We start from the raw sequence: 56,332 nt of genomic DNA on the forward strand, positions 1-56,332 counted from the left end.
CGCTGGAATGGACGGCAAGCTGCAGGTTCGAATCATGGCCTATGCCGCCGGAGTCGAGCCGATCGCCACCTTCCACGCGCCGACGCAGTGGCTGTTCGGCGACCGGCTGCGGATGGGCGGGGTCAAGCTCTATGCCGACGGCGCGCTCGGCTCTCGCGGCGCCTGGCTTAAGGCGCCGTACGCCGACAAGCCGGACACGCGCGGGCTGCGGTTCCATTCGGATGCCGAGATGTTCGGGCTTGCGAAGCGCGCCGCCGACGCCGGCTTCCAGGTCGCGATCCACGCCATTGGCGACGCCGCCAACGCGCAAGAATTGAGCATCTTCGAACGGCTGTCGAAAATATATCCCGGCGACCGGCGCTGGCGCATCGAACATGCGCAGATCGTCGATCCGCGCGACACCCCCCGCTTCGCGCCGGCGAGGATCATCGCGTCGATGCAGCCGGTGCACCAGACGAGCGACCGGCTGATGGCCGAAAAGCGGCTAGGGCCTGGGCGGCTGGACGGCGCTTACGCGTGGCAAACCGTGTTGCAGTCGGGCGCACGGCTTGCCTTCGGGTCGGATTTCCCGGTGGAATCGCCCAATCCGTTCCCCGGGCTAGCTGCCGCGACCAGCCGGCAGGACATGAGCGGAGAGCCGGCCGGCGGATGGCTGCCAAGGGAGCGGGTCAGCTTCGCGCAGGCCCTGGACGGCTTCACGCGGGGCGCGGCTTATGCGGGCTTCGCCGAGGGCAAGATCGGCAGCCTGGAGCCGGGCAAATGGGCCGATTTCATCCTCGTCGACCGGGACGTGAGCAGTGTCGACGCGCAAAACCTTGCCCGCACCCAGGTGCTGGAAACCTGGATCGCGGGAAAACCGGTGTGGACGCGGGCCGCTAGCGCCCGCGGAGAGCGCGGGAAGTAAGCATCGACGGGGTGAGGATCTGCGGCAGTTCTTCGGGCTGCGCTTTCCCCGGCTCGTACCAGAGATAAAGCGGCACCCCCGCCCTCCCCCGGCTTTCCAGAAAGCGGGTGATCGCGGGGTCGCCGTCGGTCCAGTCGCCGACGAACACCTTCACCCCGGCCTTGTCGAAGGCACGCGTGACAGATTCGCGGTTGATCGCCGCCGCTTCGTTTGCCTTGCAGGTCAGGCACCAGTCGGCGGTGAAATAGACGAAGGCCGGCTTTCCCTGCGTGGTGGCGGCGCGAACCGCATCAGTGCTCCAGGTCGAACCGGCAGTAGCGGCGGGCGCGGATCGCTGCGGCACCAGCACGACGGCGGCGGCGGCGACAGCAATCGCGACCGCCGCGGCCGGCCACAGCAGACGTTCGCCTGATCGCTGCCAGCGTCCGAGGAGGGCAAACACCGCGGCGACGATCGACGCTGCAAGAACGCCGATCAGTACGGCGGCGTCACCGCCCTGCCGGTACAGCAGCCACAAGCAGCCGATCGCGGTCGCGGCCATCGGGATGGCGAGGAACCGCTGGAGGCGCTGCATCCACCGTCCCGGCGAAGGCAAGATTTGGCGCAATGCCGGGATGAAGGCGACGGCGACGAACGGCAGTGCCAGGCCAAGCCCCAGCGCGGCGAACACCAGCACCGATCCGCCAACCGGCAACAACAATGCGGTGCCGAGCGCGGCGCCCAGGAACGGGCCGGCGCAAGGGGTAGCGACGAAGGCGGCAAGCGCGCCCGCGCCGAAGCTGCCGGCCGGCCGTGCGTTGCCGGCAACCACCGGCAGCTCAAACACCCGCAACAGGTTCAGCGTGATGGCGACGCTGAGCAGCATCAGCAGCATGATGGTGCGCGGGTCCTGCAACTGGAAAGCCCAGCCGGCGGCGGTTCCGCCGGCCCGGATCGCCAGCAGTGCAAGGCCCAGAGCGCCGGTGCCAAGGATGGCCCCAGCGGCATAAGCCACGGCGTCGCGCCGCGCTTCGCGTTCGTCGCCGCCGCTTCGGGCGAGGTGCAGCGCCTTGATCGCCAGGATCGGGAACACGCAGGGCATCAGGTTGAGGAGGATGCCGCCGATGAGCGCGCCGAGAACCGCGAACAGCACCGCGTCATTACCGCCGCTGCCGGCGATGGCCGTGCCGCCGCTTGGCACTTCGCCAGCGATCGCGCTGAATTCGAAACCGCGCCCGTCACCAGCCGAAAGCACGCCCGCGAATGTTTCGGGCGCTGCGCCCTTCAGCGGCAGCTCGGCGATGAGCATGTCGCCATTGCGACGGAACTGCTGGCTGGCGGCATAGTCGACGACCGCATCGGTCGCCGGAAAGACGTAGGACTCGGCGACCGGAACGTCCGCTGGCAGCGGGATTGCAATGCGCAGCAGCCGGTCGGACGAGTCGAACTTCGCTGGCGTTGCGAGTGGGCGCGGCAAGGCCCGTCGCCAGTCGTTGAAACGCGCGTCCATCGGCGCAATCCCGCCGGTGGCCAGGTCGAGCGAGAAATCTCCCTGTTCGGGCACGCACACCTTGTCGGTGCAGGCGAGCCAGCTGGCGTGGGCGCGGATCGGGACGATGCCGGTGGCGCTCGCCGGGACCTTCAACCGGGTCAGCAGCGCATAATCGCGCTCGTAGACGTAGTTCATCAGCCCGGCGACGGTGAGGCGGCTTGGCACTGGGTAGCGCAAGGGCGCGACCGCGAAGCCGGCCGGCAGCTTCCATTCCACCTGCATCGGCAGGCCGGCATCGCCGGGGTTAAGCCAATAGCCGTGCCAACCGGGCTTGGGCCGCATGACGATCGCCAGCTCGACCTCGCCGCCCGGGACGGCGCGGCCTTCGGCCACCAGCGCGGGCGTGATGTTCTGCGCCTGCGCCATGGTCGGCGCGAGCAGCAGTGCAAATAGGAGTATCAAGCGGCGAAGCATCCAAGGCCTCTACCGTCATGCTAGACTTGTTTCAGCATCCATTTCCTGGAGCCTGAGTATTGGCGGCGCGGTGGATCCTGAAACACGTTCAGGATGACGGCTAATCCAGGTTCGGCCGCAGCCAGCGTTCCGCCTGTTCCAACGGCACGTCGCGGCGCTCGGCATAGTCTTCGAGCTGATCGCGGCCGATCCGCGCAACGCCGAAATATTGGCTGTCGCGATGGCCGAAATAGAACCCTGAGACCGCCGAGGTCGGAAGCATCGCGAAATTCTCGGTCAGGGTCACCCCGGCCGGGTTGCCGCCAAGCATGTCGAACAGGATCGGCTTCAGGCTGTGGTCCGGGCAGGCGGGATAGCCAGGCGCCGGGCGGATGCCGTTGAATTTCTCGCGGATCAGGTCGGCGTTGCTCAGATGCTCGTCGGCATAGCCCCACAGGCGGTTGCGCACCTCGGCGTGGAGCACCTCGGCAAAGCTTTCAGCCAGGCGGTCTGACAGCGCCTTGATCAGAATGTCCGAATAATCGTCATTGGCCTCGCGGAACCGCGCGAGGTGCGGCTCCAGGCCATGGATCCCAACGGTGAACCCACCAATCCAATCTTCGCCTTCAGGATTGATGAAGTCGGCAAGGCTCATGTTCGCCCGGCCTTCGCGCTTCTTCACCTGCTGGCGAAGGAAGGGGATCCGGGTCCAGTCGTTGCCGGCCAGCACCAGCACGTCGTCGCCCTCGCGCTTGCAGCGCCACAGGCCGACCGTCGCGCTCGCCGTGAGCCAGCGTTCGTTGATGATCTGGTCGAGCATTGCCTGTGCGTCGTTGAACAGACTGGTCGCGCTTTCGCCGACGACTTCGTCCTCGAGTATCGCGGGATAATTACCCGCCAGCTCCCATGCGCGGAAGAATGGATTCCAGTCGATCGAGGCCCGCAAATCGCGCAACGGCCATTCGCCGATCTGGTGAATGCCCGGCATTTGCGGCGCCGGCGGCTGGCCGGACGGATCGAAAGCGAAGCCGTTGGCGCGGGCCTCGGCGAGGGTCGCCAACTGGTTCTGGCCGGCGTGAGCCCGCGTCTGGCGCAGCTTTTCATAATCGTCGGCGGTGGCCGCGATCAGCGGCTCGCGCTGCGTGTCGGAAACCAGCGAGGAGGCAACGCCGACGGCGCGGCTGGCGTCGAGCACGTGGATCACCGGGCCTTCGTAAGCCGGGTCGATGCGCAGCGCCGTGTGCGCCTTGCTGGTGGTCGCACCGCCGATCAGCAACGGCGTCGTCAGCCCCAGCCGCTGCATCTCGCTGGCCACCGTCACCATCTCATCCAGCGACGGCGTGATCAGCCCCGACAGGCCGATCATGTGCGCCTGGTTGTCCTTGGCCGACTGCAGGATGTCCTGCCACGGCACCATTACCCCAAGGTCGATGACCTCAAAGCCGTTGCACTGAAGCACGACGCCGACGATGTTCTTGCCGATGTCGTGAACGTCGCCCTTCACGGTCGCCATCACGACCTTGCCCTTGCCCTGGGTGGCGCCCGACTTTTCCTTTTCCGCCTCGATGAAGGGGATGAGGTGGGCGACCGCCTTCTTCATGACACGCGCCGATTTGACGACCTGCGGAAGGAACATCTTGCCCGATCCGAACAGGTCGCCGACGACGTTCATGCCGTCCATCAGCGGGCCTTCGATCACATGGATCGGGCGTCCGCCTTCGGCGTCGACCAATTGGCGCGCTTCCTCGGTGTCGGCGACGATGTCGGCATCGATGCCCTTCACCAGCGCATAGGACAGCCGTTCCCTGACCGGTAGCGAGCGCCATTCGGCGGCCGCCTTTTCGGCCACTTCGTCGGTGCCCCTGAAGCGCTCGGCGAGCACGATCAGCCGCTCGGTCGAATCCTCGCGGCGATCGAGGATCACATCCTCGCAGGCTTCGCGAAGTTCGGGGTCGATGGCGTCATAAACGTCGAGCTGGCCGGCGTTGACGATGGCCATATCCATCCCTGCGGGAATGGCGTGATAAAGGAAGACGCTGTGCATCGCGCGGCGCACCGGTTCATTGCCGCGGAACGAGAAACTGAGGTTCGACAGGCCGCCGGAAATGTGGACCCCGGGGCAGCGGCGGCGGATTTCGCGCGTCGCCTCGATGAAATCGATCGCATAGCGGCGATGCTCGTCGATGCCAGTGGCTACGGCGAAGACGTTGGGGTCGAAGATGATGTCCTGCGGCTCGGTCCCGTCCTCGACCAGCAATTTGTAAGCCCGCTCGCAGATGCTGACCTTGCGTTCGGCCGTGTCGGCCTGCCCGATTTCGTCGAACGCCATGACGACGACGGCGGCGCCATAGGCCCGGCACTTGCGCGCCAGTTCAAGGAACGGCTCCTCGCCTTCCTTCATGCTGATCGAATTGACGATCGGCTTGCCGGACACGCACTTGAGGCCAGCCTCGATCACGCTCCATTTGGAACTGTCGATCATCACCGGCACCCGGGCGATGTCCGGCTCTGCGGCGATCCGCTTGAGGAAGATCGTCATCGCCTGCTCACTGTCGAGCAAGGCTTCGTCCATGTTGACGTCGACGATCTGGGCGCCGTTCTCGACCTGCTGGCGAGCGACTTCGACCGCCGCGTCATAGTCGCCGGCAAGCACAAGTTTCTTGAATTTGGCGGAGCCGGTGACGTTGGTGCGCTCGCCGACGTTGACGAAGCGCGCGCCGGCGGCGGCCTGACCTACTGCTGAAGCTTCCATGTCAGGCAGCGATGACCATCGGTTCAAGCCCGGCGAGCAGCGTGTGCCGCGGCGCTTGCGCAATGCCGCGCGGCGGTTGGCCGGCCGCGGTTCGAGCAATCGCCGCAATGTGAGCCGGGGTCGTTCCGCAGCAGCCGCCGACGATGTTTACCAGCCCGTCGTCGATCCATTCGCGCACCTGCGCCGCGGTCTGTTCGGCCGCTTCGTCATATTCGCCAAGCTCGTTGGGCAGGCCGGCATTGGGGTAAGCCATGACCAGCGTGTCCGCCTGCTTGGCGAGCGAGGCCAGGTGCGGGCGAAGCTGGGCCGCCCCGAACGAGCAGTTGAGGCCGATGGTCACCGGCTTTGCGTGGCGCACGGACGCCCAGAATGCCTCGACCGTATGGCCGGACAGGTTGCGCCCGGACAGGTCGGTCAGCGTCATCGAAATCATCAGCGGGAGCGCCCGGCCAAGCGCCTGCTCGGCCTCCAGGGTCGCCATGATCGCGGCCTTGGCGTTGAGCGTGTCGAAGATCGTCTCGATGAGGATGAAGTCGACGCCGCCTTCGACCAGCGCGTCGATTTGCTCCCGGTAAACCGACTTCACCGTGTCGAAATCGACCTCGCGATAGCCCGGGTCGTTGACGTCGGGCGAAAGCGAGAGGGTCTTGTTGGTCGGCCCGAGCGCGCCGGCCACCCAGCGCTGCTTGCCATCGGCGTCAGCGACTTCGCGCGTGATCCGCGCGGCCGCGATGTTGATCCGCTCGACCAGGGCTTCGGCGCCGTAATCGGCCTGGCTGATGCGGTTGGCGTTGAACGTATTGGTCGCCAGCACATCGGCGCCGGCATCGGCGAAACTGCGGCAGATCGACGTCACGACGTCGGGCCGGGACAGGTTCAAAAGGTCGTTGTTGCCGCGTTGGTCCTTGAGCAGGTCGAGCCCGCCGCAATAATCCTCGCCCTTCAACTTTCGATCCTGGACCGACGTCCCATAGGCGCCGTCCTTGACCAGGATCCGCTTGGCCGCTTCGGCGCGAAGCTGCGCTGCGGCGCTCATGCTTTGGCCCTCACGCCGAGCAAGTGGCAAATCGCATAGCTAAGCTCCGCGCGGTTGAGGGTGTAGAAATGGAAGTGGCGGACGCCGCCGGCGTAAAGCTGGCCGCACAGCTCCGCGGCGACGGTGCCGGCAATCAGCTGCCGGGCAGCGGGAAGCTCGTCCAGGCCTTCGAACGATTGATTGAGCCAGTCGGGGATCGCGGCCCCGCATTGGCCGGCAAAGCGGCGCGTCGTCGCGACGTTGGTCACCGGCAGGATTCCGGGCACGATTTCGATATCGATCCCGGCGGCGGCGACATCGTCCTGGAAGCGGAAAAAGGAATCGGCCGAGAAAAAGAATTGGGTGATCGCCCGGTCCGCCCCGGCGTCGACCTTGCGCTTGAGATTGTCGAGGTCCGCGGCGCGGCTGCCGCTGTCCGGGTGCATTTCGGGATAAGCGGCAACCGAAACATCGAACGGCGCGACCTGCTTGAGCCCGGCAACGAGCTCCGCGGCGTTAGCGTAGCCTTCGGGGTGCGGCTCGAACCTGGCGCCGGCTTCCGGCGGATCGCCACGTAGCGCGACCAGGTGCCGGACGCCGAGGTCCCAATATTCGCGGGCAACGGCGTCGACTTCCTCCCGCGACGCGGCAACGCAGGTCAGGTGCGCGGCCGGGGTCAGCTCGGTCTCGGTCAGGATGCGCTCGACCGTCGCGTGCGTGCGCTCACGGGTCGAACCGCCCGCGCCGTAGGTGACCGAGACGAAGCGCGGCCGCAGCGGCGCCAGCGTCTGGATCGACTGCCACAAGGTTTCGCCCATGGCGTCGCTCTTGGGCGGGAAGAATTCGAAGCTCAGCTCGATATCGCCGCGCGCCTCGGCGAACAAAGGGATGCAACTTCGCGCCGGAAGTTGTTCAGGCAGGTTCATGCTGCTGCTTTCTTGCGCAGCGCGGCCTTCGAGCCGAGCCACAGGGTCACGGTCAGCTCGCCGCCTTCCAAATGCTGGACTTGGTCCAGCGTCAGGCCGGCGGCGTCGAACCAGCCGGCCATCACATCGTCGGCAAAGCCGAGCCGGAGATGAGCGTCGCGGAGGCGAAGCTCCTCCTGCTGGTGGGCTGCAAAATCCACGATCAGCAAGGTCCCGCCGGGCGCGAGCACCCGCGCTGCCTCCTCGATCGCGACCGCCGGGGCGTGCGCATAATGAAGAACCTGGTGGATGATGATGCTGTCGGCGCTCCCATCAACGAGCGGCAAGGCGTACATGTCGCCCTGGCGAAGGCTGGAGGCGACGCCCGCGCTATCCAGCTTGGCGCGGGCCAGCCGGAGCATTTCCGAAGAGCGGTCGATGCCGATTGCCTGCTCGGCCCGCGGCCCGAACAATTCGATCATCCGGCCGGTGCCGGTGCCGATGTCGACCAGTCGGCCGAGACGGCGATCGGCCAGCGCGCCGTCGATCGCCCGCTCGACCTCTGTCTCCGCAACATGCAGTGAGCGGATCGAATCCCACACTTCGGCATGGGCGGCGAAATAGCGCTCGGCGGCTTCGGCGCGTTCGGCGCGGATGGCGTCGAGGTGCAACGAGTCAGCATCGAACACCCGCCTGGTCGCCGGGTCGTTCCAGGCGTCGATAAGCGCCAGCAGTGGGTCGGTGCGCTTCGGATCGGCGATCGCCAGGAACACCCAGCTGCCTTCCTTGCGCCGGTCGACGACGCCGGCATCGGCAAGAATCCGCACATGGCGGGACACCCGGGGCTGGCTCTGTTCAAGCAATTGCGCGAGCTCGCCAACCGACAATTCCATGCGCGAAAGCAACGCGAGGATCCGCAGCCGCGTTGGGTCGGCAAGTGCTTGAAACATTTCGGCAAGAGGAAGGGCGTTCATGAGTGCCGAAGGACATATAAAGAAAACTTTATATGGTCAAACGGCGACTCGTCCGATTCAGCCCGTGCTCAAGCCGATTGCACGGCGGTGACCGTCACTATATTGGCCCGCGCTGGCCTGCGCGATTCGCGCGCCAGGCCGAGCCCACAGCCCAAGGGGGCTAGTTTTAGGGAGTGGAACGATCATGAAGAAATTTGCACTGACCGTTGCGGTCCTTTCGCTCGGCCTTGCCGCTTGCGACAAGAACGACGCGACCGACAACGCCGCCGCCAACGACACCGCTGTCGAGAATGCTGCGGAAAATGACATCAACGCGGCTGGCAACACCACCGAAAACGCTGCTGGCAACGCGCTCGACGCCGCCAGCAACGCCATCGACAACGCGAGCAACGCGGTCGAGAACGCCGGTGAAGCCGTCGAGAACGCTTCTGATAACGCCGCCAACTAAGGCGTTCGACGAATGAACAAGGGCCGCATGCCTGTATTGGCGCGCGGCCCTTTTTTTTGCCTGCTGCTCGCATCCTGCCAGCCGCAAACGACGCCAGGCGCCGAGGAAAACCGGCAATTGGACGACGCCGCGACGATGCTGGATTCCGCCCCCGCGACGCTCAATGCAATCGATCGCAATGACGTCGCAGAGCCCGAAAATCCTGACGCCGCGCCCTAACAAAAGAGGCCGCCCCTTTCAGAGCGGCCCCTTCCGTAGATTACTAGTAGGCTAAAGGATCGCGTCGATGATCCGGGTAATCAGGCTCGTCCGCGGATCCACCTGATAGATGACGTTGTTGCGGTAGATGTACCGATAGTCATCATCCAGCGCGTAGCGGTCGATCAGCGTGTCGGGGATATTCCCGTACGGCGTATAGTAGCGATAGTTGGTCGGCACGCGCTGGCCATCGCGGAACATGCGCTTGGCCTGTCCCGGCGGGACGCAGGACGGGCTCTTCTTGGCCAAGCCGGGCGGGCACAACATGCTGCCGTAGCGGCGGGCAAGCGCTTCGTCCCGATCGTCGATGCCGTTGCGGTTGCGATCGCGTAGCGACGCGTAGCGGGCCTTGTGCACATGTTTCGAGTGCGCCTTGCCGCCGTGCTTCATCGCGGCCTGGGAATTGCCGTGGCCACCGCCGTGGTTGCCGGGCTTGGCGACGGCCGGGCCGGCAATCGCCAGCGTCGCCGCACCGATCATTAGGGCAAGTGTCTTCATCTAAATCGTCCTCAAATCGGGAAGTGTCGGTGCTGGAACGATTGAGGCAGCGGCAGAGTTGCCTCGTTCAACTGCGGGAAAGGATCGGGCGGTTGCCCCTTTACCGCCTGAACGCTAAGCGAACGCCGCCCCCCAAGGCCGGAAACTGTCATTGACCGGCCGCCACTGACAGAAAGGTTCGAAACCAGCCCCATGGCTCGTCGCAAAATCGCGTTGATCGGCGCCGGAATGATCGGCGGAACCCTCGCTCACCTCGCCGCGATGCGGGAGCTCGGCGACATCGTCCTGTTCGACATCGCCGAGGGGATTCCTGAAGGCAAAGGCCTCGACATTGCGCAGGCCGGACCCGTCGATGGTTTCGATGCCAGGCTGAAGGGCACGTCCGATTACGCCGACATCGCCGGCGCCGACGTGTGCATCGTCACCGCCGGCATCGCCCGCAAGCCCGGGATGAGCCGCGACGATCTCATCGGCATCAACCTCAAGGTGATGAAAGCCGTCGGCGAAGGCATCAAGGCGAACGCCCCTGACAGCTTCGTCATCTGCATCACCAACCCGCTCGACGCGATGGTCTGGGCGCTGCGCGAGTTTTCGGGGCTTCCGCACAACAAGGTCGTCGGCATGGCCGGCGTCCTCGACAGCGCTCGCTTCCGCCACTTCCTGGCCGAGGAGTTCAACGTCTCGGTCGAGGACGTGACCGCCTTCGTGCTCGGCGGCCACGGCGACACGATGGTCCCGGTCGTCGAATATTCGACGGTCGCCGGGATCCCGATCCCCGACCTAATCAAGATGGGCTGGTCGACGCAGGAAAAGATCGACGCCATCGTCAAGCGCACGCGCGGCGGCGGCGGCGAGATCGTTGCCCTGCTGAAGACCGGCAGCGCCTATTATGCGCCGGCCACCAGCGCCATCGCGATGGCCGAGAGCTACCTCAAGGACAAAAAGCGGGTGCTTCCCGCGGCCGCCCACCTGACCGGCCAATATGGCGTCGATGACCTCTACGTCGGAGTTCCGGTGGTGATCGGCGAAGGCGGCGTCGAGCGCATCGTCGAAATCGCGCTCAACGATGAAGCCAAGCAGAACTTCCAGGTCAGCGTCGACGCGGTGAAGGAACTGCTCGAGGCGTGCAAAGCCATCGACGGCTCGCTGTAGAAATGACGTTGACCGGCGTTCTGTCAGTTTTCTTGGCGACGATTTCCGTCCCTCAAGGAACTGGCCCGAATGTATCGGGCCTGCCGGCGCCGGTCATCTTTGAAAAAGCATGTCTCGAGGGGAGCATTGCCTTGCCGCGAGACCAGACGAGCCTGACAACTTATCGCCGCTTACCGATGGCTGCCCGGCAGACGATTGGCAAGACGGAGACGGCACACTCGGGTCCAAACGACTATTTCGCGCCCGCGGCAGAGAAGGTGCCCAACTCCATCTATCAAATCGGGAGCAAACGAACCCTCTTCTTCATAGCTCCGAAGTCAGATGGCCCTGTTATCGCAGTGCCGTCTGGCGAGCGGCTCTACGCGACGTCGTGTGCGGTCCTGTGGCGTGGCAAAGACTTCGCTGCCGCCGCCGCCGCAATCTTGCCTGGTGGCGGACCCTTTCTGGATTTCGGTAACAGCATGCTTCCTTCAGGCAACCCTTCAAGGTCCGGTTACGTCACTCGGACGACTGGCGGTTTTAAGCTCACGGCAGCGGCATATGAAGGTTGGATCGTCATGCGGGCCTTCCCATTGCCTCAAAACACCTCAGGAAAAGATTGAACTCCATGTCGATTCTCGTGAACCGCAACACCAAGGTCATCACCCAAGGGATGACCGGTGAAACAGGCACTTTTCACACCCAGCAGGCGCTCGCTTACGGCACGCAGATGGTCGCGGGCGTCACGCCGGGCAAAGGCGGGACCACCCACCTCGACCTGCCGGTGTTCGACACCGTCGCGGAGGCCGTAGACGCGACCGGCGCCGACGCGTCTGTCGTCTATGTGCCGCCGCCCTTCGCCGCGGACTCCATCCTTGAAGCCATCGACGCGCAAGTGCCGCTGATTGTCTGCATCACCGAAGGCATTCCCGTGCTCGACATGGTCAAGGTCAAGCGCGCGCTGTCCGGCTCCAAGTCGCGGCTGATCGGCCCCAATTGCCCCGGCGTGCTCACGCCGGAGGAATGCAAGATCGGAATCATGCCTGGCAACATCTTCAAGAAGGGCAGCGTCGGCGTCGTCAGCCGTTCCGGCACACTGACCTATGAAGCGGTGTTCCAGACCAGCAACGAAGGCCTTGGCCAGACCACCGCGGTCGGCATCGGCGGCGACCCGGTCAACGGCACCAACTTCATCGACGTGCTAGAGCTGTTCCTGGCCGACGACGCAACCAAGTCGATCATCATGATTGGCGAAATCGGCGGCAGCGCGGAAGAAGACGCGGCGCAATTCCTGGCGGACGAGGCGAAGCGCGGCCGCAAGAAGCCGACCGTCGGCTTCATCGCCGGACGGACCGCCCCTCCCGGGCGTCGCATGGGTCACGCCGGGGCGATCGTCGCCGGCGGCAAGGGCGGCGCCGAAGACAAGATCGCGGCGATGCAGGCGGCTGGAATAACGGTCTCCCCAAGCCCATCTGAGCTTGGCCGCACGCTTGCGGAGCTGTTGAAAGGTTAGTTCGCGTGGTCGCCGGAGCAAGCGAGGACATCGAGCGCGGCCCTAGCTGGGCGCGAGCCAACTGGCCGCTGGCGGAGCTCGACGAGGTCAATCTTGGCCTCGATCCGACCGAGGCGACGATCGCGGCCGTGCGCAAGGGCGCCGCCAAGGACGCCGCGGCGGGCACTGCCGATCCCGATGCCATTCGCCGCGCCGCCGAGGATTCGATCCGGGCGATGATGCTGGTCCGTACCTATCGCGTGCGCGGGCACCTTGCGGCCAAGCTCGATCCGCTCGGGATCCACCGTAGCGACATTCCGGCCGACCTGACGCCCGCCTATCACGGCTTTTCCGAAGCGGACCTCGACCGTCCGATCTGGCTTGGCGGGACGCTTGGCTTCGAACGGGCCACCGTGCGCGAAATCGTCGACTGCCTGCGGGCCAATTACTGCGGCACCATCGGCGTCGAATATATGCACATCAACGACCTGGAGGAGCGCCGCTTCATCCAGGAGCGGATCGAGGGCGCCAAAACCGTCGATTTCACTCGCGAGGGCAAGCAGGCGATTCTCGCCAAGGTGATCGAAGCCGAGCAGTGGGAGAAATTCCTCGCCCGCAAATATGTCGGCACCAAGCGCTTCGGCCTCGACGGCGGCGAAAGCGCCATTCCCGCACTTGAGGCGGTGATCAAATATGGCGGGCAGCTGGGCGTGGAGGAAATCGACGTCGGCATGGCCCACCGCGGCCGGCTCAACGTGCTGTCGAACGTGATGGGCAAGCCCTACCGCGCGATCTTCCACGAGTTCGCCGGCGGAGCGACCAACCCGGCCGATGTCGGCGGGTCGGGCGACGTCAAATATCACCTCGGAACGTCTTCGGACCGGGAGTTCGACGGCAACAAGGTGCATTTGTCGCTGCTGCCGAACCCGTCGCACCTGGAAGCGGTGGACCCGGTCGTGCTTGGCAAGGCGCGCGCGGTGATGACGGCCAAGGGCGACAAGCATGGCAAGACGGTGCTTCCGATCCTGCTTCACGGCGACGCCGCCTTCGCCGGCCAGGGCGTGGTGTGGGAATGCCTGAGCTTCTCGGGCCTGCCCGGTTATGGCACCGGCGGCACCATCCACTTCATCATCAACAACCAGGTCGGGTTCACCACCAGCCCGCAATATGCGCGCTCCTCGCCCTACCCTTCGGACGTCGCCAAGGGCGTCCAGGCGCCGATCCTGCACGTCAACGGCGACGATCCGGAAGCGGTCACTTTCTGCTGCAAGCTGGCGACCGAGTTCCGCCAGGCGTTCGGCCGCGACATCGTTATCGACATGTGGTGCTATCGCCGCTTCGGCCACAATGAAGGCGACGAGCCCAGCTTCACCCAGCCGCAAATGTATTCCGAAATCCGGCAGCATCCGCCGATCAGCGAGATTTACGGCAAGCGGCTGGCCGACGAGGGGGTGATCGACCAGGACTGGATCGGCAAGCACATCGGCGCTTTCACCGCCCGCCTCAACGAGGACTTTGAAGCCGCGGTAAGCTACCTGCCCAACAAGGCGGACTGGTTCGAAGGCCGGTGGTCCGGCTTCGGCAAGCCGACCGAGCCGGTGCTCGGACGGCGCAACATCAAGACGGCGGTTTCCGAAGACCTGTTCCGGCACGTCGGCAAGCATTTGACGACGGTTCCCGCCGACCTTGCCATTCACAAGACGCTCGGCCGGATCCTGGAAGCCAAGGCGGCGATGTTCGCCAGCGGCGAGGGCTTCGACTGGGCGACCGCCGAAGCGCTCGCCTTCGGCACGCTGGTGGCGGAAAAGCATAATGTCCGCCTGTCCGGGCAGGACAGCGGCCGCGGCACCTTCAGCCAGCGTCACGCCGTCTGGGTCGACCAAGATAGCGGCGCCAAGTTCATCCCCATCGATTCGATCGAGGGCGGCCGCTTCGAAGTGCGCGATTCCCCATTGTCGGAATTTGGGGTGCTCGGCTTTGAATATGGCTATTCGCTCGCCGACCCGCGCACGCTGGTGTGCTGGGAAGCGCAGTTCGGCGATTTCGCCAACGGCGCGCAGACGATCATCGACCAGTTCATCGCCTCGGGCGAAGCCAAGTGGCTGCGCGCCAGCGGCCTCGTCATGCTTCTGCCCCACGGCTTCGAGGGCCAGGGGCCGGAGCACAGCTCCGCGCGGCTGGAACGCTACCTGCAGCTATGCGCCGAGGATAATATCCAGGTCGCCAACTGCACGACGCCGGCCAATTACTTCCACATCCTTCGCCGCCAGCTGCTGCGCGAGTTCCGCAAGCCGCTGGTGATGATGACGCCCAAGTCGCTGCTCCGGCACAAGCTGGCGGTGTCGCGGGCCGAGGAATTCACCGGCGAGAGCCACTTCAAGCGCTTGTTGAGCGACCTCGCCCCGCCCGCGGAGGGCGCGACCACGCGGCTTGTGCTGTGTTCGGGCAAGCTCGGCTATGAGTTGATGGAGGCGCGCGACGCGGCGGGCGACAACGGCACCGAAGTCGTCCGGGTCGAGCAGCTTTATCCTTTCCCGTCGGAGCCGCTGGTGAGCCGCCTGCGGGCAATGACGAAGCTTGAGGACGTCGTCTGGGCGCAGGAAGAGCCGCGCAACAACGGCGCCTGGTTCTTCGTCGAGGCGTTGATCGAGGAGTGCCTGGGCCAGGCCGGCTTCACGGGCATGCGTCCCCGCTATGCCGGCCGCTCGGCCTCCGCATCGCCGGCGACCGGGCTGGCGAAGCGGCACGCGTCGGAACAGGCGGCCTTGATTGCCGACGCACTGGGGCATAGCAGCCCGGCAAAGGCGCGGGCATCCGCGTAGGCGCTTCGGCGCACAGGAGAGACAGGAGTATCATGGCCACCGACGTCAAAGTGCCGACCCTCGGGGAATCGATCACCGAAGGTACGCTCGCGCAGTGGCTGAAAAAGGCGGGCGATACGGTCGCCGCCGACGAGCCGATCGCCAGCCTTGAGACCGACAAGGTCACCGTCGAAGTGCCCTCCCCAATGGCGGGCGTGCTGGCGGAAACGCTGGTCAACGAAGGCGACACGGTCGCGGTCGGCGCGCTGATCGCCCGGATCGACGAAAGCGGCGCTGGTGCAGCCCCCGCCGCACCGGCTGAAAAGCCCGCCGACACGCCGGCCGAACAAGGCGCGGAATCCTCTCCGACCAATCCGGCGGGCGCGGGCGAAAATCCGGGCCTTCGCGGCTCCGAGCACGCGCCGGAGGTCCAGCCGGGCCAGGATGGCGGCGAGGCCAGCGCGTCCGACCAGATCATGACCATGTCGCCCGCGGTTCGCCGCGCCGTGCTTGAACATCACATCGACCCCACGACCATCAAAGGCACCGGCAAGGACGGCCGCCTGACCAAGGACGACGTGCTTGCGGCGGTCGAAGCGAAGAAGAACAGTGCTCCTGCGCAGGCAGGAGCCCAGACCGAGGCGAAAGCCTCGCCATCCCCAGCACAAGCAGCGCCCGCTGCGCGGTCGGACTGGACCCCTGCCTCCGCAGGGGCACAGCGCAAGGAAGAACGCGTCCGCATGTCTCGCCTCCGCCAGACGGTCGCCAAGCGGCTGAAGGAAGCGCAGAACACCGCGGCATTGCTGACCACCTTCAACGACGTCGACATGTCGGCGGTCATCGAGGCGCGCGCCAAGTATAAGGATCTGTTCGAGAAGAAGCACGGCATCCGCCTCGGCTTCATGGGCTTCTTCGTCAAAGCCGTGGCGCTCGCCGCCCGCGACGTTCCCTCGGTCAACGCCAGCATCGAAGGCGACGAGATCGTCTATCGCGACTACCTCGACGTCTCAGTCGCCGTTTCCGCGCCGAAGGGCCTGGTCGTGCCCGTCGTGCGCAACGCCGACGCCATGAGCTTTGCCGAGATCGAAAAGAGCATCGCCGACTTCGGCAAGCGCGCCAAGGAAGGCACGCTGTCGATGGAGGACATGACCGGCGGCACCTTCACCATCTCCAACGGCGGCGTGTTCGGCTCGCTGCTGTCGACCCCGATCATCAACCCGCCGCAGTCGGCCGTGCTGGGCATGCACCGCATCGAGGAGCGGCCGGTGGTCAAGGACGGCCAGATCGTCGCCCGCCCGATGATGTACCTGGCGCTAAGCTACGACCACCGCCTGATCGACGGCCGCGAGGCGGTGACATTCCTCGTCCGGGTCAAGGAAGCGATCGAGGACCCGACGCGGTTGCTGATCGATCTCTAGCGCCTTTTCCGCTGCGAATTTTCTGCCGGAACAAGGTCCAGGATAAACTCGGCAACCGGAAAGCAAGCGCGTTGACCGGAATTTGAGAGAACCACAAAAGTGTAAGGCGCCTCAGCGTCTTCGATCTGCCGCCATTCGGTGCAGACCCCGGCCGTATTACCCCCGTGACCAAGGATTTTACGGCCTACCCCAACTACCCAGTCGTCACTGCCAACGTTGAAACCAAGGCCGCGCATTGGTGCACCCAACTCCGGGTGTGCACTCGCCATGGTCCTCAAAGTCGAAGGCCGAATGAGCCGACCTGAACGGAGGGCTTCGCTGAACCGGAAGATGTCGGGCGCTGAAGAGTAGGCGCCGCCAAACGGAACGGCTCGGGGAGCCACGTAGAGCCTGCCGTCGACAAAGCTGGGTCGATCCCAAGCTGGTAGCGGCTCATACGCGTAAGCAAGCGAGGTGACGAAATCGTAGCGATCGGTTCCCACGGTCGCCATGCCGGCGGGCTTGAAGACGTGATCGCGGACGAAATCGTAATAGCTTTGCCCCGACACGACCTCAATGACTCGGCCGAGCAGGAGGAAACCGAGATTGTTATACTCGTATCGCGTCCCCGGCTTCCATTGGAGGTCATTCCTTGGCGCCTCAGATATCAATTCGGCGACCGAAAGCGCACGCGTGGGGCTCCGGGGCCCCGGGGGATAGGGCGTATTCGTAAGGCCGGATGTGTGCGTCAGGAGGTGCTTCAGGGTGATTTGGGAAGCTGCGGCGTCGTTTGGAAAACCCGGCACATATTTGTTGAGCGTGTCATCCCAGGAAACGCGTCCCCTTTCGACTAACTGTGCGAGCGCGACCGCGGTAAAGATTTTGGTGATCGATCCGAGGTTGAAACGGGTGTTGACCGCGTTTGGCACGCCGAATCTTCGCTCCGCGAGACCGTAAGCTTTGGCATGCAGGACATGGCCTTCACGGGCGAGCAGTACCGTGCCCGAAAAATAGCCGGTCTTGGCTAATCGGCTGACAAAGTTGTCGAGCATCGTGACACGCTGCGCATCGCTAAGATCTTTGCTGATCTGACCTGATAAGGTTCGGGGGGTGCCGATGTCCGCGATCTTTGCCGGCGCGCTTCGATCGACCTCGACCGCAATTGCGCGCAGTCGCCCGGTTAGGCCGCTCCGAACGACCGCAACCGCCTCTGTCGGAGACACACGGTCGATCCGGTCAATCGTAATGGTGCCGAGTTCGTGGCGAAGAATCTCCATGTCCTCCAGCCGGTCGTCCTTCCCGACCCGTTCCAGTGCGGCCGCGGAGAAGCTTTCCGAGATGTAACGCCGCGCATTCATTTCGCTTGAGCCGCCCACGATTTCGATGACTTCGCGGGCGCGTTGTTCGACTGTGATCGGTTTCAGTCCAACTGTGTGAGACCCGGTCTCATCGACGTTCATCTGCGCCGCAGCGACTGGCGATGCTGAGCACAATAGTGCAGCAGCAATACGATGAGCGATCATATCGAAAACCCTTCCGTAGATATTGCGAATCGCAATATGCGAGAAACGGCTGCAGCTGCAAGTTTGACCGAGCTGGAAGGGGTCATCCTGGGCATCGTTTGGAGCCGGCAGCCGTGCTCCGCTTACGTGGTCGTCAAACGCTTCCAGAGGTCTACGACTTGGGGCTGGTCGTCGAGCACGGGAGCGATTTACCCGGCGATCCGGCGGCTAATTACTCGTGGATTGCTTGATGGCGAGCCAGAGGCGCGCACCGGACGCAAGGCGATCGAACTATCCCTGACTGCCGAGGGGCTTCATAGCCTCCGTGATTGGATCGACGGCCTTGCGGACGAAATGGCGAGCGCGGGGATCGACCCGATCCGCTCCCGCGCCAACTATTTGGCTGCACTTGAACCGGACGCCCGCGAGGCGTTCATCTGTCGCGCGGAGAGGATCACGCGGGCGCGGCTGCGTGTCGTCGAGCAGAACCCGCCAGACCTCAATGCGAGAGACAATTGGACGCTCGAGGCGGCGAACGTCGGGGTCGCGCTTGCGCTCAAAGCGCGGCTACAATGGCTCAAAGAACTCCGCCGGTTGATGCGGCAAGCTGGCCGTTCCGGGGTAAAGCAGGACCCACGATAGTCACTGTCTAGAAGTTCTTATGCTCCGCTAACCAGATCGTGTGTTGCGCGCCTTTACCGTTGCTGCGGGCGCGGACCTGAGTTGAAGTCGCGGCGAAACCGTTGGCGTTAAGCCTTTTCGTGAAGGCGGGGTCGTCGGCTGCCGACCAGATGGCGAGGATGCCGCCGCGCACCAGCGCTGCCTTTCCTGCTGCGAGCCCTGCGGCTGAGTAGAGGCCGTCATTCGCTGCCCGCGTCAGGCCGTCGGGGCCGTTGTCGACATCGAGAAGGATCGCGTCGTAGCTGCCGCGCCTCTCCGCGATCACCGCCGCGACATCGCCTTCGATCACGGTCACGCGCGGGTCGTCGAGGCAGCCGGCGGTCAGCTCGGCCATCGGCCCGCGCGCCCAGGCGATGATTTCCGGCACCAGCTCCGCCACCACCACCGAAGCTCCGGCCGGAAGCACTTTCAGCGCCGCTCGGAGCGTGAAGCCCATGCCGTAGCCGCCGATCAGCAGCCGCGGGTTCGTCCGGTTCCTCAACCGCGCGACGGTCAGCGTCGCAAGCTGCTCTTCCGACCCGCTCATCCGGCTGTTCATCAGCTCGTTGCGGTCGAGGACAATCATATAGTCGCGGTCGCGGCGGAACAGGCGCAGCTCCTCGCCGCCCGGCACCTGCGCGGTCGCCAGCAGCTCGCGGACTTTCATTGCCTGGAGGCTATTTGCGGGCCTTCCGCGCGGCGTAGCGGGCATCGCGCGCCGCCTTGCGTTCGGCCTCGGTCTCCAGTTTGGGCATGACCGGCTTCGCCGCCTCGGCCGCTGCTTCGCGCGCGGCAGCTTCCGCTTCCTGTGCGGCGCGCTTCGCCTCCCGCTTTTCCGCTTCCTTGGCTTCGCGCCGCTGTTGCCGTTCCAGGCGCTCGGCGACGACCTTTTCGTCGAGCGGCGGCTTGGCCTTCAACTTGGCCAGCGCCTTTTCGCGCGCTGCCGCGGCATTGCCGATACGGTCCTGGAAACTGTCCTTATACGTCACGCTATAGCTCTCCGATTTCCTGGCGCCCCTCGCAGACCCAGGCCTCGGACGCAACCGCGCGAGGGTAGATTCCGGCGCTTCGGCCCCTTATGTCGCACCCGCACTCGCATCCGCGGCACTGACGAAAGACAATCATGGCTGAATACGATTTCGACGTCCTGGTAATCGGCGCCGGCCCCGGCGGCTACGTTGCCGCGATCCGCGCCGCGCAGCTCGGGCTGAAGACCGCCTGCGCCGAAAGCCGCGAGACGCTTGGCGGCACTTGCCTCAACGTCGGCTGCATCCCGTCGAAGGCGCTGCTGCACGCGTCCGAGCTGTTTGAGGAAGCTGCCCACGGCACGCTCGCCAAGTGGGGCGTGAAGACGGGCAACGTCGAACTCGACCTCGGCACGATGCACGCCAGCCGGCTCGAATCGATCAAGGGCCTGACCGGCGGCATCGAATTCCTGTTCAAGAAGAACAAGGTGGAGTGGCTCAAGGGCCGCGCCGCGTTCGAGAGCGCCGACACGGTCAAGGTCGGCGACCGCACGGTGCGCGCCAAGAACATCGTCATCGCCACCGGTTCATCGGTTACCCCCCTGCCCGGCGTCGAAGTCGACCAGCAGCGGATCGTCGATTCGACCGGCGCGCTGGAGTTTGCCGAGGTGCCCCAGCATTTGGTCGTCATCGGCGGCGGGGTCATCGGCCTGGAACTGGGTTCCGTTTGGCGGCGGCTTGGCGCGAAGGTCACGGTCGTCGAGTTCCTCGACCAGATCCTGCCAGGCATGGACGCCGAAGTGCGCAAGGAATCCAACAAGATCTTCAAGAAGCAGGGCTTCGAGCTGAAGCTTGGCACCAAGGTCACCGGGGCGAAGGCCGGCGGCGACGGTGTCATGCTGACCGTCGAGCCAGCCGCGGGCGGCGCTGCCGAGACCATCGAGGCGAGCCATGTCCTCGTCTCCATCGGCCGCCGTCCGAACACCGACGGCCTCGGCCTCGACAAGATCGGGCTGGAGCTCAACAAGCGCGGCCAGATCGATGTCGATCACAGCTTCAAGACCAAGGTTGCCGGCGTCTGGGCGATCGGCGACGTCACGCCCGGCCCGATGCTCGCCCACAAGGCGGAGGACGAAGGTTTGGCGGTTGCCGACAACATCGCCGGCCACACCGGCATCGTGAACGAGGATGTGATCCCCAGCGTCGTCTACACGATGCCCGAAATCGCCGGCGTCGGCCTGACCGAGGAGCAGGCGCGCGAACATGGCGAAGTGAAGGTCGGCAAGTTCCCGATGCTCGCCAACAGCCGCGCCAAGACGAACAAGGAGCCGGATGGCTTCGTCAAGATCATCGCCGACGCCAAGACCGACCGGGTGCTTGGCGTCTGGATCATCTCCACGCTTGCAGGGACGATGATCGCGCAGGCCGCGCAGGCGATGGAGTTCGGCGCGACGTCGGAAGACATCGCCCTGACCTGCCACGCGCACCCGACCCATTCGGAAGCGCTGAAGGAAGCGGCGATGGCCGTGACCGGCAAGCCGATTCACATCTAGGCGTCAGCCCAGCAGCAACGCCTTCAGGGTCGCGAGGAAACCAAGGTTCTCGCGCGTCGCCTTGGCCGGTGCGAGCGGCCCGCATTCAAGGCACCGCACCTGGATCCGTGGGCCGCTGAGCACCGAGCGCAGTTCCGAGGCGGCATCCAGCAGCGCGGTCTCCGGCGCAAGCGCCGCGAACCCGTCCTGGGTCGGGGCGCTTTCGGCGTCCCGCTCGTCGGCGATCATCTCCGCGAGCCGCTCTTCGAACGACGTCGGCCGCTCGAGATAGCGGACCTGGTCGAGGGCATTGTCGACCTTCGCCAATTGCCCCGCCTTCACGATCGCGTCCTTCAATCCGCCGAACCCGTCGACCAGGCCGAGCTGGCGCGCGGTGCCGCCGTCCCAGACCCGGCCCTGTGCGATCCGGTCGATCTCCGTCGGCGATTTCTTGCGGGACTGGGCGACGATCTGAAGGAATTGCTGGTAGGTCGAATTGACCCCCGCCTGGAGGAGTTGGCTGACCTCCGGGGACGGGCCTCGCAACAGGTCCGGCTCGCCGGACAGCGGCGTCGTCTTGATGCCGTCCGCGCCGATGCCGAGCTTTTCCAGCGAACCCTGGAAACTGGGCAAGATGCCGAAGACGCCGATCGACCCGGTGATGGTCGACGGCTCGGCGAAGATGAAGTCGGCCGGGGTCGACACCCAATAGCCGCCCGACGCCGCGACATTGCCCATCGACACGACGACCGGCATCCCCGCGCGCTTGGCGTTGAGGATCGCCTGCCGGATCCGCTCCGAAGCGAGGACCGACCCGCCGGGGCTGTCGACCCGCACGACCAGGGCTTTCAGCACGTCCTTGTCGACGGCATCGTTGATCAGCTTGGCGATGGTGTCGCCGCCGGCGGTTCCCGACGATGCCTTGCCGTCGACGATCATGCCGGCGACGGTGACGACGCCGATGCTCCCGTGACCGTCGCGGTCGACGCGGTCCTTCACATAAGCTTCCAGCTTGATCGGCTTGTAATCGGTCGGGTCCTCGCCCAGCCCGCCAAGCTTTGCCAGCCGCTGCTCGAACTGCTCGCGGTCGCCGATCTTGTCGACCAGGCCGAAGCCGATCGCGGCCTTGCCGAAATCGCCGCCGGCGGCCTGCAGGGCACCGACCGGGTTCATCATGAAATCGTTGACCCGCGCCTTCGGACGATTGGCCGCAACGCCCTGCTTCCAGGTTTCAAGCAGCGCATCGCCAAGCGCCTGCGCATTTTCCTTCGCTTCGGGCGAGGCGTCGCTGCGAATGTAAGGCTCGACCGCGGCCTTGTAGGTGCCGACCTTGTAGACGTTGGCGGTGACGCCAAGCTTGTCGAGCAGGCCCTTAAAATACAGGTTGGCGCCGCCCGGCCCCGCAAGCGCGACCGCGCCGAGCGGGTTCAGCCAGACTTCGGAGGCCGCCGACGCGACGAGATAGCTGTCGTCGCTATAGCCGACCGCATAGGCCAGCACCGGCTTGCCCGACGCGCGGACGCCGCGGATTGCTTCGGCCAGGTCCTGCATTGCGCTCTGGCCGCCGCCGGTGAAGCGTTCGAGGTCGAGTGCCACGGCCTTGACCCGGTCATCGCCCTTCGCCTCGTTCAGCGCCGCGACCACGTCGCGAAGCCGATATTCCTTCATCCCGCTGCCGCCGGTCGCAACGTCGCCGAAGCTCGCCCGCGAAGGCTGCTCAACCACCGAACCGTCCAGCGCGAGGGCGAGCACGCCGTCGCCAAGGGGGGCCGGCCGCGACGACAGGCCGGCGTAAAGCAGGCCGAAGAACAGCAGCATGAAGATGAGGACGAGCGCGTCCTTGATCCCGACCAGCAGTTTCCAGACAGCGCGTGCGAACTTCATTGAAAACATCCCGCAAGAGTATGGGCCTTCGCTAGCCCAGCCCGAACCGGTCCACCACGGCTTTTCGACAGGGGGGTGGGCAGCTAGGCGGTCAATATGGATGCGACACGCAGAATTGCGACACCGGCGGGCGGCTGGCGGGAGGAAGCGGTTGCGACCGCCAGCCTCGCCGCGCCGCTGGTCTTGGCGCAGCTGACGCAGATCGCCATCTATTCGACCGACGTCGTGATGCTCGGCTGGCTTGGGCCCGAGGCGCTCGCCGCCTCGGCCCTGGGCGTGAACCTGTTTTTCATGTTCAACTTCACCGCTTTGGGTCTCGTCACTGCCGCCGCCCCGCTGATTGCCGCGGCGCTGGGCGCGAAAAAGCACGCGGTCCGCGATGTCCGGCGAAGCGTCCGCTCTGCGATCCACGCAGCGCTCCTGTTCTGCGCCTTTGCCTGGCTGGTCATGTGGAATGCGCACGCGATCCTGCTCGCCCTGGGACAAGACCCAACGCTTTCGGCGGAGGCCGCGAAGTTCCTCCGGATCCTGCAGTGGACGCTTCTGCCCAACCTGCTGATCATCGTCCTGCGCACGTTCCTGACGGCCATCGGCCGGCCGGCACCGACGCTGGTCGTCACTATCCTCGGGCTATTCGTCAACGCCGCGCTCAACTGGATGCTGGTATTCGGCCATTGGGGCGCCCCCGCGCTGGGCCTGGTCGGATCGGCTTGCGCCAGCTTGATCAGCACGTCGCTGATGGCACTGGTCCTTGCCCTCTACGTGGCGCTCCACCGTCGCAGCCGCCGCTACTACCTCTTTGGCCGGTTGCACCGGTTCGATTCCGCCCGGCTCCGCGCGATTTTCCGCATCGGCACGCCGATCGCGCTCACTTTAGCGTTCGAAGTGTCGGTGTTTGGTTTTGCCGTCTATCTGATGGGGTGGATCGACACGTCCAGCGTCGCCGCCCACGCGATCGCGCTGCAAATTGCATCCATCACCTTCATGGTCCCGCTTGGCCTCAGCCAGGCGACGGTGATCCGCGTCGGATTGGCCTATGGCGCCCGCGACCGTCAGTGGGTCGCGCGCGCCGGCTGGACATCGCTGGCGATGGCGATGCTGTTCATGGGCGCCGCGGCGCTGGTCATCTGGACCTTCCCGGCGGAGCTTGCCGGGCTGTTCCTCGATGAAAGCGATCCGGGCAGCGCCGAGGTGCTTCGCCTGTGCGTCTCCTTCCTTGGCATCGCGGCACTGTTCCAGCTGTTCGACGGCGCGCAGGTGATCGGCGCATCGATGCTCCGCGGCCTTCAGGACACGCGGGTGCCGATGCTCTACGCCGCCTTCGGCTATTGGGTCGCCGGGCTTGGCAGCGGTTATTTGCTCGCCTTCCACGCGGGCTGGCGCGGCATCGGCATCTGGACCGGGCTTGCGCTCGGCCTGGCGGTGGTCTCGGTGTTGATGGTCTGGCGCTGGTCGCGGCGGGAGCGGCTGGGGCTCGTCCGCCTGGCCTGAACCGCCGAAAAAGCCGATCGCGCACCCGTTGACGGATCGACGGGGCGCAACCATATGCCCCTCATCGCTGGCACTCCCTGTGGGAGAGTGCCAACGGCTATGTTTCAACAGAGCAACTTAAGAGGGGCTATTATGGCTTTCAGGCCGCTTCATGACCGTGTCCTCGTCCGCCGCGTCGAGGCCGATGAGAAGACTGCGGGCGGGATCATCATCCCCGACTCCGCCAAGGAAAAGCCGCAGGAAGGCGAAGTCGTGTCGGTCGGCACCGGCGCCCGCGCGGAAGACGGTTCCATCACGCCGATGGACGTCAAGGCCGGCGACAAGATCCTGTTCGGCAAGTGGTCGGGCACCGAAGTGAAAATCGACGGTGAAGACCTGATCATCATGAAGGAAAGCGACATCCTCGGGATCGTCGGCTGACCTCTTAAGGTCACGAAAGTGGCCTACGACCGCGTGACTTTAATGACTTTAATCAACGAAAGGGTAGCCAGATGGCAGCCAAAGACGTGAAATTCAGCCGCGACGCGCGTGAGCGCATTCTGCGCGGCGTCGACATCCTCGCCGATGCGGTCAAGGTGACGCTTGGGCCCAAGGGCCGCAACGTCGTCATCGACAAGAGCTTCGGCGCACCGCGCATCACCAAGGACGGCGTCACCGTCGCCAAGGAAATCGAACTTAAGGACAAGTTCGAAAACATGGGCGCGCAGATGCTTCGCGAAGTCGCATCGAAGACGAACGACAACGCCGGCGACGGCACCACCACCGCCACCGTGCTTGCCCAGGCGATCGTTCGCGAAGGCATGAAGTCGGTTGCCGCCGGCATGAACCCGATGGATCTCAAGCGCGGCATCGACCTGGCCGTGACCAAGGTCGTCGACGACCTCAAGTCGCGCTCGAAGCCGGTGTCCGGCTCGAACGAAATCGCCCAAGTCGGGATCATTTCGGCCAACGGCGACACCGTGGTCGGCGAAAAGATCGCCGAAGCGATGGAAAAGGTCGGCAAGGAAGGCGTCATCACCGTTGAGGAAGCCAAGGGCCTCGAGTTCGAACTCGATGTCGTAGAAGGCATGCAGTTCGACCGCGGTTACCTGTCGCCTTACTTCATCACCAACCCGGAAAAGATGTCGGTCGAACTCACCGATCCGTACATCCTGATCCACGAGAAGAAGCTGTCGAACCTGCAGGCGATGCTCCCGATCCTGGAAGCCGTCGTCCAGTCGGGCCGTCCGCTCCTGATCATCGCCGAGGACATCGAGGGCGAGGCCCTGGCCACGCTCGTCGTCAACAAGCTTCGCGGCGGGCTCAAGGTCGCCGCGGTCAAGGCTCCGGGCTTTGGCGATCGCCGCAAGGCGATGCTCGAAGATATCGCCATCCTGACGGGCGGCGAGATGATCTCCGAGGATCTCGGCATCAAGCTTGAAAACGTGACCACCGATATGCTCGGCACCTGCAAGCGCGTGACCATCGACAAGGACAATACGACCCTGGTCGACGGCGCTGGCGCCGCTGAGCAGATCAAGGCCCGCACCGAGGCGATCCGTCAGCAGATCGAGAACACTACCAGCGACTATGACAAGGAGAAGCTCCAGGAGCGTCTTGCCAAGCTCGCCGGCGGCGTTGCCGTGATCAAGGTCGGCGGCGCTTCGGAGGTTGAGGTCAAGGAGCGCAAGGATCGCGTCGACGACGCGCTTCACGCCACCCGCGCCGCGGTTGAAGAAGGCATCGTCCCCGGCGGCGGTACTGCCCTCCTCTATGCGACGAAGGCGCTCGATGGCCTCAGTGGGGTCAACGACGACCAGACGCGCGGCATCGACATCGTCCGCAAGTCGCTGACGACGCTGGTGCGCCAGATCGCCACCAACGCCGGCCATGACGGCGCGGTTGTTTCGGGCAAGCTGCTCGAAGGCAACGACCCGACGCAGGGCTTCAACGCCCAGACCGAGAAGTATGAGAACCTCGTCGAAGCCGGCGTGATCGACCCGACCAAGGTCGTTCGTACCGCGCTGCAGAACGCGGCCTCGGTCGCCGGCCTGCTGATCACCACCGAAGCGGCGGTCAGCGAGCTTCCGGAAGACAAGCCGGCAATGCCGATGGGCGGCGGCGGCATGGGCGGCATGGGCGGCATGGACTTCTAAGGTCCGACGCTCACCGTTTCAGCCAAATCGAAGGGCCGGGGGAGCAATCCTCCGGCCCTTTCTTGTTGTTAGCCGGCAAGGTCCCGGATCATCGATTCCCAGTGCATGACGTTGTCCCACAGCGACTGCACCGGGATTCGCTCGTCCTTGCCGTGCGCGCGCTCATCGTCGGGCGACACGCCCCACTGGCCATCGACCCCGTAGACCGGGATCCCGCGCGCCCGGAACTCCAGGCCGTCGGTGGCGCCCGTGCTCATCTGCGGAATGATCGGCTGGTTGGGAAAGCGGGCGTGAACCGCTTTGGTGTAGGCGCCCACGACGTCATCGCGCAGCGGCGATACCGGGGTCGGCCGGCCGGCGTCTTCGAACGGCACGACCTCCACCCCGGGGCCAACCATCTGCCGAAGTTCGGCCTCGACCGTCTTGGGCTCGAGGCCCGGCATGATCCGACAATTGACCGTCGCCTCGGCGAGTTGCGGAAGCGCGTTTTCGGCATGACCGCCCTTGAGCATCGTCGCCACGCAGCGCGTGCGGGTCAGTCCAACCTCCAGCGGGTCCGCTTCGATCGCGTCGGCGGCGGCCCCGTCCTTGGGGTTGGCGACCCAGGCGCGCATCGCCCGGCCGAGCGCGTTGTCGCCTTCCTGCTTGGCCCGCGCCGTGAAGTAGGCCCGAGTCGTCTCATTGAGCATCGGCGTGAAGCGGTGCGCCTGAAGTTTCTTCAACGCATCGGCGAGATCGTAAATCGCATTGTCGGGACGCGGACGTGAGCTGTGCCCGCCCGGGTTGCGCGTGCGGAAGATGTAGGTCTGGAAGATTTTCTCCGACGTTTGCATGCCAAAACCGAGCGGCTTGCCATCGCGCGTAAACGCGCCGCCGCCGGCATCGGCGTTGAGCGCGAATTCGGCGTCGGTCCACCTGCGCCAGTCGGTCGCGCCCAGCGTCGCGCCCTCGCCGCCGGTTTCCTCGTCGCCGGTGTACAGGATGACGATGTCGCGATTGGGCTTCAACCCGCTGGCGCGCAATTTCATCAGCGCGATCATCGACGGCACCGCGCCGCCTTTGTCGTCGCCCGTCCCGCGGCCGTAGAAATAGCCGTCCTTTTCGACCAGCTTGAACGGGTCGGTGGTCCAATCGCCGGGAAGCGCTTCCACCACGTCGAGGTGCGCGAGGATGAGCAGCGGCTTGGCCCGCGCTGCGCCGCTGGCCGGCCAGCGCGCGATCAATGCCGCCGTCTTGTTGCCGGCGGTGGTCGTGTACGGCGCGACATGGATGTCTTCGGGCGCCCAGCCCCCGGCCTTCAGCTGCGCGGCGAGATAGTCGACCAAGCCCGGCACCTGTCCCCGCTCGGCTACGGTCGGAGTTTCGATCGCGGTCTTGTAGACGGCGCGGGCCTTTGCTTCCCACTCCGGCGGCAGCTTGGGCGCATTCGCCAGGGTTTGCGGCGGCGGCGCATTAAGCGCGCCTTGCGGCTGCGCCAGGGCGCTGGTGCTTGCAAAGGCCAATAGGATCGCGAGTCGGCGCATGATCTGTCCCCCGTTCAAGAAGAGGAGGCTAGGCGCATCGCCCTCCCGGTCAAGCGGTCAGTCCGTGTCCTTCGGCGAGGTAGTTGGCGCTGCGCATTTCCTCGATCCGGCTCGCCGTGCGCTGAAATTCGAAACTGCCGTCGCCCGCGCGGTAAAGCGCTTCGGGTTCGGCATCGGCGGCGGCGAGCAGCTTGACCCGGTGGTCGTAAAGCACGTCGATTAGCGCGGTGAAGCGCGCCGCCTCGTTGCGCATCTCGCGGCTCATCACCGGGATACCGACCACGATCACGGTGTGGAAACGCTGGGCGATCGCGAGATAATCCGCGGCGCTTCGCGGCTCGACGCACAGCCGCTTGAACGAGAAGACGGCGACGCCCTTCAGGCTCTTAGGCACGTGCAGGACGCGGTTGCCGCCGAGTTGCAGGTCCTCGCTGGGCACATGGGCGCGATCCTCAACCGGATAATCGGTCAGCTTGAAAAACGCCTCGCTCAGCGCCGCGGTCGCCGCCGGGCCGTTGGGGACATGCCACACCTTCACCCCGGACAGCCGTTGCAGCCGGTAATCCGTTTCCCCGTTGACCTCGACAACGTCGAACCGGCTTTGCAGCAGGTCGATGAACGGCACGAACAGCTCCCGGTTAAGGCCGTCCTTGTACAGGTCGACCGGGGGCCGGTTGGACGTGGCGATGATCCGGACATCGCGCTCCACCAGCGCCGCGAACAGGCGTGACAGGATCATCGCATCGGCCGGATTGGTGACCATCATCTCGTCGAAAGCGAGCAGCTTCGCCGCGTCGGCAATCTGCCCGGCGACGGTTTCGATGGGGTCGCCGTCCTCGCTCTTGCGGGCGACCTTGAGGCGTTGGTGAGTCTCCAGCATGAACGCGTGAAAGTGTACGCGCCGCTTGGGGGCGATTGCGACATGCTCGAAGGCGAGGTCCATCAGCATGGACTTGCCGCGGCCAACCCCGCCCCACAGGTACACGCCGCTTTGCTCCGGGCCGGCCTTGCGAAACATGCCGAGGATCCCGCGCGAGGGCGAAGCGGCATTCAACCGATCGAGCGCTGCGACGGCGCGCTGCTGCGCGGGATCGGGCCGCAATTCGCCGGTGCTGACGAGCCGCGCATAGGCGCGCTCGACCGGACCGGTCATGCCGGCCGGGTGGGCGTCTTCACCCGCTTGAGCGTGCCCGTGAACGTATGCGTCGGCTCGCCGTCCTGTTCGCAGGTGCCGATGAAGAAGACGTGCCCGCCGCGCGTCTGCCGGACCAGCCGAACCTCGGCATCGAGCGGAATGCCCGCCCGCCCGCGACCGACGAAATGGACCGAGCAGTCGAGCGTGACGTAATGCCCAGCCTCCATGCCGGCGCAGCGGCCGCCGGAAAAAAGGCTCATATCGATAAAGCTCATCACCGCGCCGCCGTGAATCGACCCGCCCAGGTTGAGCATGGTTTCGTCCGGGAAGATGCGGGTGCGCGCTCGGCCAGGGCCTTCCGGGCGGAACAGCATCCGGCCCGTTGCAGCCGCGAAGCTTCCGCGCGGGAAGTCGCCCCACGTGTACCAGCCGGGGTTGTCGGTATCTTCAACCGCCCCGCTGGGGAGGCGGGCTTCGTCCGTCAAGCGGCCCGCTCCGCGATCAGCTTCTTGGTTTCGGCGATCGCCTTGGCCGGGTTCAGTCCCTTCGGGCAGACGTTGGCGCAGTTCATGATCGTGTGGCAGCGATAAAGGCGGAACGGATCCTCAAGCTCGTCCAGCCGCTCGCCGGTCGCTTCGTCGCGGCTGTCGGCAAGCCAGCGATAGGCCTGCAGCAGCACGGCCGGGCCGAGGAACTTGTCGGAGTTCCACCAATAGCTCGGGCAGCCGGTCGAGCAGCAGAAGCACAGTATGCACTCGTAAAGTCCGTCCAGCTTCGCCCGGTCCTCGGGCGACTGCAGCCGCTCCTTGCCCGACGGCGCGGTCGTCGCGCTCTTCAGCCAGGGCTGGATCGACGCATATTGCGCATACATATGGGTAAGGTCCGGGACGAGGTCCTTGACCACCTCCATGTGCGGCAGCGGGGTGATTTGGACATCCCCTTTCGCCTCGGCGATCGGCGTCGTGCAGGCCAGCCCGTTGCGGCCGTTCATATTCATCGAGCACGACCCGCAAATGCCTTCGCGGCAGGAACGGCGGAAGGTCAGCGTCGGGTCGACTTCATTCTTGATCTTGATCAGCGCGTCGAGGACCATCGGCCCGGTCTTGTCGAGGTCGACCGTGTAGGTGTCGAACCGCGGATTGGCACTGGTTTCCGGGTCGTAGCGGTAGATCTTGAACGTCTTCAGACGCTTGCCGACCTGTGCCTCATAACGGCGGCCCTTGTTGATCTTGCTGTTCCTGGGAAGCGTGAACTCGGCCAAGGCCCTATGCTCCTATCTCGACTTGCGGGCGCGCTAACACGCCGCCCGCCCGCTTTCAAACGCTGCGACTAGGCGGAACGCACCGCCTCCAGCACTTCCTTCGCGTGGCCGGGCACCTTCACCTTGCGCCAGGCGCGAAGGACCTTGCCGTCGCTTCCGATCAGGAAGGTGGCACGCTCCATGCCCATATATTTGCGGCCGTACATGGATTTTTGAACCCAGGTCCCGAACGCGTTCGAAATCGCCCCGTCTTCGTCGGACGCCAGCGGCACGGCGAGTTCATATTTGGCGATGAACTTTTCATGCTTCTTCATTGGGTCGCGCGAGACGCCCACGACCTTGGCGCCGGCCTTTTCGAACTCGCCCGCAAGCTCGGTGAAATCCTGCGCTTCGCGCGTGCAACCGGACGTGTCGTCCTTGGGATAGAAATAGAGCACCAGAGGCTGGCCCGGCCGATCCAGCGACAGCGTTTCCCCGCTGCTGGTCTGCACTGCAAGCTTTGGCGCCTTGTCGCCTTGATCGATCATTGGCTGTTCCTCACGTTCGCCCAAACCTGCGCGACGCATTGCCGCGCCGCTTCGTGACGGCCAAGCAGTTCGTCCCAGCTCTCGCAACCGCAAAGCTCGGCCATCAGCGCCCGGCTCTCCGGAAACGGGTTGGCGGTCTGCGGCGCGAGCAACCGACTAACCACCAGCATTTTGGTCAGCAAGCTTTGTGCTTCGACAATATTTGCATCGATGATCTGGAGCTGCGCCAGCTCGGCGACCGCACCTTCGAGGCCCGGCTGTAGCCCGACATGGCGAGTCAGCTGCAGGACGTGCACCGCAAATTCCAGGTCGATGAGGCCGCCGGGTCCGAGCTTCACGTCCAGCGGCCCGGCCGGGGCCTTATGGACCGCCATCTCGTCCCGCATCTTGGCCGCTTCCGCGGCGACTCGCGACGCAGCGCGGGGAAGCTGGAGGATGGCGCGGATCGACTGGGCGACGCTGGCCCGGGCCGACGGCGAACCCACCACCGGCCGGGCACGGCAGAGGGCCATATGCTCCCACGTCCACGCCTCGCTGCGCTGATAGTCGGCAAACGCGGACGCCGGCACCGCGAGCATCCCTTGCGTGCCCTGTGGGCGAAGCCGGGTGTCGACGTCGTAGAGCGGCCCGGCGGCGGTCGCCACGCTTAGCGCTGCGGTGACGCGATTGGCGAGCCGGTTGAAATAGTCGGCCGGCCCAAGCGGCTTGGCGCCGTCGGAAGCGTCGCCGGCGGGGTCGGTGTAGATGTAGATGAGGTCGAGGTCGGATGCGTGGGTGAGCAGCCCGCCGCCGAGCCGGCCGAGGCCGAGGATGACAAGCTCCGCCCCTGGAAACTTGCCGTGCGCCTTCTCGAACTCGCCGATCGCGGCTTCGGCCAAGGCCGCCACCGCGCCTTCTGCAACCCGAGCATAGCCGCGGCCGACCTCCAGCGGGTCGGAGCGGCGGTCGATCAGCTGAACGCCCAAAGCGAACCGGCGCTCGTTGACCAGTCGGCGAACGCGGTCGATCGCAAGGTCGTACGGTTTCCCCCCCATTTCGCTGGCCAGGAACAAGGCGAAGTCGGCGGCTTGCGGAAGCGGATCGAAACAGGACGCGTCGAGCAGGCTGTCGATCAGCGTCGGCCGCCGCGCCAATTGCGTTGCAAGCGTTGGTGCGTGAGCGAGGATCCGCGCCAGTAGCTCGGAAAGTGCGGGACGGGCCTGCAGCAGCCGGTAAAGATTGACGCCGCTTGGCACCCCCTCGACGATGTCGGCGAGCCGGTTCAGCGCCTCCGCCGGATCCGGGCTCTGCGCGATCGCTGCAAGCAGCGCCGGAAGCATCGCTTCGAAGGCTGTGAGCGCAGCGGACGAACGCAGCGAACGCGGCCGTCCGGACCGCCACTCGGCAATCCTGCGGAGCGCCGTCTCGGGTTCAGCGAAGCCCATCGCTCGAAGCTGGCTTTCAAGCTCGCCGGGATCGCGCGGCAGCTCCTGCGCATCGCGTCCGCCGAGCGCGTCGAAGGCCGAGCCGACCAGCTCTACCGACGGGCGTAGCCATTCCAGGAAATCCTCCGCGCCCGGCAGTCCGTGAAGCCGCGCCACGCCCTCAAGCGCAGCGGCCTGCGCGGGCAACAGGTGGGTTTGCTGGTCGTCGACCATCTGCACCCGATGCTCGGCCGTTCGCAGCTTCCGATATGCCTCCGCCATCGCGGCCGCCAGGTCGGCATTGAGATGGTCCGCTTGCCGGAGCGCGGCCAGCGCCGGCAGGGTTGCCGCCGCGCGGAGGTCGGGATTGCGCCCGCCGTGCACCAATTGCCGCGCCTGGGCGAAGAATTCGACCTCGCGGATGCCTCCGCGGCCCCGCTTGACGTCGTAGCCGGGCCCGAACCGCTGCCTGCTCGCATAATGGTCGCGGATCGCCTGGCCCATCTGCTGGGTTTCCTCGATCGCGCCGAAATCGAGCGCCCGCCGCCAGACGAACGGGTCGATCGCAGCGAGAAAGTCGCGGCCAAGGGCGCGATCTCCGGCGCACGCCCGGGCGCGGATGAATGCTGCCCGTTCCCAACCCAGAGCCGACGATTCATAATAGGAAATTGCGGCGTTGACCGGCAGGACGATCGGCGTCGCTTCCGGCGATGGACGAAGCCGAAGATCGACCCGTGCGACATAGCCCTCGGGCGTCCGGGTCTGCAGCAGGTCGACGATGCGCCTGCCGATGCGGACCGCCGCCTCGCCGGGGTCGTGGCGCTGCCGCCGGGGCATCGTTTGAGGGTCGAACAGCAGCAGCAGGTCGACGTCCGACGAAAAGTTGAGCTCGCGGCTGCCGAGTTTGCCGAGCGCGATGACGGCGAAGCCGCGCGGCGCCTCTCCCGGGACCAGCTCGTCAAAGGCGACTTCGATCGCCCGGTCGATCGCGCCGTCGGCGAAATCCGACAAATAAGCGGTAACCTGTTCAAGGCTGAGCTCTCCGGCCAGGTCGCCGAGGCTGACGGCAAGGGCAAGGCCAAGCCGCCGCCGCCGCAGCTCGGCATCGGCCGTCTCCGCCCCCGCTTCAAGCGCGACCGCGACGGCGGCGCCCGGCCCGGACTTGGCGAATGCGTCGGCAATCTCCGGCCGCACGGAAATGGCCTCGCGCAGGAACGGCGCATAGGCCTGCGCGCGCTCCAATGCGCCTTCCCTCGCTGCCTTTGAACCTGGAGAATCCACCGCTGTCCCTTGCCTCAATGGACTCAAACAGGAAACCAACCTGTGTTGTGAGGCGTTCGACGCTGGCTATGAAGTTTGAAGAGCATTCGATGAAGACGGAGGCCACGGTCGATGCCGACCGGCAGGTCATCCGCGTCGACATGCCGCCCGAGCATGCGGGGGTGATGGCGGCGCTTCGTCGTGCCTTCGAGGATGCTGCGCGTGAGCCGACCGATCACGACTTCGCGGACCTGCTTCGCCGCCTGAACTGACGACGACGCCGCGCCGCTAGTGATCGCGGCTAAGTTCGTCCACTTCGCCCATAATTGCCTGAAGCGCCGACTTGTCTGGGTCGGTCTTGTGCTGCCGGCGTGAGGGCAGCTTTCCGCTGGTCATCAGCGCTTCCAGCGCCACCCGCCCACGGGCGACGCGGCTCTTGATCGTGCCGACCGCGCAGCCGCAGATTTCCGCGGCTTCTTCATAAGCAAAGCCGCCGGCACCGACCAAGATCAGTGCTTCGCGCTGCGGCTGCGGCAAGTGCATCAGCGCCCGCTGCATGTCGCCAAGCTCGATATGTCGGTCTTGGCTCGCCGGAGCGGCAAGGATTTTGGCGGCGGTGACATCGTCCCATTCGCCCTTGAAGCGCGCGCGGCGCATCTGGCTGAGGAACAGGTTGCGAAGGATGATGAAGGTCCAGGCGCGCATGTTGGTGCCGGCCTGGAAGCGCTTGCGCGCGGCCCAGGCCTTGAGCAGCGTTTCCTGGACGAGGTCGTCGGCGAGGTCGCGGCTGCCCGAGAGCGAGCGGCCGAACGCGCGCAAATGCGGAATCACGGTCGCCAGCTGATCCTTGAACTCCGGATCGGACAGGGAGACGTGTTCCTGCGGCGCGTCGAACGGCGCTTCATTCTCTTCGTCTTCCGCCATCAATTCCCCACTCATCTCGTCCGCCCGAATGGGCGCAAGCCGGCTTCCGGCGGCATCCTGTCTACCATCCGGAATGTGAAACTATCCAGACAGCTCACCCCGCAAGCAGGAATAGAAGTAGGAATAGAATGATGATCCCGCCAGTGCCGAATATCAGCACGTGGCGAGCGACGTGCGGGGTTTGACCCGAGCGCGCCTCGGTCGTCGTCAAATGTTCTTCGCGTTCATCTACCATCGTCATGCTCTCTTTTCGGGGCAACGTCCCTTCGAGAGACAAGGTTCCGCGTGCCGATCAGGCCGGCACCGTCGCGGCGTCGAAGAACAATGCCTGCGCGATCGCGGCCTTCACCGTCGAACGCTGGAACGGCTTGGTGATGAGGAACGTCGGCTCCGGCCGGGTTCCTGTCAGCAAGCGTTCGGGGAAGGCGGTGATGAAGATCACCGGCACCGAAAATTCGGCGAGGATGTCCTTTACCGCGTCGATGCCGCTCGAATCGTCGGCCAGCTGGATGTCGGCAAGGACCAGCCCCGGCGGGTGCTGCCGCGCCTGGCTGACCGCTTCGTCGCGGGTGACGGCAACGCCGGTGACGTTGTGGCCGAGGTCGCGCACGATGGTTTCGATGTCCATCGCGATGATCGGTTCATCCTCGATGATCAGAACGTCAGTCAGCGTCTGACGCTCGATTTCGCCCAGCGCTTCGGCAACCAGCGAATCCACGTCGGCCGGCGAAGCGTTGATCAGGTAGCCGGCGTCTTCGGAAGAAAAGCCTTCGAGCGACGTCAGCAGCAATGCCTGGCGCGACAACGGCGTAATCTTCGACAGGCGGGCATGGGCGATGCTTTCGGCGCCGGCGATGTCGCTGGTCGGCTCCTCTCCCTCCTCGACATTTGCGGTCGACCAGATGGCATGGAAGGTGCGGTACAGGCCCAGGCGCGGATCAACGTCGCGAGGGAACTCGTCGGGCTGCGCGACGATGGCTTCGAGCGTTGCCCGGACGAAAGCGTCGCCGTGAGTCTGGCTTCCGGTCAGCGCGCGCGCATAGCGGCGCAAGAATGGCAAATGAGGTGCGAGTTCCTGTCCAAGCGACATCTCGACTAATTCTCCTAAAGGCAAAACGCCGGCCCTCTTTGAGCATGCGTCCGCTTGTTGCAACCCTGGAAGGACCGGCGCGATGAACGTCCGGGTTCAATCCCCCACAGATGAAAGTCCCAAGGTGGAACAAAGGACTGGCGATTTGGTTTCCCCACCGCGTGGCGGGGTCTTCCATATCGTTGACGAGAGGGAAGCAGCATCGTTAGGGGCAAATTTTTGGCGCTCTTCTGCGGAGGTCTCGGCTGTTGTGCCAGGGATTTGGTCTTGAGAGAAAAATGCGTGCCTGACCCGGCGCAAGGGGGACGAGAGGTTGAGTGACAAGCAGAAGGGCGATTCAATCAACGCTTCAGACGATCAAAGCAAACTTCCGCCGAAGTCGGGCGAGAAGAAACCGGGTAAGCAGCGCGCCAACGATGTCGGCCGTGCGTTACGCTCTGTCTATGACGAAACGCTGCGTGAGGACGTTCCCGACGATTTCAAGGACCTGCTCGGCAAGCTTAGCTGAGTTGGACCGAACGCGCGGGTACCGCTGATGGCGAGCACTGCCGAACGTTTCGCACGGCTGTCCACGCCTGCGAAGCTGCTCCTGATCCTGACCGCCGTCCTACTGCCAATCAGCCTGTGGCTGGGCTGGGTCGCGTATAGCGGCTTTCGCAACGCCAATGATGCGCTGCGCGAACAATCGCTGGAGCGCGCGCGGGTCACGGCCCGTTCAATCGAAAGCCTAATTGCCCGCAACGCGCTGGCGCTTCGAATCGCCGCCAACGGCCAGGTCGCGAACCAGCCGGACCCGTGCCTCCGGATTCGGCAATCGCTTTCGATTACCCCGGCCATTGCCCAGCAATTCCGGATCAACACCGATACCGGCCTGCCGCTGTGCGGCGTCGGCGACCTCGGTCAGACCGGGCCGCTGCCGCTGATCGCGCCGGGCGACATCCGGCTGTCCGTGGCGCCCAGACAGGATGCCCTGGTCATCCATGATGGCGTCATAGGCGGCATTGCAACCACGATCCTGACGCCGGACGAGATCCGCTCCGCAACCGACGAATCGGCTCGCGAGCTCGGCGCCCTGACCATCCGCGACGGCGTTCGGCAACTCAGCATTGTCCGCCCCGCCGAGCCCAGCGGCGAACAGCAGGATTGGGCGACGAGCAGTTGGCCGGTCGATGGCGGGCCGCTGGTCATCGAGATCCAGTCCCGAGTGCCGCGCGTCACCGTGCTCGACCGGGTGCTGATCCTGTTGCCCTTGCTAATGTGGATCATTGCCGCGCTGGCGACCTGGTGGCTGGTCACGCACCTTCTGATCCGGCCGCTGCGTCGCCTGCAGCGCGCGGTCAGCAGCTACAATCCGGGCGACCCTGGATTGCAGCTGCCGAGCAAGGTTGGGCCGGCCACCGAAATCCAGGACCTGCGCGAAGCCTTCGCCAAGGCGGTGAGCCGGATCGAGGAATCGGAACACGAAATGTCGGCGGCGCTCGACGGGCAGCGACGACTGGTTCGCGAAGTGCACCACCGCGTGAAGAACAACCTGCAGGTCGTCGCCTCGCTCCTCAACATCCATGGCCGCAACGCCAAGGACCTGGAAGTGCGCGCCGCTTACGCCGCGATCGGACGCCGTGTCGGCGCGCTCGCGATCGTCCATCGCAACCATTATGCGGAGATGGAGGAGAACCGGGGCATCGCGCTTCGGCCGCTGCTGTCCGAGCTTGCCGCGGAGCTTCGGGCAGGCGCTCCGGAGCAGGCGCGCAAGCTGTCGATCGACCTAACCGTCGACACGCTCCACTGCACCCAGGATGCGGCCGTTTCCGTCGCGTTCCTGGTCACCGAAGTGGTCGAGTATGCAATGCTCAACCGGCCGGACCAACCGGTCGTTGTGACCCTCCACCGCACCTCCGATACCACGGCGCGGATGACGTTGAGCAGCCCGGTGCTGGTGCCCGGGGCCGATGGCGACCGGGAGAACGTGCAGTTCGAACGGATCATCGGTGGAATGGCCAAGCAGCTCCGCTCGAACCTGGAGCGGGAGCCCGGACGCTACAGCGTCGACATGCCTGTGTTTCCTCCGCGCTGAGCGATCGTTTCGGCGGCGACAAAAAAAATGCATTCTTGCCCGAAAAAAGTTCCCTTGGCCCGGAACCGCTTTTGAAGACTGCACGTTATGCTGTTCGGATAGTGAACTTTTGCCCCCCCGCTCTCGCTATCCGCTTAAATGGGCCCGGAACCGCCAACCCTCCCCCCCCCCGGTGGCGCTTCCGGGCCCTCTCTTTTTTCTTCTGCTGAGATCGGGCCCGCCGCGGCCTTTCGTGCCGCGCGCCAGTGGGTCAGGCGGATCGCCAGGATGGCGAATTCGTAAAGCAGATATAGCGGCACCAGCATCATCAGCATCGACACTGCGTCCGGCGGCGTGAGCACCGCTGCGACCGCGGCGGAGGCAACTGCTGCGTAGCGCCGGTGCTTGGTCAAATGATCGAGCGTGATGATGCCGGTGCGCTCAAGGATCATCAGGAGGACTGGGGTCAGGAAGGCGACCCCAAAGCCGAACAGGAAGCGGGTGCAGAAGCTCAGGTAATTGCCGACCGCCGGAAGCGCTTCCTGCTGGATCCCGCCGATCTCCCCCTGAAAGCCGAGCAGGAAGCTAAGCGCCCACGGCATGGCCACGAAGTAAGCGAAGGCCGCGCCGCCGCCGAAGAAGACCGGGGTCAGCAACAAGAAGGGCAACAGCGCCTTCTTCTCCTTCATGTACAGGCCGGGCGCGACGAACCGCCACATCTGCGTCGCGAAGAAGGGGAAGCCGAGCATGAGCGCCGCGAACAGCGCCACTTTCACTTCGACAAAGAAGGCTTCGAAGATGTCGGTGTAGATGATCTTCCCTTGGCCGGCGGCGATCAGCGGCTGCACCAGCACCGCGAAGATCGGGCGCGCGAAGTAGAGGCAGGCGAAGAACAGGGCCGCAAGCACGCCGACCGACCACAGCAGCCGGCGCCTCAGCTCGATCAAATGATCGAGCAGCGGCGCCTTGGTCTCGTCGATTTCGCTCACGGCAATTCGCGCTGCGGATGCTCGAGCGGAAGCGGCGGCTGGTCGTCGCTGACCGGCTCCACCTCAGGCTCGACGATGGCCGTCGGATCGGTCAGCGCCGGATATTCGCGCATGATCCGCTCATTCTCCTCGCGCCATTTCTTCTCCATTTCCTCCAGCTCTGCTTCGCGGACCATCGCTTCGAAGCCGCTGGTGAAATGCCGCGCCATGCCGCGCATCTTGCCGACCCAGCGCCCGACGGTGCGCATCGTCGTCGGCAATTCCTTGGGGCCAATGAACAGCAGCGCCAGGACGGCGACAATCAGCAGTTCTGTGGAATCGACGCCGAACATGGGCCGGCGGCGCGCTTAGCGGCGCGGCTCGTCGTCTCGCAGCGGCGGTTGCTCTGCGGTCGGGCGCGGTTCGGGGGTGACTTCGATGGGACGCTCGGGCGGGCGGCTTTGCAGGCGGCCTTCAGCTTCGACGCGCTTGCGCCGCTCTTCTTCCTCGTCGCCAATGCCTTCCTTGAAGCTGCGCAGGCCCTTGCCGACGTCCTTCATCGCCGCCGAGAAGCGGTTGCCGCCGAACAGCAGCAGCAGGAACAGGCCGAGGATGATCCAGTGAATGAGGCTGAAGCCGCCCATGAACTCACTCCTTTGAACCTGTATCTAGTCGTCCTCGTCGCCGCTTTCCAGTTGCAGTTCGCCCATGGCCGCAAACGCCGCCTCGTCGAGCGGATCGAGCAGGCCGGCGGCTTTCAGGTCGTCGATCCCGGGTAGGTCGCGACGCGACGCGAGGCCGAAGTGGGTAAGGAATTCGGCCGTGGTCGCGTAGAGCAGTGGGCGGCCCGGCCCTTCGCGGCGGCCCGCCGTCCGCACCCAGCCTGCCTCCATCAGCACGTCGAGCGTGCCTTTCGAAATCTGCACGCCGCGGATCGCCTCGATCTCGGCGCGGCTGACCGGCTCATGATAGGCAATGATCGCCAGCGTCTCGGTGGCCGCGCGCGACAGTCGGCGCGGCTCTTCGCGGGTCCGGCGCAGCAAGTGGGCAAGATCCGGCGCGGTCTGGAAATGCCAGCGACCGCCGCGCTCGACCAGTTCGACTCCGTGCCCCTGATACACCTCGGCAAGCTGCGCCAGCGCCGCGTCGAGGTCGCCCTCGCCGACGTGCTGGGCAAGCTCGGCCACCGTCAACGGCGTCTCCGATGCGAACAGGGTCGCTTCGACCGCCCGGGCCAGCTCGTCCATCAGGCGACCCTGACCCGCAACGGCGCGAAGGCGCTTTCCTGGGCGAGGTCGAGCCGGCCGCGCCGGGCCAGTTCCAGGGTTGCGACAAAGCTCGAGGCAAGCGCCGACTTGGCGTATTGCGGATCGGCCGTGTCGGGCAGGAACGCGCGAATCTCGGTCCACTCGATGGCCATGCCGATCAGCTTGCCGACCCGTTCGATCGCTTCTTCCAGGGTCATGACCGAACGCGCGTGGACGACGTGGAAGGCCGGTTGGGTGCGCGCCTTAACCGTGCCGTAAGCGGCGAACAGGTCGAAGGCGGTGGCATGCCACGCCGACTTGCGCACCAGCCGAAGACCCTCCGGCGCCGCCCGGACGAAAACATCGCGGCCGACGCGGTCGCGGCCCATCAGGCGAGCGCCGGCTTCGCGCATGGCATCCAGCCGCTGCAGCCGCATCTGCAGGCGCAGCGCGATTTCTTCCGGGCTGGGATCCTGCTCCGGATCCTTGGGAAGCAGCAGGCAGGATTTAAGGTAGGCCAGCCACGCCGCCATGACGAGATAGTCGGCGGCGATCTCAAGCTTCAGCGCTCGCGCCTGGTTCAAGTAAGCGAGATATTGTTCGACCAGCGCGAGGATGGAAATCTGCGCCAGATCGACCTTTTGCCCGCGCGCGAGCTCGAGCAACAGGTCGAGCGGACCTTCCCAGCCATCGAGCGTAAGGTTGAGCTCATCCGGCTCGCTGTGCACCAATCTGAGCTGCTGCTCGGCCATCAGGCGAGGCTATCGCGCCGTTCAGGCAAGCGCCAGAAGCTGGTCGCGCTTGTCCACACATTCCGCAAAGCTGGGGCCGTCCTGCGCTTCGGCGATGGTGGCCATGGCCCGCGCCAGCCGCTCCTCCCCAACCGCGCTCATTGCCGGCACTGCGGCAGCGATCGCGACCATCTCCTCCATGATTCCCGAACAATGCAGCGCGACATCGCAACCGGCGGCCACGGCGCCGGCAGCGCGCTCCCCGAAATCGCCTTGGAGCGCGTTCATGCCAAGATCGTCGCTCATCAGCCAGCCGTCGAACCCGATGCGCTCGCGAATGATTTGGCTGATGACGGTTGGCGAAAGGCTGCCCGGACGCGCCTTGTCCCAGGCAGTGTAGACGACATGGGCGGTCATCCCCATCGGCGCCCAGTTCAACCGCTCGAAGGGTTCGAGATCGACCTGCAATTCTTCTTCGCTGGCGGTGACCACCGGCAGTTCGAGGTGGCTGTCGACCAGGGCCCGGCCGTGGCCCGGCATATGCTTGATCACCCCGACCACGCCCGCGGACCGAAGCCCCGTTAGGACCGCGCGGCCGAGCGCCGCAACCTGCATCGGATCGGCGCCGAGCGCGCGATCGCCGACAATGTCGCTGGCGCCCGGCTGTCGGACGTCGAGCATCGGCAGGCAGTCGACGTTGATTCCCGCCTCGGCGAGCATCAGCCCGAGGGCGCGCGCGTTGGAGCGGACCGCCTCGATCGCCGATGAGGGCGCCGTTTCGTAGAGACGCGCGAAGGCTTCCGCCGCCGGGAAGGCGGGCCATTCCGGCGCCTTCATCCGCGCCACCCGGCCGCCTTCCTGATCGATCAGGATCGGCACGTCGGCGCGGCCCGACAGGTCCCGCAACGCGTCCGTCAGCGTCAGCAGTTGCTGCTGGCTCTCGCAATTGCGCTTGAAGAGGATGAACCCCGCTGGGTCGGCATCGCGAAAGAAGCCGCGTTCCTCGTCCGAAAGCTGGGGCCCGGCGAGTCCGTAAATTGCAGCCTGCACCGTCCTACCTCGCGATGAAACAGCTTTCGCCGGCGGCCTGGAGCGCCTTGCACATCTCCTGCGCCCGCGCCGGGCTGGAAGCGCCGGCCCGCAAGCGATAGCCGCTGCTGCCGCCCGCCGAATATGGCACGACGATCTTGCTGAGGCTGCCCAGGTCCGGGAAACGCGCGGTCAGGGCGCTCCACGCCCGCTGTGCCTGCGCCGTATTCTTGTAAGCACCGAGCTGGATGACCGAGCCGCCGCCCGAAACCGCCGGCTGTTCAGGCTTTGCTTCCGATTTTGGCGTGGGCGGTACGGGCTTTTCGGCCTCGGCCGCGGGCGTCGCCTCCGATTGGGGCGCGGGGACGGATCCGGGCTGCCGCGGCAGCCGGCTGGTGTCGAGCTGGGAATCGAAGTCCTGCCCGGCGCTGGTTTGATAGGCCGTCTCGCTGTCCCCGGCGACGTCCAGCCCGCCAGGATCGGTCGGCTTGACCTTGTAGGGGCCTGAAGGCGCTTCGATCAGTTCCGGAGCGCTGCCGGCTTCGCCAGCATCCTTGCGGCCAATCCAAAAAAAGGTCGCGGCGACGATTGCTGCGGCGGCAAGCACGACCACGAGCGCGGCGAGCATCCGCCCCGCCGAAACGCCGCTCGGCGCGTCTTCATCCTCGACTTCCTGCAGCCAGGGCAGGCGGTCCTCGTCGTAGACCGCGCGGCTGTCGGACATCAGCGCATCTCCTCGGCGGCCTCGACCCCCATCAGCTTCAGGCCGCTGCGAATGATTTGCCCGATGCCCCGCGCCAGTTCCAGACGGGCCCGAGAAAGCTGTGGATTGTCCTCCACCAGGAAGCGCCGGCCCGGATCGTCGTTGCCGCGGTTCCAGAGGGCGTGGAACGCCGCCGCCAAATCGTAGAGATAAAAAGCAATGCGATGCGGTTCGTGAGCCATTGCCGCGGCCTCGATCGTCCGCGGGAACTGGGCCGCGAACTTGACCAGCCCCAGTTCCTCTTCGTCCAGCAGCGACAGGTCGGCGCCAGCGTCGAGGCTGACCCCCGCATCCGCCGCCTTGCGGTGCAGTGAGGAAATCCGCGCATGGGCATATTGCACGTAGAAGACCGGATTATCCTTCGACGCCTCGACGACCTTGGCGAAGTCGAAGTCGAGCATCGTATCGGCGCGCTTGGTCAGCATCATGAAGCGAACGACGTCCTTGCCGACCTCGCCGACAACATCGGCCAGCGTGACGAAGTCGCCCGCCCGCTTCGACATCTTTACCGGCTCACCCGCGCGGAACAGGCGCACCATCTGGACCAGCTTCACATCGAGGTCGACGCGGCCGTCGGTCAGCGCCTTGACCGCCGATTGGACGCGCTTGACCGTGCCGGCGTGGTCGGCACCCCAGATGTTGACCAGATGGTCGGCATCCTGCGCCTTTTTCAGGTGATAGGCAGCATCGGCCCCGAAATAGGTCCAGCTGCCGTCCGACTTCTTCATCGGCCGGTCCTGGTCGTCGCCGAACTCGGTCGATCGGAACAAGGTCAGCTCGACCGGCTCCCAGTCGTCCGGAGTTTCGCCCTTTGGCGCCTCGAGCGTGCCTTGGTAGATCAGCCCGCGCTGCTTGAGCTGCTCCAGGCCGGCATCGACCGCGCCCGACTGCTGCAGCTTCGCTTCCGATGCGAAAATGTCGTGGTGGATATTGAGCAGCGCGAGGTCGTGGCGGATTAGGTCGAGCATCGCGGCGACCGCGCGCTCCATGAACAATGCCAGCCATTCGCTTTCGGGTGCCTGCGCGAACCGGTCGCCATATTCGGCCGCGAGCGCGGTACCGATCGGCACCAGGTAATCCCCTGGGTACATGCCCTCGGGGATCGGGCCGATGTCCTCGCCGAGCGCTTCGCGGTACCGCAAGTGCACCGAACGGGCGAGCGTTTCGACCTGGCTGCCCGCGTCGTTGACGTAATATTCCTTGGTGACCCGGAATCCCGCCGCTTCGAGCAGGCGCGCCAGCGCATCGCCGACGACCGCGCCGCGGCAATGACCCATGTGCAGCGGCCCGGTCGGGTTGGCGGAGACATATTCGACGTTGACCCGCTCATTCTTGCCCGCGGTCGACTGGCCGTACGCGTCGCCTTCGCGAAGGATCGTCGCCAGTTCATTACGCCAGCTTTCGGGCGCCAGGCGGATGTTGAGGAAGCCCGGCCCGGCGACTTCGACCGAAGCGACGGTCGGGATCGCCTCCAGCTTGGGCGCGATTGCCGCAGCCAGCGACCGCGGGTTGGTCGAAGCCGCTTTCGCAAGCACCATCGCCGCATTGGTCGCCAGGTCGCCGTGCGCCGGGTCGCGCGGCGGCTCGACCGCGACCGCGCGCCGATTGATGTCCGCCGGCAGCGTGCCGTCAGCCTGAAGTTCGTCCAACACTCCGTCGAGGAGCGCTGCGTAATGAGAGTATACGCTCAACTTATGTTCACCATGGGATCGGCAGAGCGCGCCCTCTAACGCACCACCATCGCCGCGTCACGGGTGCTTGCCGCGCGGCCGTCCGTCGCTAGAAGCGGTCCGACCGCTACGGAGATTCACAATGATCAATGTTTTCATCGCTCTACTCGCCACCGGCGCTGCCCAGGCTGTGATGCCGACGGTTTCGCCCGCGCCGGCCCGTCCGCTGAGCAGCATTCCCGGCGTGACGGTCAAATATTACGATGTCCCCGGCAATACGCCCGAAGCGGTCAACAAGGCGATCATCGCCATGCGCACGGCTCCCGGAACGTCTGGCCCGAAGACGGTCAGCACCGCTTGGAGCACCGACGCGGAAATCGGCAAGACGACGACCGCGGGCGTTTGCAAGGTTGCTTCCGCGAAGGTCAATTTCACTGGCACGGTCGAGCTGCCCCGGCTGGCGACGCAGTCCGCCAAGCCGGAATTCCTCAAGAACTGGAATGGGTTTGTCAGCGGGCTGGAGGCTGAGGCCGCCGCCGATCTCGGTTATGTCTATGACAATCGGGGGATGATCGAAAAAGCGATCATGGCGGCCCCCTGCGATGGCACTGCAGAAGCGATGAAGGCCGCCAGCGAGCAGCTGAAGGCGCAGGTCCGCACCGCCAGTGCGCAGCGCGCCGCGGCCCGCTCCGCGGCCGCACGAGCGGCGACGGCACAAAGCGCGCAACCCGCCGCGCCGACGGCCGAGCCCAAGCGCTCGCGCGAAAAGAGCATCAGCGGTCTCGACAAGCAGACCACACGGCCGACCGACGACTAGGAAACGGTTAGAAGCGTTCCGGAAGATCGACCGGCCCGACCAACGCTCGATAGCGGGCGATTGCGAACGGGTCGGTCATCCCGGCAATGAAGTCGCCAACGCGGCGGCTGTGGTCCACCGCGTCGCCTGACCCGCGCCAGTCTTCGGGAAGCAGGCTGGGGTCATCGAGATAGGCCTTGGCGAGGCCCGCGATGACCTGCTGCGCCTGCTGTCGTACCGGATGCAGCGCCGGCGCGTTGTAGACCTGGTCGTAGAGAAACCGCTTCAACGCCCGCTCCTCGGCGGCGAGCCCGGCTGAAAATCCGACCAGGGGACCATTGGCGGCACGCACGTCGTCCACGGTTTCGACACCGCTTGCGTCGATCCTCCGGCGCGTCTCCTCCAGCACATCCGCAACCATGGTGCCGATCTGGTCGCGCACGAGCGCCCGCTGCATCTTGTCGGGTGCCAACGTCCCGCAGCGCTCCTCGATCATGCCCCAGTGGCGCGCCACAAGCGGTACTTCCCTCAGGCTTTCGGTATCGAGCAGCCCCGCCCGCAGCCCATCGTCGATATCGTGATTGTCATAGGCGATGTCGTCCGCGATCGCCGCCACCTGCGCTTCCAGGCTCGGCCAGGAACCCAGTCTCAGGTCGAAGTCGGCATCTGCCTCGGCCAGCGCCCAGCTGGGACTAGCGACCGGCCCGTTATGCTTGGCCAGGCCCTCAAGAGCTTCCCAGCTGAGGTTGAGGCCGTCAAAACCGACGTATGGCGTCTCCAGCCTCGTGACGAGGCGGATCGAGTGGGCGTTGTGGTCGAAGCCGCCGGCCTCTGCCAGCGCATCCTGCAACGCATCCTCGCCAGCGTGACCGAACGGCGGGTGGCCGAGATCGTGGGCCAGGCACAATGTCTCGGTCAGGTCTTCGTTCAGGCCGAGCGCGCGGGCGATGGTCCGGCCGATTTGCGCCACTTCCAGGCTGTGGGTCAGACGAACGCGATAATGGTCGCCGTCGGGTGCGACGAAGACCTGGGTCTTGTGGCGCAGCCTGCGGAAGGCGATCGAGTGGATAATCCGGTCGCGGTCGCGCTGGAACACGTCGCGTGGGCCGCGCGGGCCGGAATCGCTTTCCTGGTGCCGGCGCCCGCGCGACAGGCTTGGCTGGACCGCCAGCGCAGGGTTGAGCTTCACCGAACCTCGAGCTTACGGACCGGCTGGCCAGGAGCGCTGGTCCAGCTGAATGCCTTGATACGCTCGTTCGACAACGCCTCTTCGAAAATCTCGGCGTCTTCGCGGCTTTTAAATGGTCCGATCACCAGCCGCGCCTTAGCGCCATCGGCGGCAACATAGCCATCGATGTCTTCGAACAATTCGGGGCTTCGCGAGCGGATCCTGCGGAATTCGTCCGGCAGCGCCGATTCGTTCGCGCCGCTGGCAAGCTGAAGCCAGATCTTGCGGCTGCCGGCGCTCGCCTGCACCCGCTTGGCAGGCGCCAGCGGGCGAGTCAGCGCCGCCGTGGCGATGCTTGGCGCGGGAACCGACGCCGCAGGGAAGCTTGCGACGGCATTCGTCGAAGCCGGGGCCGGTTGGCGAAGCAGTTCCTCAATTCCGGCAAGCCCGTCCCCCGGCGAGTCCGCGCCGGCGTAGCTAGACCCGGCGGCTCCGGGGAAGACGCCAAGGTGGACCGCCGCGGCTTTCTCCGACGCGCTGAGCTGCGGGAGTTTCCGGAAGAACGGGTCCATCCGCAGCGAAGCGCCGGGCATCATCGAATCGAGCGCGGCCTTGGCGCCGACGACATCGCCGGCCAAGGCCAGGACCAGCGACTTGACCCGTGTCGCGCCGGGATCGCGACGCAGCAGCAATGGCTGGAGCGTCGTCAGCGCTGCAGGAACGTTGCCGCCGATCGCCTGACTCAAGGCAAGGCGGCGCGTCGCCTCATCCCGGTCCGTCCCCAGCATCGCCACGCGATAATCGGTCTGCGCGAGCGCCTGTTGCCCAAGCAGGTCGAAGGCGAGCCCGCGATCGCAACCGAAGGACGTGACGCTGGCGCCAAGCTGTTGGGCGCGGGCAAAATAGGTCAAGGCCGCCTGCGGGTCGCCCGAACCGACCAGGGCCGCGCCGATGCCGGCCTGCGCAACCGGGTTGTTGCCGTTCACTTCCGCCGCGCGCGCATAAAATCCGGCCGCCGACTGAGCATCGCCAAGGGCCAGTGACGCCCGACCCGCAGCGACCAGGGCGTTGAAGTCCTTGGGGCTCGTCGCAAGCACGCGAATGCTTCTCGCAAGCGCGTCCGAGGGGCTTTCGACATAGGCCGGCATTTGCGCCGACGCCCTCGGCGTAACGGCAAGTATGCTGCCCACGCCTGCTAGAATTGCCGCTGCTAAACGGACACGTTTCATCGATTTCCCCGCCATCCCGGCTCCCCTGCGCAAGAGGAGCTTGCGAGAACCTTTCTGACTAGTCGCGGCGCGATGAACCGTGCGGCAGCCTCGGTGAGCGGGCCGCCGAAGGCGCAATCCTACTGGTTGTTCTGCCGATTGAGGAAGCGCGGGATGTCGATCGGCTCACGCGAGAAGCCGGGCATGTCGCCATCGTCCTCGCCGATCTGCGCCTTGGGCGCTCCGCGGGCGATGTTCGACATCCGCTCGAACAGCGTTCCGCTTTCGCGCTTGGGCTGGTCGCCCTCGTCCCGCGCCTCGGCCTCGTCGGTCGGCGGTGCAATCGGCGGTGCGCCGACCGGGCTGGTGAGGATGTCGTCGCTGTCGAGCAGCAGCTCGTCGCCTTCCTCGCCGCCTACTTCCTCGGTCAGCTCCATGGCTTCGTCTTCGTCGCTGTCCTCAGCGTCCATTTCAGGCGCCGCGGCAACAGGATCGGCGGCCGGAGCGACCGTGCGTGCGCTCGGGAAGGTGAAGACCTTGGCCGGCTGCGCCTGCGTCCCTGTCTCGGCTTCGATGCCGGTGGCGACCACCGACACGCGAATCTTGCCTTCCATGTTGTTGTTGAACGCCGAGCCCCAAATGATGTTGGCGTCGGGATCGACCAATTCCTTGATGTGGCTGGCAGCCTCGTCGACCTCCATCAGGCGCATGTCCTCACCGCCGGTGATCGAGATGATGACGCCCTTGGCGCCCTTCATGCTGACGCCGTCGAGCAGCGGGTTGGAAATGGCCTTCTCGGCGGCCTCGATGGCGCGGTTGTCGCCCGAGGCTTCGCCGGTTCCCATCATCGCCTTGCCCATTTCGCCCATCACCGAACGCACGTCGGCGAAGTCGAGGTTGATGAGGCCGGGCATGACCATCAGGTCGGTGATCCCGCGGACGCCCTGCTGCAGCACCTCGTCGGCCATCTCGAACGCTTCCTTGAAGGTCGTGTCCGAGTTCGCGAGGCGGAACAGGTTCTGGTTCGGAATGACGATCAGCGTATCGACGTGCTGCTGCAGTTCCTCAATGCCGCTGTCCGCCGAACGGGTGCGGCGGGCACCTTCGAATGCGAACGGCTTGGTGACGACACCGACGGTCAGGATGCCCTTGTCGCGCGCGGTCTTGGCAATGACCGGTGCAGCACCGGTGCCGGTGCCGCCGCCCATACCGGCGGCGATGAAGCACATGTGCGCGCCTTCGAGCGCGCGTTCGATTTCCTCGATCGTCTCTTCGGCGGCCGCACGCCCGATTTCGGGCCGCGAGCCAGCGCCGAGGCCCTGCGTGATCTTCAGCCCGAGCTGGATCCGCCGATCGGCCGACGACGTGTTGAGCGCCTGCGCGTCGGTATTGGCGACGATGAAGTCGACGCCCTGCACGTCCGAACGGATCATGTTGGCGACCGCGTTGCCGCCGGCGCCGCCGACGCCGATCACGCTGATCCGCGGGCGGAGTTCGTCCACTTCCGGCCGAATGAAATCGATGCTCATGACGTGCCCCCTTCATGCGCGGCTAGCGCATTGAACCACCGGGACGAATCTTTGAATCATCGCGAGTCGCAAGCCAAGCGAAAAAGTTAATTCGGACCAAAAAAAACGGGAAAACGCGGCTGCAGGCGGGATGAGCCGATTTTCGCTTGCCCTCGACGCCCGGGACCAGACCTGCCACTGGGCCGTTCGCGCTGGGGTGCTGAGGCAATTGCAACATGATCGCTGGTGATGACTGGTCGCTGATCCTGGCAGGCAGCGCCGCCGGATTGGCGACCGGGGTTGCGACGTTGGTCGGTGCCTTGCCCGTGCTCGCCTTTCGCGGGTCCGAAAGGCTGCACGACATGATGCTGGCCTTTGCCGCCGGCGTCATGCTGTCGGCATCCTACCTTTCGCTGATTGTCCCGGCGGCCGACTTCGCGATGGCCAATGGGTCGACGCCCTTCGCGGCGGCCGGGCTGATCGCGCTCGGCGTCGGCGCGGGCGCGCTTTCAATCGGCTGGATCCGCGCCCGGGTGACTCCACCGGAGGCATTCACCAGCAACGGCGCGGCGCCGGAAGTCTCGCAACGGGTCTGGCTGCTGCTGCTAGCAATGACGGCGCACAATTTCCCCGAAGGCGCGGCCGTGGGCGTCGGATTCGGCTCCGGCGAGATCAAGATCGGAATCACGACGGCGATCGGCATCGGTGTCCAGAACCTTCCGGAAGGGCTCGCGGTGGCCGCGGCGCTCCTGACCATCGGCGTTTCGCGCCGCCGCGCGGTGCTGATCAGCGGCGCTACCGGCATGGTCGAACCGCTCGGCGCCTTCCTTGCCGCGGCGATCGTCACCCTCGCCAACCAATTGCTTGCGCCGGCAATGGGCTGGGCTGCGGGGGCGATGCTCTACATCGTCGCCGCCGAGCTGATCCCTGCGGTGCAAAAGGATTCGAGCGACAGCCGGCCGATCGCGGCGTTCGTCGTCGGCCTGGCGCTGATGCTGCTACTCGACATCGCGCTCGGCTGAGCGCGGTTCAGTAGCTCTGCTTGAGGGCGCTGATCAGCCGCCCGACCAGGCCCTTCGTCGGCTTGCGCTCGCCGCCGCCCGCCATCGCGATATCGCGAATATCGCCGCTTCGCGAGCCCGCCAGGCAAGCCAGCCCGACCAGCGTCGAGAAGGCAGGGCCGCTGTGCGCGTCGGGAAGCCCGGCGAGCGTTTTGGGCCGCCCGATCCGAACCGTTCGCCCGAGCACGCCCTGCATGTAATCGGCGATGTTCTTCAGCTCGGCCCCGCCCCCGGTCAGCACGACCGGGCGGCCAACCGGGCCAGAGAAACCGAGCGCCTTGAGCGCTGCATCGACCGCGCCGGTCAATTCCTCGACCCGGTGGCGAATGACCATCATCAACTGCGCCCGGGTCAGTCGGATCGGGTCCGCCCCCTGCTCGCTGCCGCTGTGCGCCGCCTCGATCATCTCATGATTGTCGCGCGGGGAGGTCATCGCCGATCCGTAGAAGCACTTCAGGCGCTCGGCATCGCGGCGGCGGACGCCGAACGCGGCGGCGATGTCGTCGGTGATATCGCGCGCGCCCAGCGGGATCGAACGAAGGCCGAGAAGCATCCCGCCGGCGTGCAGCGACACGTTCGTGACGCCGGCGCCAAGCTCGACCAGCGCAACGCCAAGCTCTCGCTCCTCATCGGTCAGGCAGGCCAGCGCGGCTGCAATCGGCGAGGCGACAATCGCCTTCACTCCCAGGTGGGCGGTGCGGATCACATAATCGACGTTGCGCAGCGGCGCCGGATCGGCGGAAATGACGTGAATATCGACGCCCAGGCGATTGGCGTGAAGGCCGATCGGCTGCTGCACCCCGTCCGCGCCGTCGATCGAATAGAGCGCCGGATGCGCGTGCAGGATGACCTTTTCATCCTTGCCGATCTCCTGCCGGCCGCCGCGCATCAGTTCGTCGATATCGGCCTGTTCGATCTGGTGCCCGCCAAGCTCGACCTCGACGTTCGCGACCCGGCTGATCAGCCCGCCGGCGCCATAGCTTGCCCACACATCCTCGATCGTGACGCCGGACATGCGCTCGGCCAGTTCGACCGCTTCGCGGACCGCGAACTCGCTGGCCTCGACGTCGGTGATGTAGCCGCGCTTGACGCCGCGGCTCTCCCGCTGCCCGGTGCCGAGGACGCGCAGGTTGCGCTCTGAATCGCGGGTGGCGATGAGCGCGCTGACCTTGGACGAGCCAATGTCGAGCGCGGCAATCAGCGGCTGGTCGCCAGTGTCGGCCAACTGCGCGTCAGCCCTCGTTGACCGGTTTGGCGTCCGACGCCGGCACCGGTTTTGGCAAGCGCACGATCATCTTGTCGCCGAGCCGCAGGTCGAAGCGGAGCATCCCCCGCCCGAGCAGACCGGTGCTCTTGTCCATCTCGGCGAACTTGGTGAGCGCGGCGGCCCCCGCCTTCCCTTCGGGCAGAAGCACCGTTTCCCCCGACTGGAACTGCAGGTCCCAGCGCCGGCCGCCGACCCAATTGGCCGAAACCAGCTGCGGCTTGAGCGTTGGCACACTGGCCATCAACCGGGAAAGGTCGCGCTCGCGCAGGTTCGCGCCCGGCCCGATCAACAGCGGCAGGTCGGGCATCTGGTCGACCGGCACGCGTTCCAGCACGACCCCGTCGGCATCGATCAGCGCCAGCCGGTTGCGATCCTGCCACAAGGCAGCGGGCGTGCGCTCGACGATGTCGACGACCAACGTGTCGGGGAAGCGCCGCGACACGCGCGCATCCTTGACCCAGCCGTAGCGCAGCAATTGTTCGCGGATTGCCGACACGTCGACCAGCGGCAGGGCGCGAGTCTTCTGGTCGAGCGCGACGGCGTAGACGGGCGCGCTGTCCATATGCTGGGTGCCGCGGATATCGACGCTGCTAACGCGGAAGCCGGCGTTTCCAACCGCTTCGCCGGCCGCGGTCATCGCCTTCGACGGAACCTCAAGCGCGACCAGCACGACTGCTACGATCAGCGCCACGAACAGTCCGAAGACGATGCCGGCCCAGCGATTCACCTTCGCTTCGGCCATCGGCAGTTTCTTGGCCAGTTTCTTCGGCACCACGCGCGGCGCCGCTTTCTTCGGCCGCGCCGCGCCGCCTCGCCGCACCCGCGCCGCGGTCACAATGCCTCCTCGATGATCCGCTCGACCAGTTGGGCATAGCTGATCCCGCGATACTTGGCCTGTTCCGGCACCAGGCTGAGTGGCGTCATTCCGGGCTGGGTGTTGACCTCCAGCAGATAAAGCCCCGCTTCCCACTGCTCATCGTCCCAGCGGAAGTCGGAGCGCGACGCGCCCTTGCAGCCGAGGATCCGGTGGGCGTCGAGCGCCATCTTCATCATCGCCTGGGCGATGTCAGCCGGAACTTCGGCAGGACAGACATGGGTCGTCAGGCCGTCGGTATATTTGGCCTCATAATCATAGAAGCCGGCGGTCGGCTTGAGTTCGGTCACCGCGAGCGCTTCATCGCCGAGGACCGCCACAGTCAGCTCGCGACCCTTGATGAAGGGCTCGGCGAGCAATGTTTCGAAATGATTCCAGGGGCCTTCGACATCGCGGCCGATCGGGTTGCCGTAATTGCCCTCGGCGGTGACGATAGCCACGCCGACCGACGATCCCTCGTTGACCGGCTTGAGCACGAACGGCCGAGCGATCGGGTCCTCGCTGAACAGGCTCTCGCTGTCGACGACCTTGCCCGCCGGCATCCGGATGCCATGCGGCACCAGAACCATCTTGGTCAGTTCCTTGTCGATGGCGATGACCGAAGTCTCCAGCCCGCTGTGGGTATATTTGATCCCCATCAGGTTGAGCATGCCCTGGACCGTGCCATCTTCGCCCGGAGTGCCGTGAAGCGCGTTGAACACGACGTCGGGCTTCAGTTCCGCGAGCCGGTGGGCAACGTCGCGATCCATGTCGAGCGGCGTGACGCGGCTCCAGCCGGCGCCCTGCAGCGCCTCGACAATGCCCTTGCCGCTCATCCGCGAGACTTCGCGTTCGGCCGACCAGCCGCCCATCAGCACGACGACATGCATGTCCTTGTTCATGGCGTGCCGACCCGCTGAATTTCCCACTGAAGCTCAATCCCGCAATCCGCCTTCACGCGGCGCCGGACTTCCTCGCCGAGCGCTTCGATATCGGCGCTCGTCGCGCTACCGAGGTTGAGCAGGAAGTTGCAATGTTTTTCCGAGACTTGGGCATCGCCGATCGTCAGGCCCCGGCAGCCGGCTGCATCGATCACCTGCCAGGCCTTGTGCGGCAGCGGGTTTTTGAACGTCGATCCGCCGGTGCGGCTGCGCAGCGGCTGCGATTCCTCGCGGCTTGCGGCGATGCGATCCATTTCCGCCTGGATTGCTTCCGACTCCTTCGACTCGCCGCGAAACGTGGCGGACACGACCACCGCCTGCTCCGGCAATTCGCTGTGACGATAGCTGTAGCCAAGCGCGTCCACGTTCATCGTCCGGCGCTCGCCCGAACGGAGCACGACATCGCATTCGACCAGGATTTCGCAGGTCTCGCGCCCGTAGGCGCCGCCATTCATGCGTACGAAGCCGCCGACGGTGCCGGGAATCGAGCGCAGGAACTCCAGCCCGCCGATCCCGGCGTCACGCGCGGTCGAGCTGACCAGGATGCCGCTGGCCCCGCCGCCGCAGCGAAGCGTCGTCGGGTCGAGTTGCTCGACCTTGGCGAGTGGCTTGCCGAGCCGCACGACCACGCCCGGGACTCCGCCGTCGCGAACGATCAGGTTCGACCCGAGCCCGAGCGCCATCACCGGCACGTCCGGCTCGAGCTGCTTGAGGAACGCCACCAGGTCGTCGACGTCGGCGGGCTCGAACAGCCGCTCGGCCGAACCACCGCTTTTGAACCACACCAACGGCGCCAGTGGGGCGTCAGGCGTCAGCCGCCCGCGAACCTTCGGCATGACGTTGCTGCCGCTCATTTCTTCGCCCGCGCCTGGCACAGGCCGTCGGCCAGCGCCCCGGCCCATTTGGTGATGTCGCCGGCGCCAAGGCAGATGACGATGTCGCCCGCCGCCGCCAGATCGCGAAGCGCGGTGCATAGTTCGGCCAGGCTGCCGACGGACTTCACCATGCGGTGGCCGTGGGCGCGCAAGCCATCGACCAGCGCATTGGAATCGACACCTTCGATCGGCTCTTCGCCGGCCGCATAAACCGGCGTGACGAAGACCACGTCGGCGTCGTTGAAGGCGCTCTGGAATTCGTCCATCAGCGATTCCAGGCGAGTGAAGCGGTGCGGCTGCATGACCGCGATCACTCGGCCGCCGCTCGCCGAAGCTGCTTCGCGCGCCGCCGACAACACCGCGCGGATTTCGACCGGGTGGTGCGCATAATCGTCGATGATGGTCGTGCCGTCGACTTCGCCGACCTTGGTGAAGCGGCGCTTGACGCCCTCGAAGCGCTCGAAGCCGGTAACGATCTTGTCGTCCGCGATGCCAAGCTCGATTGCGGCGGCGATCGCTGCCAGCGCATTTTGCACGTTGTGCCGTCCAGGCATCGGCACGTGAATGCCCGCAATGGTCCGCCGCGATCCGTCGCGCTCCAGCACGACTGCGTCGAACATGCTGCCAGCGCCGTCGGGCGCGACATTTTCCGCCCGTACGTCGGCAAGCGCGGAAAAGCCGTAAGTGACGATCCGCCGGTCACGAATTCGGCCGATGATGCTCTGCACCTCCGGATGGTCGATGCACAGCACGGCCAACCCGTAGAAGGGCACGTTCTCAATGAACTCGCAGTAGGCCTTCTTGACCTCGTCGAATCCGCCGTAATGCTCCAGGTGCTCGGGGTCGATGTTGGTGACGACCGCAATCGTACCGTCGAGCCGGAGGAAGCTGCCGTCGCTCTCGTCGGCCTCGACCACCATCCAGTCGCTCTTGCCGAGCCGCGCGTTGGACCCGTAGCGGTTGATGATCCCGCCGTTGATTACGGTCGGGTCGATGCCGCCGGCGTCGAGCATTGCCGCGATCATCGATGTCGTCGTCGTCTTGCCGTGCGTGCCGGCGACCGCGATGGTCTTTTGCATCCGCATCAGCTCGGCAAGCATCTCGGCGCGCCGGACGATCGGCAATCGCCGCTCGATGGCGGCTTCCACTTCCGGATTGCCCCGCGACACCGCGGTCGAACAAACGACCACCGCCGCGTCGCCCAGATTGTCCGCGGCATGGCCAATGTTTACCGGGATGCCCGCCTTGCGCAGCCCTTCGACGACATAGCCTTCGGCCATGTCCGAGCCTTGGACGCGATAACCGAGCTGGTGCATCACCTCGGCAATTCCGGACATGCCGATGCCGCCGATACCGACGAAGTGGATCGTCCCGAAATCGGTGCCCATCGCCTTCATGCGGGCATCGCCTGGACGGAGGAAGAGGCCGGCGCGCGCATCGTTGCCGGACCGACTTCCAGCGGGGACAATCCGCCGGCGACCCGCTCAGCGAGGTCGGCAAGGTCGCTTGCCGCATGCGGGCGCCCGACCGACAGCGAGCGAGCGGCGGCGTTCGCCAACGCCTGCGGGTCGTCGGCCAGCGCTTCGATTTGCAGTGCCAGGGCTTCGGGCGTGAATTCGCCCTGCTTGATGACCCGGGCGCCGCCGGCCTTGGCCATTTCGCGCGCATTGGCCGTCTGGTGATCGTCGGTCGCCGCGCCGAAGGGGATAAGGATCGCCGGGCGCCCGGCCGCCGTCAGCTCGGCGATGGTCGAAGCGCCGGCCCGGCCGATCATCAAGTGCGCGTCGCGCAGCTTGGCTTCCATGTCGCCGATAAACGTCATCAGCTCGGCCGGAATGCCAAGGTCGCTATACCGTGCGCGGATGGCGTCGATATCGTCGGGCCGGCATTGCTGCACGACCTGCAAGCGATGCCGCAGCGAAGCCTGGAGCAAGGCCAGCCCGCTCGGCACCACTTCGCCAAGGATGCTCGCGCCCTGGCTTCCACCGGTGACCAGCAGCTTCAGCGGGCTCGTCGAATCGAACGGCGGGAACGGCATCTCGCCCAGCTTGGCGATTTCCGCCCGCACCGGATTGCCGACCAGGAACGCCTTATCGGCGTAGCGCGGTTTCAGCCGATCAACCTTGTCGTATGCGGTTGCAAGGGCGGTGGCTTCACCCGCAAGCAGGCGGTTGACGCGCCCGAGCACCGCATTCTGTTCATGCAGCAAGGTCGGGATCTTGCGCGCGCTCGCCGCCAGCAGCGCCGGGAAGGCCGGATAGCCGCCAAAACCGATCACGGCGTCGGGCTGGTGCTGCCTGTACAGCGCCTTCGCTTGGCGCCGTCCGGCGAGCACCGATAGGCCCGCGCGGAGATATCCGAGCGCACCGCCGCCCAGCCGGCCAGCGGGAAGGATGTGCACCG

General features: G+C 65.6%; 54 protein-coding genes (2 of these 54 cut by a window edge). 18 read left to right on the forward strand and 36 right to left on the reverse strand.

Annotated elements, in window-relative coordinates; genetic code table 11:
• Positions 1-904 carry the 3' portion of an amidohydrolase gene (locus G7078_RS09730; protein ID WP_166095506.1) on the forward strand. The gene continues 764 nt to the left of window position 1, outside the view, so 904 of the gene's 1,668 nt are visible here — the last part of the coding sequence; the start codon falls outside the window, past its left edge; it ends in the stop codon at positions 902-904.
• Here the strand turns inward: G7078_RS09730 and G7078_RS09735 are convergent.
• The 5 genes from G7078_RS09735 to G7078_RS09755 form a co-directional block, all read right to left on the reverse strand.
• On the reverse strand, positions 876-2,849 hold the full coding sequence (locus tag G7078_RS09735; RefSeq protein ID WP_166095509.1) for a protein-disulfide reductase DsbD family protein: 1,974 nt from the start codon (positions 2,847-2,849) through the stop codon (positions 876-878). The genes G7078_RS09730 and G7078_RS09735 overlap by 29 nt on opposite strands.
• A gap of 100 nt (positions 2,850-2,949) precedes the next feature.
• Entirely contained in the window at positions 2,950-5,580 is a 2,631-nt protein-coding gene (metH, locus tag G7078_RS09740; protein WP_166095511.1) for a methionine synthase, read from the reverse strand.
• Position 5,581: 1 nt separating this feature from the next.
• Complete coding sequence (locus tag G7078_RS09745) at positions 5,582-6,616, reverse strand: homocysteine S-methyltransferase family protein (protein ID WP_166095514.1); 1,035 nt, start codon at positions 6,614-6,616, stop codon at positions 5,582-5,584.
• On the reverse strand, positions 6,613-7,521 hold the full coding sequence (gene metF / locus G7078_RS09750) for a methylenetetrahydrofolate reductase [NAD(P)H] (protein WP_166095516.1): 909 nt from the start codon (positions 7,519-7,521) through the stop codon (positions 6,613-6,615). The genes G7078_RS09745 and metF overlap by 4 nt, the downstream gene beginning before the upstream one ends.
• On the reverse strand, positions 7,518-8,450 hold the full coding sequence (locus G7078_RS09755) for an ArsR/SmtB family transcription factor (RefSeq protein WP_246166355.1): 933 nt from the start codon (positions 8,448-8,450) through the stop codon (positions 7,518-7,520). Before G7078_RS09755 ends, metF begins: the two co-directional genes overlap by 4 nt.
• 208 nt (positions 8,451-8,658) lie before the next feature.
• On the opposite strand from G7078_RS09755, the gene G7078_RS09760 reads away from it, so the two are divergent.
• Both G7078_RS09760 and G7078_RS09765 read left to right on the forward strand, forming a co-directional pair.
• Positions 8,659-8,922, forward strand: a complete 264-nt coding sequence (locus tag G7078_RS09760; protein WP_246166356.1) for a circumsporozoite protein — start codon at positions 8,659-8,661, stop codon at positions 8,920-8,922.
• Between the two features lie 12 nt (positions 8,923-8,934).
• Entirely contained in the window at positions 8,935-9,141 is a 207-nt protein-coding gene (locus tag G7078_RS09765) for a hypothetical protein (RefSeq protein ID WP_166095520.1), read from the forward strand.
• 51 nt (positions 9,142-9,192) lie between these two features.
• On the opposite strand, the gene G7078_RS09770 is transcribed toward G7078_RS09765, so the two are convergent.
• Positions 9,193-9,678 carry a hypothetical protein gene (locus tag G7078_RS09770; protein WP_166095522.1) on the reverse strand — a complete coding sequence of 162 codons (486 nt, stop codon included), beginning with the start codon at positions 9,676-9,678 and terminating at the stop codon, positions 9,193-9,195.
• Between the two features lie 192 nt (positions 9,679-9,870).
• Between G7078_RS09770 and mdh the strand changes: the two genes are divergently transcribed.
• From mdh to odhB, 5 genes are read left to right on the forward strand one after another with little or no spacing between them, the layout of a single operon-like run.
• Positions 9,871-10,830: a malate dehydrogenase gene (gene mdh, locus G7078_RS09775; RefSeq protein ID WP_166095525.1), complete on the forward strand. Its 960-nt coding sequence runs from the start codon at positions 9,871-9,873 to the stop codon at positions 10,828-10,830.
• 32 nt (positions 10,831-10,862) lie between these two features.
• On the forward strand, positions 10,863-11,432 hold the full coding sequence (locus G7078_RS09780; protein ID WP_166095527.1) for a hypothetical protein: 570 nt from the start codon (positions 10,863-10,865) through the stop codon (positions 11,430-11,432).
• Between the two features lie 5 nt (positions 11,433-11,437).
• Positions 11,438-12,322 carry a succinate--CoA ligase subunit alpha gene (gene sucD / locus G7078_RS09785; protein ID WP_166095529.1) on the forward strand — a complete coding sequence of 295 codons (885 nt, stop codon included), beginning with the start codon at positions 11,438-11,440 and terminating at the stop codon, positions 12,320-12,322.
• Positions 12,323-12,327: 5 nt separating this feature from the next.
• The gene (locus tag G7078_RS09790) at positions 12,328-15,123 is read left to right on the forward strand and encodes a 2-oxoglutarate dehydrogenase E1 component (protein ID WP_166095531.1); all 2,796 of its coding nucleotides are present in this window, start codon (positions 12,328-12,330) and stop codon (positions 15,121-15,123) included.
• Between the two features lie 32 nt (positions 15,124-15,155).
• On the forward strand, positions 15,156-16,520 hold the full coding sequence (gene odhB / locus G7078_RS09795; protein WP_166095533.1) for a 2-oxoglutarate dehydrogenase complex dihydrolipoyllysine-residue succinyltransferase: 1,365 nt from the start codon (positions 15,156-15,158) through the stop codon (positions 16,518-16,520).
• Here the strand turns inward: odhB and G7078_RS09800 are convergent.
• Positions 16,517-18,022 carry a serine hydrolase domain-containing protein gene (locus G7078_RS09800; RefSeq protein ID WP_166095536.1) on the reverse strand — a complete coding sequence of 502 codons (1,506 nt, stop codon included), beginning with the start codon at positions 18,020-18,022 and terminating at the stop codon, positions 16,517-16,519. The genes odhB and G7078_RS09800 overlap by 4 nt on opposite strands.
• Between G7078_RS09800 and G7078_RS09805 the strand changes: the two genes are divergently transcribed.
• A complete protein-coding gene (locus G7078_RS09805) occupies positions 18,011-18,643 on the forward strand; it encodes a PadR family transcriptional regulator (protein ID WP_166095539.1) in 633 nt (210 codons plus the stop codon). The genes G7078_RS09800 and G7078_RS09805 overlap by 12 nt on opposite strands.
• A gap of 7 nt (positions 18,644-18,650) precedes the next feature.
• Here G7078_RS09805 and G7078_RS09810 read toward each other — a convergent pair whose 3' ends face one another.
• Entirely contained in the window at positions 18,651-19,328 is a 678-nt protein-coding gene (locus G7078_RS09810; RefSeq protein WP_166095541.1) for a spermidine synthase, read from the reverse strand.
• Between the two features lie 10 nt (positions 19,329-19,338).
• Positions 19,339-19,650, reverse strand: a complete 312-nt coding sequence (locus G7078_RS09815) for a DUF6481 family protein (protein ID WP_166095544.1) — start codon at positions 19,648-19,650, stop codon at positions 19,339-19,341.
• 134 nt (positions 19,651-19,784) lie between these two features.
• On the opposite strand from G7078_RS09815, the gene lpdA reads away from it, so the two are divergent.
• Positions 19,785-21,179 (forward strand): dihydrolipoyl dehydrogenase, encoded by a 1,395-nt coding sequence (gene lpdA, locus G7078_RS09820; protein ID WP_166095547.1) that lies wholly within the window; start codon positions 19,785-19,787, stop codon positions 21,177-21,179.
• Positions 21,180-21,182: 3 nt separating this feature from the next.
• Here lpdA and sppA read toward each other — a convergent pair whose 3' ends face one another.
• Positions 21,183-23,042 (reverse strand): signal peptide peptidase SppA, encoded by a 1,860-nt coding sequence (sppA, locus tag G7078_RS09825; protein ID WP_166095549.1) that lies wholly within the window; start codon positions 23,040-23,042, stop codon positions 21,183-21,185.
• 96 nt (positions 23,043-23,138) lie between these two features.
• On the opposite strand from sppA, the gene G7078_RS09830 reads away from it, so the two are divergent.
• The 3 genes from G7078_RS09830 (at position 23,139) to groL (ending at position 26,668) form a co-directional block, all read left to right on the forward strand.
• A complete protein-coding gene (locus G7078_RS09830) occupies positions 23,139-24,533 on the forward strand; it encodes an MATE family efflux transporter (RefSeq protein WP_166095552.1) in 1,395 nt (464 codons plus the stop codon).
• 132 nt (positions 24,534-24,665) lie between these two features.
• Positions 24,666-24,953, forward strand: a complete 288-nt coding sequence (gene groES / locus G7078_RS09835) for a co-chaperone GroES (RefSeq protein ID WP_166095553.1) — start codon at positions 24,666-24,668, stop codon at positions 24,951-24,953.
• A gap of 71 nt (positions 24,954-25,024) precedes the next feature.
• Positions 25,025-26,668: a chaperonin GroEL gene (gene groL / locus G7078_RS09840; RefSeq protein WP_166095555.1), complete on the forward strand. Its 1,644-nt coding sequence runs from the start codon at positions 25,025-25,027 to the stop codon at positions 26,666-26,668.
• 68 nt (positions 26,669-26,736) lie between these two features.
• Here groL and G7078_RS09845 read toward each other — a convergent pair whose 3' ends face one another.
• The 6 genes from G7078_RS09845 to glnE form a co-directional block, all read right to left on the reverse strand.
• Complete coding sequence (locus tag G7078_RS09845) at positions 26,737-28,191, reverse strand: M20/M25/M40 family metallo-hydrolase (protein WP_166095557.1); 1,455 nt, start codon at positions 28,189-28,191, stop codon at positions 26,737-26,739.
• 49 nt (positions 28,192-28,240) lie between these two features.
• Complete coding sequence (gene zapE, locus G7078_RS09850; protein ID WP_166095560.1) at positions 28,241-29,344, reverse strand: cell division protein ZapE; 1,104 nt, start codon at positions 29,342-29,344, stop codon at positions 28,241-28,243.
• A complete protein-coding gene (locus G7078_RS09855) occupies positions 29,341-29,811 on the reverse strand; it encodes a PaaI family thioesterase (RefSeq protein ID WP_166095563.1) in 471 nt (156 codons plus the stop codon). Before G7078_RS09855 ends, zapE begins: the two co-directional genes overlap by 4 nt.
• Complete coding sequence (locus G7078_RS09860) at positions 29,808-30,587, reverse strand: succinate dehydrogenase iron-sulfur subunit (RefSeq protein ID WP_166095565.1); 780 nt, start codon at positions 30,585-30,587, stop codon at positions 29,808-29,810. The genes G7078_RS09855 and G7078_RS09860 overlap by 4 nt, the downstream gene beginning before the upstream one ends.
• A 68-nt stretch (positions 30,588-30,655) precedes the next feature.
• On the reverse strand, positions 30,656-31,114 hold the full coding sequence (locus tag G7078_RS09865) for a peroxiredoxin (RefSeq protein ID WP_166095568.1): 459 nt from the start codon (positions 31,112-31,114) through the stop codon (positions 30,656-30,658).
• The gene (gene glnE / locus G7078_RS09870; RefSeq protein ID WP_166095570.1) at positions 31,111-33,759 is read right to left on the reverse strand and encodes a bifunctional [glutamate--ammonia ligase]-adenylyl-L-tyrosine phosphorylase/[glutamate--ammonia-ligase] adenylyltransferase; all 2,649 of its coding nucleotides are present in this window, start codon (positions 33,757-33,759) and stop codon (positions 31,111-31,113) included. The genes G7078_RS09865 and glnE overlap by 4 nt, the downstream gene beginning before the upstream one ends.
• 107 nt (positions 33,760-33,866) lie before the next feature.
• Here glnE and G7078_RS09875 point away from each other — a divergent pair, with 107 nt between their 5' ends.
• The gene (locus G7078_RS09875; RefSeq protein ID WP_166095572.1) at positions 33,867-34,049 is read left to right on the forward strand and encodes a hypothetical protein; all 183 of its coding nucleotides are present in this window, start codon (positions 33,867-33,869) and stop codon (positions 34,047-34,049) included.
• A 16-nt stretch (positions 34,050-34,065) separates the two neighbouring features.
• Here the strand turns inward: G7078_RS09875 and G7078_RS09880 are convergent, their stop codons facing one another.
• From G7078_RS09880 to G7078_RS09890, 3 genes are all read right to left on the reverse strand, one after another.
• Positions 34,066-34,701, reverse strand: a complete 636-nt coding sequence (locus G7078_RS09880; RefSeq protein ID WP_246166357.1) for a sigma-70 family RNA polymerase sigma factor — start codon at positions 34,699-34,701, stop codon at positions 34,066-34,068.
• A 94-nt stretch (positions 34,702-34,795) separates the two neighbouring features.
• A complete protein-coding gene (locus tag G7078_RS09885) occupies positions 34,796-34,936 on the reverse strand; it encodes a hypothetical protein (RefSeq protein ID WP_166095577.1) in 141 nt (46 codons plus the stop codon).
• 57 nt (positions 34,937-34,993) lie between these two features.
• Complete coding sequence (locus G7078_RS09890) at positions 34,994-35,791, reverse strand: response regulator (protein ID WP_166095579.1); 798 nt, start codon at positions 35,789-35,791, stop codon at positions 34,994-34,996.
• Between the two features lie 313 nt (positions 35,792-36,104).
• On the opposite strand from G7078_RS09890, the gene G7078_RS09895 reads away from it, so the two are divergent.
• Positions 36,105-36,299, forward strand: a complete 195-nt coding sequence (locus G7078_RS09895) for a NepR family anti-sigma factor (protein ID WP_246166359.1) — start codon at positions 36,105-36,107, stop codon at positions 36,297-36,299.
• Between the two features lie 27 nt (positions 36,300-36,326).
• Positions 36,327-37,865, forward strand: coding sequence for a sensor histidine kinase (locus tag G7078_RS09900; RefSeq protein ID WP_166095582.1), 1,539 nt, complete (start codon positions 36,327-36,329; stop codon positions 37,863-37,865).
• Between the two features lie 134 nt (positions 37,866-37,999).
• On the opposite strand, the gene tatC is transcribed toward G7078_RS09900, so the two are convergent.
• The 8 genes from tatC to argS are packed head-to-tail and all read right to left on the reverse strand — an operon-like array spanning position 38,000 to position 44,273.
• Positions 38,000-38,833: a twin-arginine translocase subunit TatC gene (gene tatC / locus G7078_RS09905; RefSeq protein ID WP_166095585.1), complete on the reverse strand. Its 834-nt coding sequence runs from the start codon at positions 38,831-38,833 to the stop codon at positions 38,000-38,002.
• Positions 38,830-39,165, reverse strand: a complete 336-nt coding sequence (gene tatB / locus G7078_RS09910) for a Sec-independent protein translocase protein TatB (RefSeq protein ID WP_166095587.1) — start codon at positions 39,163-39,165, stop codon at positions 38,830-38,832. Before tatB ends, tatC begins: the two co-directional genes overlap by 4 nt.
• A gap of 15 nt (positions 39,166-39,180) precedes the next feature.
• Positions 39,181-39,456, reverse strand: coding sequence for a twin-arginine translocase TatA/TatE family subunit (locus G7078_RS09915; RefSeq protein ID WP_166095589.1), 276 nt, complete (start codon positions 39,454-39,456; stop codon positions 39,181-39,183).
• A gap of 24 nt (positions 39,457-39,480) precedes the next feature.
• Positions 39,481-40,059, reverse strand: coding sequence for an SMC-Scp complex subunit ScpB (gene scpB, locus G7078_RS09920; protein ID WP_166095591.1), 579 nt, complete (start codon positions 40,057-40,059; stop codon positions 39,481-39,483).
• Positions 40,059-40,811, reverse strand: coding sequence for a segregation and condensation protein A (locus G7078_RS09925; protein ID WP_166095593.1), 753 nt, complete (start codon positions 40,809-40,811; stop codon positions 40,059-40,061). The genes scpB and G7078_RS09925 overlap by 1 nt, the downstream gene beginning before the upstream one ends.
• 21 nt (positions 40,812-40,832) lie before the next feature.
• The gene (gene nagZ / locus G7078_RS09930) at positions 40,833-41,840 is read right to left on the reverse strand and encodes a beta-N-acetylhexosaminidase (protein WP_166095595.1); all 1,008 of its coding nucleotides are present in this window, start codon (positions 41,838-41,840) and stop codon (positions 40,833-40,835) included.
• Positions 41,841-41,844: 4 nt separating this feature from the next.
• Positions 41,845-42,543, reverse strand: coding sequence for an SPOR domain-containing protein (locus G7078_RS09935; protein WP_166095597.1), 699 nt, complete (start codon positions 42,541-42,543; stop codon positions 41,845-41,847).
• Positions 42,543-44,273, reverse strand: coding sequence for an arginine--tRNA ligase (gene argS, locus G7078_RS09940; protein ID WP_166095599.1), 1,731 nt, complete (start codon positions 44,271-44,273; stop codon positions 42,543-42,545). The genes G7078_RS09935 and argS overlap by 1 nt, the downstream gene beginning before the upstream one ends.
• A gap of 121 nt (positions 44,274-44,394) precedes the next feature.
• Here argS and G7078_RS09945 point away from each other — a divergent pair, with 121 nt between their 5' ends.
• Positions 44,395-45,069 carry a DUF922 domain-containing protein gene (locus G7078_RS09945; RefSeq protein WP_166095602.1) on the forward strand — a complete coding sequence of 225 codons (675 nt, stop codon included), beginning with the start codon at positions 44,395-44,397 and terminating at the stop codon, positions 45,067-45,069.
• A 7-nt stretch (positions 45,070-45,076) separates the two neighbouring features.
• Here G7078_RS09945 and G7078_RS09950 read toward each other — a convergent pair whose 3' ends face one another.
• The 3 genes from G7078_RS09950 to ftsZ all read right to left on the reverse strand — a co-directional run bounded on the left by G7078_RS09950 (position 45,077) and on the right by ftsZ (position 48,953).
• Positions 45,077-46,237, reverse strand: a complete 1,161-nt coding sequence (locus G7078_RS09950; RefSeq protein ID WP_166095604.1) for a deoxyguanosinetriphosphate triphosphohydrolase — start codon at positions 46,235-46,237, stop codon at positions 45,077-45,079.
• Positions 46,234-47,406, reverse strand: a complete 1,173-nt coding sequence (locus tag G7078_RS09955) for an SPOR domain-containing protein (protein ID WP_166095605.1) — start codon at positions 47,404-47,406, stop codon at positions 46,234-46,236. The genes G7078_RS09950 and G7078_RS09955 overlap by 4 nt, the downstream gene beginning before the upstream one ends.
• Positions 47,407-47,564: 158 nt before the next feature.
• Positions 47,565-48,953 carry a cell division protein FtsZ gene (gene ftsZ, locus G7078_RS09960; protein WP_166095608.1) on the reverse strand — a complete coding sequence of 463 codons (1,389 nt, stop codon included), beginning with the start codon at positions 48,951-48,953 and terminating at the stop codon, positions 47,565-47,567.
• Between the two features lie 215 nt (positions 48,954-49,168).
• Between ftsZ and G7078_RS09965 the strand changes: the two genes are divergently transcribed.
• Complete coding sequence (locus tag G7078_RS09965; RefSeq protein WP_166095610.1) at positions 49,169-49,954, forward strand: ZIP family metal transporter; 786 nt, start codon at positions 49,169-49,171, stop codon at positions 49,952-49,954.
• Between the two features lie 7 nt (positions 49,955-49,961).
• Here G7078_RS09965 and ftsA read toward each other — a convergent pair whose 3' ends face one another.
• The 6 genes in view from ftsA to murG are tightly spaced (at most 7 nt apart) and all read right to left on the reverse strand, a layout consistent with a single transcriptional unit that may run on beyond the window.
• Entirely contained in the window at positions 49,962-51,218 is a 1,257-nt protein-coding gene (ftsA, locus tag G7078_RS09970) for a cell division protein FtsA (RefSeq protein ID WP_166095612.1), read from the reverse strand.
• Positions 51,219-51,225: 7 nt separating this feature from the next.
• Positions 51,226-52,095, reverse strand: a complete 870-nt coding sequence (locus G7078_RS09975; protein ID WP_166095614.1) for a cell division protein FtsQ/DivIB — start codon at positions 52,093-52,095, stop codon at positions 51,226-51,228.
• A complete protein-coding gene (locus G7078_RS09980) occupies positions 52,092-53,015 on the reverse strand; it encodes a D-alanine--D-alanine ligase (protein ID WP_166095617.1) in 924 nt (307 codons plus the stop codon). The genes G7078_RS09975 and G7078_RS09980 overlap by 4 nt, the downstream gene beginning before the upstream one ends.
• Entirely contained in the window at positions 53,012-53,908 is an 897-nt protein-coding gene (murB, locus tag G7078_RS09985; RefSeq protein ID WP_166095619.1) for a UDP-N-acetylmuramate dehydrogenase, read from the reverse strand. The genes G7078_RS09980 and murB overlap by 4 nt, the downstream gene beginning before the upstream one ends.
• Positions 53,905-55,326 carry a UDP-N-acetylmuramate--L-alanine ligase gene (gene murC / locus G7078_RS09990; RefSeq protein ID WP_166095621.1) on the reverse strand — a complete coding sequence of 474 codons (1,422 nt, stop codon included), beginning with the start codon at positions 55,324-55,326 and terminating at the stop codon, positions 53,905-53,907. The genes murB and murC overlap by 4 nt, the downstream gene beginning before the upstream one ends.
• Positions 55,323-56,332: the 3' portion of an undecaprenyldiphospho-muramoylpentapeptide beta-N-acetylglucosaminyltransferase gene (murG, locus tag G7078_RS09995; protein ID WP_246166360.1), read on the reverse strand. 148 nt of this gene lie beyond the right edge of the window; only the last 1,010 of its 1,158 coding nucleotides appear in the window; its start codon lies beyond the right edge, outside the window; the stop codon is at positions 55,323-55,325. Before murG ends, murC begins: the two co-directional genes overlap by 4 nt.

Origin of the sequence: Sphingomonas sinipercae (assembly GCF_011302055.1) — a bacterium.
GTDB classification, from domain to species: Bacteria; Pseudomonadota; Alphaproteobacteria; order Sphingomonadales; family Sphingomonadaceae; genus Sphingomicrobium; species Sphingomicrobium sinipercae.

Coding starts and splice junctions, on each gene's coding strand:
- G7078_RS09735 (WP_166095509.1), bottom strand. CDS start 2,849: ATGCTTCGCCGCTTGATACTCCTATTTGCACTGCTGCTCGCGCCGACC.
- metH (WP_166095511.1), bottom strand. CDS start 5,580: ATGGAAGCTTCAGCAGTAGGTCAGGCCGCCGCCGGCGCGCGCTTCGTC.
- G7078_RS09745 (WP_166095514.1), bottom strand. CDS start 6,616: ATGAGCGCCGCAGCGCAGCTTCGCGCCGAAGCGGCCAAGCGGATCCTG.
- metF (WP_166095516.1), bottom strand. CDS start 7,521: ATGAACCTGCCTGAACAACTTCCGGCGCGAAGTTGCATCCCTTTGTTC.
- G7078_RS09755 (WP_246166355.1), bottom strand. CDS start 8,450: ATGTTTCAAGCACTTGCCGACCCAACGCGGCTGCGGATCCTCGCGTTG.
- G7078_RS09760 (WP_246166356.1), top strand. CDS start 8,659: ATGAAGAAATTTGCACTGACCGTTGCGGTCCTTTCGCTCGGCCTTGCC.
- G7078_RS09765 (WP_166095520.1), top strand. CDS start 8,935: ATGAACAAGGGCCGCATGCCTGTATTGGCGCGCGGCCCTTTTTTTTGC.
- G7078_RS09770 (WP_166095522.1), bottom strand. CDS start 9,678: ATGAAGACACTTGCCCTAATGATCGGTGCGGCGACGCTGGCGATTGCC.
- mdh (WP_166095525.1), top strand. CDS start 9,871: ATGGCTCGTCGCAAAATCGCGTTGATCGGCGCCGGAATGATCGGCGGA.
- sucD (WP_166095529.1), top strand. CDS start 11,438: ATGTCGATTCTCGTGAACCGCAACACCAAGGTCATCACCCAAGGGATG.
- odhB (WP_166095533.1), top strand. CDS start 15,156: ATGGCCACCGACGTCAAAGTGCCGACCCTCGGGGAATCGATCACCGAA.
- G7078_RS09805 (WP_166095539.1), top strand. CDS start 18,011: ATGAGCGATCATATCGAAAACCCTTCCGTAGATATTGCGAATCGCAAT.
- G7078_RS09800 (WP_166095536.1), bottom strand. CDS start 18,022: ATGATCGCTCATCGTATTGCTGCTGCACTATTGTGCTCAGCATCGCCA.
- G7078_RS09810 (WP_166095541.1), bottom strand. CDS start 19,328: ATGAAAGTCCGCGAGCTGCTGGCGACCGCGCAGGTGCCGGGCGGCGAG.
- lpdA (WP_166095547.1), top strand. CDS start 19,785: ATGGCTGAATACGATTTCGACGTCCTGGTAATCGGCGCCGGCCCCGGC.
- sppA (WP_166095549.1), bottom strand. CDS start 23,042: ATGAAGTTCGCACGCGCTGTCTGGAAACTGCTGGTCGGGATCAAGGAC.
- G7078_RS09830 (WP_166095552.1), top strand. CDS start 23,139: ATGGATGCGACACGCAGAATTGCGACACCGGCGGGCGGCTGGCGGGAG.
- groES (WP_166095553.1), top strand. CDS start 24,666: ATGGCTTTCAGGCCGCTTCATGACCGTGTCCTCGTCCGCCGCGTCGAG.
- groL (WP_166095555.1), top strand. CDS start 25,025: ATGGCAGCCAAAGACGTGAAATTCAGCCGCGACGCGCGTGAGCGCATT.
- G7078_RS09845 (WP_166095557.1), bottom strand. CDS start 28,191: ATGCGCCGACTCGCGATCCTATTGGCCTTTGCAAGCACCAGCGCCCTG.
- zapE (WP_166095560.1), bottom strand. CDS start 29,344: ATGACCGGTCCGGTCGAGCGCGCCTATGCGCGGCTCGTCAGCACCGGC.
- G7078_RS09865 (WP_166095568.1), bottom strand. CDS start 31,114: ATGATCGATCAAGGCGACAAGGCGCCAAAGCTTGCAGTGCAGACCAGC.
- G7078_RS09875 (WP_166095572.1), top strand. CDS start 33,867: ATGAAGTTTGAAGAGCATTCGATGAAGACGGAGGCCACGGTCGATGCC.
- G7078_RS09880 (WP_246166357.1), bottom strand. CDS start 34,701: ATGGCGGAAGACGAAGAGAATGAAGCGCCGTTCGACGCGCCGCAGGAA.
- G7078_RS09885 (WP_166095577.1), bottom strand. CDS start 34,936: ATGGTAGATGAACGCGAAGAACATTTGACGACGACCGAGGCGCGCTCG.
- G7078_RS09890 (WP_166095579.1), bottom strand. CDS start 35,791: ATGTCGCTTGGACAGGAACTCGCACCTCATTTGCCATTCTTGCGCCGC.
- G7078_RS09900 (WP_166095582.1), top strand. CDS start 36,327: ATGGCGAGCACTGCCGAACGTTTCGCACGGCTGTCCACGCCTGCGAAG.
- tatB (WP_166095587.1), bottom strand. CDS start 39,165: ATGTTCGGCGTCGATTCCACAGAACTGCTGATTGTCGCCGTCCTGGCG.
- G7078_RS09915 (WP_166095589.1), bottom strand. CDS start 39,456: ATGGGCGGCTTCAGCCTCATTCACTGGATCATCCTCGGCCTGTTCCTG.
- scpB (WP_166095591.1), bottom strand. CDS start 40,059: ATGGACGAGCTGGCCCGGGCGGTCGAAGCGACCCTGTTCGCATCGGAG.
- G7078_RS09925 (WP_166095593.1), bottom strand. CDS start 40,811: ATGGCCGAGCAGCAGCTCAGATTGGTGCACAGCGAGCCGGATGAGCTC.
- G7078_RS09935 (WP_166095597.1), bottom strand. CDS start 42,543: ATGTCCGACAGCCGCGCGGTCTACGACGAGGACCGCCTGCCCTGGCTG.
- G7078_RS09945 (WP_166095602.1), top strand. CDS start 44,395: ATGATCAATGTTTTCATCGCTCTACTCGCCACCGGCGCTGCCCAGGCT.
- ftsZ (WP_166095608.1), bottom strand. CDS start 48,953: ATGAGCATCGATTTCATTCGGCCGGAAGTGGACGAACTCCGCCCGCGG.
- G7078_RS09965 (WP_166095610.1), top strand. CDS start 49,169: ATGATCGCTGGTGATGACTGGTCGCTGATCCTGGCAGGCAGCGCCGCC.
- G7078_RS09980 (WP_166095617.1), bottom strand. CDS start 53,015: ATGAACAAGGACATGCATGTCGTCGTGCTGATGGGCGGCTGGTCGGCC.
- murB (WP_166095619.1), bottom strand. CDS start 53,908: ATGAGCGGCAGCAACGTCATGCCGAAGGTTCGCGGGCGGCTGACGCCT.
- murC (WP_166095621.1), bottom strand. CDS start 55,326: ATGAAGGCGATGGGCACCGATTTCGGGACGATCCACTTCGTCGGTATC.